Source organism: Streptomyces sp. NPDC029138 (genome assembly GCF_055564375.1).
The window spans coordinates 1-57,671 of the sequence record NZ_JBVHWM010000055.1; the positions used below are offsets into that span (position 1 = coordinate 1).

Sequence of the window (57,671 nt, forward strand, 5' to 3'; positions counted from 1 at the left end):
TCACACAACCAACCCCCCCCCCCCCCCCTTCCCCCCCCCCTACTGCCCCCCCCCCCCCCCCCCCCCCCCCCCTCCTCCTCCCCCCCCCCCCCCCCCCCCCCCCCCCCCCCGGCCCGGGCCGGCTACCGCCGGGCGAGGGTGACGTCCGCCGTGAACTCGGCGGCGCCGTGCGGCCGTACGGTGCGCCGCACCGTCCGGTGGCCCTCCGCGCTCACGGTGAGGCCGACCGCGCGGTCCGCGTCCGGCAGCCACACCTCGTAGCGGCCGTCGAGCGCGGTGCGCAGGGTGTGCGCTCCGCCGCCGGCCGTGACGCGGACCGTGGCCCCGGCCAGCGGCATCGGCGCGCCGCCCGACCGGCCGGCGGTCACCGTGCCGGTGAGCCGGAGCGCGCCGTGCGGCGGCACCACGGTCAGGGTGACCGGAACGGTGACGGACCCGTACGGGCCGTCGGTGTCGACGACCAGGCGCGCCTGGTGGACGCCCGCGTCGCCGGGGCCCATCGCCGTGGCGTCGGCGGTGACGGTCAGGCGTACCGTCCGCCCCGGGGCGACGGTCCGCGCGGCGGCCGTTCCGTTCAGCCACGGGACGTCGCCGTGCGGCTTGTCCCAGCCGGGCAGCACCTGCGCGGCGGTCTGGGTCGCCCGGTCCGGGGTCTGTCCGCCCACGACGTACCAGCCCGGCGCGGAGGCCGCCGCGTACAGCGGCTGCGGGAGGTTCGGCAGCGCGGTCCAGGCGTCGGCGGACGGGTCGTAGGAGTAGGCCTCGTTGGTCATGGCGCCCGCCGAGACCAGCACGCCGCCGCCCATCAGCAGCCGGCCTCCCGCCGCGGCGCCCGCGGCACCCCAGACGTCCGCCGGCGGGTCGGCGATCGGTGTCCAGCGGCCCTTGGCGGGGTCGAGGGCGTAGCCGACCGCGGTCGCCCGCGGGAAGCCGCCGTCGGCCTGGTAGACGCCGCCCGCGCAGTACAGGGTTCCGTCGGCGGTGCCGCACGTCGTCCAGGACGTCGGTGTCGGGTAGGCGGGGCCGCGCGACCAGGAGTCGGTCGCCGGGTCGTAGACCTGGACGTCGCCGCTGCCGCAGGAGAACTGCGCGCAGCCGCCGATCACGTACAGCTTGTCGCCGACGACCGCCGCCCCGGGGCTGCCGTAGGCGACGGGCGCGTCGGCGATCGCCGACCAGGTGTCGGCCGCCGGGTCGTAGACCTCCCCGCCCGCGATGGGCCGCCCGGCGGCGTCCTTGCCGCCCGTCACGTACAGCTTGCCCCGGATGAACCCGGCCGCCGCCCCGAACCGCTTGGTGACGGCGGGGGCGAGGTCCGTCCAGACGGTCGTGGCCGGGTCGTAGGAGCGCAGGGAGTTGGTCAGTCGGCCGTCGGGGATCTGGCCGAGGCCCGCGTACAGGATGCCGTCGTGGGTGGCCGCGATGCCTCCGCTCGTCCCCTGGGGCAGGTCCGTGACCGGCTTCCAGGCCTGGTCGGCGGGCGTGCCGGCGGCCGTGGTTCCGGTGGCGGCCCGCGGGATGTCCAGCGGCCCGGCCTCGGTGGCGGTGCGCTTGCGTGGCGCCCCGGCAGGCGACGCGGACGCGGTCCTCGCGACGTTCTGTTCCCCGACGGAGAGGGTGGCGGGCGCGCCTCCGGTGTTGCGCAGCTTCACGGTGACGGTCTTCCGGCCGCCCCAGGGCACGGTGACGCCGACGGCGGAGGGTTTCGCCTCCAGCAGGGAGGGGCGCAGGCGGAAGTCGGCCGTGGTCACGGCGTCGGCCTTGATCCGCGGCGTCGAGGTGACGGCCGGGTAGCCGAATCCGGCGAGGTCCGCGGTGACCTCCTGTCGGCCGGTGCGGGAGGAGAAGGCCCAGTACAGTCCGTCGCCCACGGCGGGGTCGCCGGGCGAGGCGATGCTGCGGCCGCTGTCGGCGGGTACGGCACGGGCGGCCACGGTGGCGCCGAGCACGCCGGTCCCGGTGTTGGAGTCCGTCACCCGTCCGGTCAGCAGGCCCCCGGGCACGGTGTCCAGCGAGCGGGTGCCGAGGGCCACGTTGTCCAGCTGCCAGAAGCCGGTCAGCGAACCGCTGTAGTGGAAGCGGACCCGCACGGACGGCTTGCCCGCGCAGGCGGTGAGCGCCACGGTCTCGTGCGCGGGGCCGTTGACGACGTCGGTCGTGTGCCAGACGGTGTCCCAGGTGTGGCCGCCGTCGGTGCTCACGTCGACGTCGGCGGTGGGGTCGCTGAAGCGGTAGGTGCCCGGCAGCGCGGTGTCGAACTCCAGCCTCGGATGCGTGAGCGCCGAGAAGTCGTAGGCGGGACTGACCAGTTCGGTGTCGACCGGAGCCCAGCCGAGGGCGTAGTCGTCGACCTCCGCGAAGCGGCCCTCGCCGCCGGTCTGGTTGCCGCGGTTGAGGGGGTCGCCGAACTCCCAGCCGCCCGCGTCGGTGTGGTTGACGACGCTCCAGCCTTCGGGCGTCGTGGCCTTGTCGAAGGGCTGGAGGCCGCCGCCGTGGTAGGTGACCGCGTATCCGGGCGGCAGGGTGCCGGTGTCGGTCAGCGGCAGGGAGAGGTCGGCGGTGCGCGCGGTGGCACCGAGGGCGACCGTGGCGGTGGCGGGCCGGTAGCCGGGGTACAGGGCGGTGGCCTTCAGGGTGTACGTCGCGTCGCGCGGCAGGCGGATCGCGTAGTGGCCGGTGGCCGGGTCGGTGAAGGCGGTGCCGGGCACGCCGTCGACGGTCAGCCGGGCGTACACGCCCCAGCCGTGCCCGCCGCCGTCGCGGACCGTGCCGGAGACGGTCTGGGTGGGTACGGCGGCCAGCGCGGTGTCGGCGCTCACCCGCGCCCCGTCGGCGACCTCGACCTGGCCGAGGTCCTTGTCGGCGTAGCCGAAGGCGCTCACGGTCAGCCGGTAGGTGCCCGCCGGGGCGACGAGCGACCAGGTGCCGTCGTCGCCGGCCGAGGCGTGGTAGTCGCCCAGTCGTACGGCGGCTCCGGGCACCGGTTTCCCGGTGGCCCGGTCGGTGACCTCGCCGGAGACGGTGCCGTGCGGGCCCGGCCGGAACGCGGCGAGGCCGTTGGGCGTGCCCAGTCCGGTCGGGCCGTCGTACCCGGGCCCGGCGGTGCAGCTGGGCGCGGGATCGCACCGGGGCGCCGTACCGAAGCCGCACAGCGCCGCGTCGGGGCAGCTGGCGTTGTCGCCGTCGGTGACGTCGTGGAGCGCGCCCGGCGTCTGGTACGGGTAGGAGGCGGGGTAGGTGCCCTCGACGGGGGTGCCGGCCAGGGCGTAGACGCCGGCGATGATCGGCGCGGACGCGCTGGTGCCGCCGTAGACGTTCCATCCGGCGTCGGAGAAGCTGTTGTAGACCGCGACGCCGGTCGCGGGATCGGCGACCGCGCTGACGTCGGCCACCGAGCGGCCCGTGCAGCCCGTCTCCGGCTGGAAGGCGGGCCTGGGCTCGGCCTGGGAGCAGCCCGAGCCGGTGGCGCCCCAGTGCTGTGCGCCCGAGGCGGAGGTGGTGACGGTGTTCCAGACCTTCTCGGACCAGCCGCGCGCGGTTCCCGGACTCCGGGTGAGCGAGGTGCCGCCGACCGAGGTCACGTACGGCGAGGAGGCCGGGTAGCTCACCCCGTAGCCGTTGTCGCCGGAGCTGAACAGCACGGCTGTGCCCGGGTGGTCGAAGTAGGCCTTGTCGAGCGCCTGGACGCTCTCGTCCTCGGAGTAGGAGCCGTAGGAGTTGGAGACGTAGCGGGCGCCCAGCGCGACGGCGGTGTTGACGGCGCCGCCCAGGTCGTCCGTATAGGCGCTGTCGGCCTCGACGAGCAGGATGTGGGCCTTGGGCGCCACCGCGGACACCATGTCCAGGTCGAGGGATATCTCGCCGGCCCAGCCGTCGTCGGGGGCGGGGTACTCGGTGCCGCCGCGCTGGTCCGCCTTGCGGAAGCAGCCGTTGTCGGTGGTGCAGGCCGGCAGGCCGTACTGCGCCCGGTAGGTGGCGAGGTCCTGTTCGGCGCGGGGGTTGTCGTACGCGTCCACGATCGCGATGGTCGCGCCGGCGCCGCCGTCCGCGGGCAGGTCGTAGGCGGAGCGCAGGTCGGCGGGGCCGTATCCGTCGGGTGCCGCCCGACCCCCGGCCTGGACCCGCGCCGCGGGGACGTCGGTGCGGCGGACGCCGAAGCAGCCGAACTGTCCCGGCCTCGGAGTGCCGCACAGGGCCTCGGTCGCGGGCCTGGCCGCCCCGGAGGAGGCGGCGACGGCTGCGCCGGGCGACGGGAGCTGGACGGCGAGGGCGGCCAGCAGCGTCGCCGCGACGGTGCCGACGGCACGGCGCCACGGCCGGACGGGCGGGTGGGCGGTAGCAGGGCCGGGTCTGGCGCGGCCGGGGACGGGTCGCGCCACTGGGGGTGTCCGCACAGGGCAACTCCGGGGAAGGGACGGGCAACGGGCAGCGGGGGCCAGGCCCGACATCGTTGTCGGCGAGACACGTCCCGCGATGCTCAGAAGATCACCCGGTCGGGCGCACCGGTCAATGCCACGGAGCTGGCGTCTTGACGCCGTGTCGTATTCACGCCTCTGTGAACGAGCGCACATCGGGCGAGGACAGGGGGACGGTGCCAGGGCGGAGACGAAAACAGGGCGCGGAGGGGCCAGTGCCGGGCCGGGGCCAGGGCAGCGGCGGCGACAGCGGCAGCGGTGCCGCTGGTGTCGGTCCGGAGGGTGCCGCGGAGGACGTGGTCGCCGGGGTGCCGGTGTGCGGGGACAGCCTCAGCACGGTGGTCCGCCGTTCCGTTCGGGAGCCGTGCCCCCGGTCGGCGACGCCCCCGGCGGCGGGCCCCGCGGACCGGAGCCCCTTACGGGAACCTCCCTCGCGTCTTGTTCCGCGCTGCCGCGAGGTGCCGCGGCGAACACGCGGCGACCGGACCCGTCCCCCGGCCCGTGCCCGTACGGCTACAGAGCGCGGCCGGCTGCCCGGGTGCGCCGGCCCTGCCGCCTCAGGCCGTGACGGGGATGCGCACCAGGATCGACGTGCCCTCGCCCGGGGGCGACTCGATGGTCAGCGTGCCGTCGAAGGCGGCCACGCGGTCCGCCAGCCCGGTCAGACCGCTGCCGGCCGCGGTCCCGGCCACACCGCCGACACCGTCGTCGACGACCCGTATCCGCAGAACGTCGCCGACGAGTTCCAGGGAGATGTCGATGTGCGACGCCTGGGCGTGTTTGACCGCGTTCGTCACGGCTTCGGCCACGATGAAGTACGCGTTGGACTCGACAGCGGAGGCGAACCGCCGGTCGCACTTGTTCTCGACGACGGCGGGGATCGGACACCGGGACGCCAGGTCCTCCACCGCTCCCGCCAGCCCCTTCACGGTAAGGGTCAAGGGGTAGATGCCCCGAGCGAGCTCCCTCAGTTCGTCGATCGCGGTCTGGGCGTTGGCGATCGAGTCCTCCAGCAGCTCGGTCACGGGGGTCTGCTCCCCGGGAAGCATCTCGCGCGCCAGCCGCAGAGCGATCATCAGGCTGACGAGTCGCTGCTGCGCCCCGTCGTGCAGATCGCGGGCCGTACGCCGGTGCACCTCCTCGACACTCTGCATGACGCGTCTGCGGCTGTCCTGCAACGAGGCCGCCATGGTGTTGAACGACGTGCCGAGCGCGCCGATCTCCGCCACCTTGCTGGGCGTGATCCGGGTGGCGAGGTCGCCGTCCGCGAGCCGCTGCGCCGCGGCGGCCGCCCCCCGCACCGGCCGGACGACGGCACGGTGCTGGAGCACCGTGAACGCCGCCACCAGCGCGGTCGACGCCGCGAGGCCCAGGCCCGCGGCGACCACCGCCCGGTGTCCGTTGGCGCCCGCGGCGTCCTCGCGCGCCGCGAGCTGCGCGCGTTCACCGGCCATGTACCGGTCGAACTGGGCCCGCAGCGCGTCGACCCGCCGCTTGCCCTCGTCCGTCTCCGCCAGTCCGGAGGCGGCGGGGTCACCCCGCCGGACCGCGTCGACCAGGGGGACCGAATAGTCGTCCAGGTAGGACCGGACGCCGCGCGCGATCTGCGCGGCGGTACGTCGCTGCTGGGCCGAGGTGGTGCTCTCGGTGAACCGTCGCGTCTCGGCCGGGAGGTCCTTGCGCGCCTCGTTCCACGGCTGGAGGAACTGCTCCTGCTTGGTGATCACGAAGCCTCGCTGGCCCGTCTCCAGGTCCAGCACCAGCTGCTCCATGGTTCCCGCCTCGACCAGGGCGGTCCGGGAGGCCCGCCGCGCCGAAGTCGAGTCGTTGGCGTCGTCGATCGCCCAGAGCAGGACGGCGAAGGCGACACCGATCAGCAGGGCGAGCAAGCCGCTCGCCGCGATCGTGAGGCTGGTCAGCCCCAGTCGCCCGTCCGAGTACCACCGTCGTACCCTCATGCTCCGCCCAGTGCTGAAAGAGGATGGGAACGCTGCGCGCTTTCAGTAAGTAACGTATCTATTTTTGATAGACAGTGCACCAAAATACATAACTCAATACGATCTCGACAGGTGCCGCCGCTGAGTGAGCACCAGTCACTTCCCCGAGGGCTGAAGCCGACGCGGAACCCGGTCCACGCTCCGCGCGGGCCGCACCACCGGACGCACGGACGCGTCCCGGCGGTGCGGCCGTACTCACATGTCGGCCTCAGGAGGCGGTCCGGGGCCGGACCCGCAGGCGGACCGGGATGTCCGGCACCCAGTACGGGCCGTCGGTGGCCAGGGCGAGGGACGCCGTCCAGTCGCCCGTGCCTTCCAGCCGGCGCGCGTCGAGGCTCACCGTGATGGTCGCCGTACCGCCCGGGCGGAGTGTCAGGCGGTGCGGGGTCTCCGCCAGCCAGGGCACGTCGCTCTCGGTGCGGTCGTAGCCGGGCAGGAGGATCGCCGTGGACACGGGGACGGGGAAGCGGACCTCACCGCTTCCGCCGACCCGGTACAGGCCGGGTGCGCCGCCGCCGCGGTACACGGCGCTCGGCGCGTCCGGGAGCGCTGTCCAGGCGTCGCTGCCGGGGTCGTACGCGTACCCCTCCGCGGTGAGGACACGGTTGGGACCGACGCGCTTGAAGCCGCCGGAGACGAGCAACTGCCCGTTGGCGGCGGCGTAGGTGCCGGTCGCCAGGCCGGCCGGCATGGCGGCGATGGGCTGCCAGCTGTCGGAGGCGGGGTCGTAGACGTAGCCGTCGCCGGTCTCGATGTAGTCGTGGATGCCGCCCGCGCAGTACAGCCGCCCGTCGACGGCGCCGCAGTTGGCCCAGCTGATGGTCTGCGGGTAGTCGGCGACCCGGGACCAGGACCGGGCACGCGGGTCGAAGACGTACACGGTGTCCGAGCAGTCGGTGTTCGTGCAGCCGCCGACGACGTAGAGCCGCCCGTCGAGCACGGCGCTCGCCGTTCCGTAGTGCCCCTGGGGAATGTCCGGGCCCTTCGACCAGCGGCCGGTGGCCGCGTCGAAGACCTGCGTGGTCCGGCTGACGGTCTCCTGGGGACCCCAGCCGCCCACGGTGTACAGGCGGCTGCCGATGAAGCCGTGGGCGGTGGCCTGCCGGGGCTCGGGCGCGGACGGTCCCTGCTTCCAGGCGTGGGTGGCGGGGTCGTACACGTAGAGGTCGGCGGTGGGTTCCTGGCCGTCGGAGCCGAGGGCGGAGTAGAGCCTGCCCTGGTAGGTGCCGACCGCGTTGTCCATCACGGGGACGGGCAGGTCGGGCAGGGCGCGCCAGGCGGTGCCCGGGGCCGGGGAGCCCGGCGCGGTGCCGGTGCGCTCGCCGACACGGACGGTCAGCGGCGCGGTTCCGGTGTTGCGCACCGTCACCTTCCGCATCGCATGGCCGCCCTGCGCGGTGCTCGCGTCGATCCGGGTCGTGCCGACCGAGAGCCGGCCGGCCTTCAGGACGAACGAGGCCTCGGTGACCTGGTCCACGGGCACGGTGACGGTCCGCGTGGCCTTGGTGTAGGACGGCTTGGCCGCCGTGGCGGTGGCCCGGCCGCCGCCGGGAACGAACAGCCGGTAGGAGCCGTCGCCCGCGCGCGGGTCGCCGGAGGCCGCGACGGTCGCCGCGCTCGCGCCGCCGGTGCGGACGACGGCGCCGATCAGCCCCTTGCCGGTGTTCGCGTCGGTGACGGTGCCGGTGAGCACGCCGCCGGCCACGGGCGTGGCCACCCGTTCGGTGATGGTGACGTCGTCCACGGCCCAGAACAGGCCGGGGCCGGTGAAGTGGAACCGCACCCGTACCGCGCCCTCGCCGGCGTAGTCGGTCAGCGGGATCTCCACCCGCCCGCTCGTCCACAGCTGGTCCTGGTGCCACACCGTGGTCCAGGTGCGGCCGGCGTCGGTGCTGATCTGCACCTCGCCCTTCTGTTCGGCCGAGCCCTCGTAGTCGGTGTCGAAGCTCAGTGCCGGGTCTCCGGCGCGGCGGAAGTCGTAGGCGGGGCTGACCAGAGAGGTGTCCAGGGGGGCCCCGGCGTGGTCGGCGTCGGCGACGGCGAACCCGCCCGAGCCGCCGGTGGTGTTCCCCCGGCCACCGGGATCGTCGAACGTCCAGCCCGGAGTACCGGTCACGCTCCAGCCTGCGGGCGGCCCGGAGGCGGCGTCGAAGGTCTGGCTGTCGACGGTGTCCGCCTTCACGGTGTACGCCGGGTCGTCGGCGGCCCACGTGTCGACGGGGAGGGCGAGGCCCACGGTCTGGTCCGCGCCGCCCACGGTCACCCGGCGGACCAGGGACCGGTAGTCGCTGTCGTCGCCGACCACGCGCAGGGTGTAGGTGTGGTCCTCGGGCAGGTCGAGGCGGTAGGCGCCGGTGACCGGGTCGGACCACACCGGGGCGCCCGGCACCCCGTCCACGGTGATCTTCGCGTGCAGCGGCCAGCCGTGCCCCGAGCCGTCGGTGACAGTGCCGGAGACCCGGTGGGTGGCCAGCTTGCGCAGGCTCAGATCCCCGCTCGCGGTGCCGCCGTCGGTGAGGTGGACGCCCGGCAGCGTGCCCGGCGCGTACCCGTAGGCCGTCACCCGGACGTCGTGGTCACCGGCGGGCAGCGGCAGGGTGTAGCGGCCGTGGGCGTCGGTGGTCGTGCTGTACGCGCCTGCCGTCACCTCGGCCGCCGCGACGGCCGCGCCCGAGACCGAGTCCGTGACCGTGCCGGTCAGCGTGCCGTGCGGGCCCATGGTGAAGGCCGTCAGGCCGTCGGGGCTGCCGAGGCCGGTGGGGCCGTCGTAGCCCGGGCCGGCGGTGCACAGGTACGCCGGATCGCAGGTCCCGTTGGATCCGGAGGTCACGTCGTGCAGACCCTTGCCGCCGGTGGCGTACGGGTAGACGGCGGGCCGGGAGCCCGCCGCCGGGGTGCCCGCGTTCGCGTACACGCCCGCGATGATCGGCGCCGAGGCGCTGGTGCCGCCGGCCACGCCCCAGCCGCCGGTGTCGCCGTAGCTGTCGTACACGGCGACGCCCGTGTCCGGGTCGGCCACCGCGGAGACGTCGGCGACGGTACGTCCCGGGCAGCCGGTGTCCCGCTGGAACGCCGGCTTGGGCTCGTACAGGGAGCAGCCGGAGCCCGCGCCGTTGCCGTCGTGGTCCCACACCGACTCCGACCAGCCGCGCGCGGCGGCCGGGTCCTTGGTGAGCGTGGTGCCGCCGACCGCGGTCACGTTCGGGGAGGCGGCCGGGTACGAGACGCCGTACCCGAAGTCGCCGGAGGAGGCGACGACGGCGACGCCCGGGTGGTCGTAGTGGACGTCGGCCGCCGACTCCGCCGGGTCCTCCGGGAAGAACGTGTAGTTGGAGCCGTAGGAGTTGGAGACGTACTTCGCGCCGAGCGCGACCGCCTGGTCGACGGCCGCTCCCAGGTCGTCGATCGTGGCGGTGTCCGCCTCGACCAGCAGGATGCGGGCCTTGGGTGCGACCGCGGAGATCATGTCCAGGTCGAGGGAGATCTCGGTGGCCCAGCCGGAGTCGGGCTCCGGGTAGTCGCTACCGCCGCGCTGGTCGGTCTTGGTGAAGCAGCCGTTGGCGGTGGTGCAGGGCGGCAGGCCGTACTGGGCGCGGTAGACGGCGAGGTCGGCCTCGGCGTCCGGGTTGTCGTACGCGTCGACGACGGCGATGGTGGCGCCGGCGCCGCCGTCGGCGGGCAGGCCGTAGGCACTGCGCAGGTCGGAGGGGCCGAAGCCCTGCGGGTCGTCGGCGGCTCCGAGCAGGCCCTTGCGGGCCGTCAGGTCGGTGCGGAGCAGCCCGAAACAGGTGAACTCGTGCGGCTTGGGCGGGCCGCACAGCGGCTGTACGTGGTCTCGTGAGGTCTGCGTGGACGGTTTCGCGGGCCGCGCGGCGGTTCCCGCGTGAGCCGGGGCGGTGGCCCCGAGGGCGGCCAGGACGGCGGTGGTCAGCGCGGTGGCGACGACGGCCGTGCGTCTGCGCCGGCGTGGCCCGGCGCTTGGGCGTATGAGCAACGTGCTCTCTCTCGGCTTGCGTTCAGTGGTCCGGTGCGGACCCTGGGAAGCACAGCTTCGCCGCTCTTCGACACGGGAAGATCACGGATGGGGAAGAAGAAGCTGTCACCGGCCGGGCGTATTCCCGTTCGTCCACCCCGACATGCCCGTACGGGCATATCCCCTGCCCGTTGCGGGCGCGGGCCCGCATCGGTCGCGTCGGTGACGGGAGCGGAGCATGCTGGTAGCAGCGCGACGGGACCGCCGGCCGGCCTGACAGCACGTCGGCCGGCAGCCGGTGCCGACGTGACGGCAAGTCAACTCGACGACGTGTCCGAGGTGTTTCTCATGGCCGGCTCAGCTTCGTACGGCGACGCTCCCTACAACACCCCGCGCGGCGGGCCCGGTTACCGGACTCCGGCCGGGCCGCGGTCCGTCGCGGCCGGCCGGCTGTGGGCGACCGGGGCCGCGACGGCGGTGGTCGCCGCCCTGGTCGCGGTGGTGGCGACGCTGTTCGTGCGCGGTGTCCTCGGCATCGCGGTGTTCGCGCCGGGGGAGGCGGGCGCGTGGGGGGACGCCACGACGGGGTACCTGGCCGCGTGGGCGGCGGCCGGTGCCGTCGCGGCCACCGGGCTGTTGCATCTGCTGTTGCTGACCGTCGCCCGGCCGCGCGCCTTCTTCGCCTGGATCGCCGGTCTGGTGACCGTGGCACTGGCCCTGCTGCCGTTCACGGCGGACCTCACCCTCGCCGCCGAACTCGCCAGCGCCGCCGTTTTCCTGGCCATCGGCGGCACGATCACCGGCCTGCTCTCCGGTACGGCGTACAGCGTCGCGCCGGACCGGAGCCGCGAGACCTGGTGAGGTGCGGGCGCCCGTTCCCGCCGCCCTTTGGTCAGACGGTGGACCAGAACTCCTCCAGCGCGGCGTTGAAGGAGACGCCGGTGTTCTGCACCGCGTGACCGCCGGGCACGACCAGGCGGCGGGCGCCGTGTCCATGTGTGGGTGCCTTGCCATGAGGACCCGCATAGGCTGACGCCATGACGGACTCGACAGCGTGGCACGCTCACGACCGGGTTTCGCTGAGCGCCGCGTTCAAGGCCGACGCGCACGCCGAGTACGCCCGGCTGCGCGCGCTCGGCCCGGTACACCGCGCCCTGCTCCCTTCGGGGATGGAGGGCTGGCTCGTCGTCGACTACGACGTGGCCCGTACAGCGCTCACCCACCCGGCCCTGCTCAAGGACCCGACGCCCGCGGCGCAGACGCTCACGGCCGCCGAGTACGTCCTCAACCAGCCGGATGTCGGGCTCGGCGGCCAGATGCTGGAGGCCGATCCCCCGGAGCACACGCGGCTGCGCCGCCTGGTCTCCGCCGCCTTCACCCCGCGGCGAACGGCCGGACTCGCCCCGCGCGTCGAGCAGATCGCGCAGGAGCTGATCGACGCTCTGCCCCCGGCCGGGGAAACCGACCTGATCGAGTCGTTCACGGCTCCCCTGCCGGTGACGGTGATCGCGGAACTGCTCGGAATCCCCGCGGCCCATCGCACGGACTTCCGCGCGTGGAGCGGCAAGGCGCTGGAGGTGGGCACGCCCGGGCACCGGGAAGCGGTCGCGAACCTGCACGAGCTGCTCCGCGGGCTCATCGCGGACAAGCGCCGGGAGCCGGCGGACGACCTTCTGTCCGCACTCGTCGCCACGCGGGACGAGGAGGACGGACGGCTGTCGGAGCGGGAACTCGTGGGCACCGCCCTGCTGTTGGTCGTCGCCGGGCACGAGACCACCGTCAACCTGCTGGGCAACGGCATCCTGGCCCTGCTGCGCCATCCCGGCCAGCTGCGACTGCTGCGCGAGCGGCCCGGCCTGCTGCCCGGTGCCGTGGAGGAACTGCTCCGGTACGACACTTCGGTGGAGTTGACGACCCATCGCTTCGCCGCGCGGGACCTGGAACTCGCCGGCGTGGCGATTCCGCGCGGCGCCGTCGTCGTCGTGTCCCTGGCCTCCGCGAGCCGGGACGCTCCGATGCCGGACGGTGAGGACCCGGCCGCCCTCGACATCACCCGCGCCTCCGTCCGTCACCTGTCCTTCGGACACGGCATCCATCACTGCCTCGGCGCTCCACTCGCCCGCCTGGAGATCCAGATCGCGCTGCGCACCGTACTCGACCGGTTCACCCGCCTCGAACTCGCGGCACCCGTGGAGTCCCTGCGGTGGATACCGGCGGGCATGATGCGCGGCCTGCTGAGCCTGCCGGTGCGCTACGAGACCGCCTGACCGGCCGGCGTCCTCCGCCACGGGACGCCGGGCGCCGGTACGTCCTGTCGCCCGGCGGCCGATGAAACGTCATCCGCACCGTCAGATGACGGATGCGACCGATACGCCATGATCGGAGAGTAGTCCCAGGAGGGAGCGTGCCCGGACATCGGTGACCGGACCCGCTGACACGCGCGCTCTGGGGACGGGAGAACCGCATGACCCACAGACCCCTGATGCTGGTGCACGGCGCCTTCCACGGCGCCTGGTGCTGGAACGAAGTGATCGTCGAACTGGCCGCGCTCGGCAGGCCGGCACTCGCGGTGGATCTGCCGGGCCACGGCCTGCGGGCGAGCCGACCGGGCGCGCTGCTGCGCAGGCCGTTCGACCCCGGCGCGTTCGCCGCGGAGTTCTCCCCGGTCGCGCACGTCAACGTCGCCCGCGCCGCCGCGACGCTGTCCGAGGAGGTACGGCGAGTAGGCCAGGGCACGCCGGTGACGCTGGTGGCACACAGCATGGGCGGCCCTGTTGTCACGCGCGTGGCACAGGAGAACCCCGGCCTCGTCGCCCGGCTCGTGTACGTGAGCGGATACATGCCCGCGTCGAACGTGGCCCCGCTCACCTACCTGGAGCGCCCCGAGTCCGCGGACTCCCTCGTGCCCGCGCTGCTGACCGGTGACCCCTCGGTGATCGGCGCCCTGCGCATCGACACACGCAGCGACGATGACGGTGTGCGGCGCGCTCTCCGGGAGACGTTCTACGGGGACGTCCCGGAGCCCCTGGCCGACGCGGCGATCGCGCTGCTGGGCTGTGACGCGCCCGTCGGCCTCGCGGCCCAGACGACGCGGCTGACGGCCGAGGGCTGGGGATCCGTCCCCCGTACCTATCTCCGCTGCACCCTGGACCGGTGTGTCCCGCCTGCCCTCCAGGACCTGTTCATCAGCGAGGCGGACCGGGCGTTCCCCGAGAACCGGACGGTCGTCGAGTCGCTGGCATCGGCGCACTCCCCGTTCCTGTCAGTGCCACGGCTGCTCGCGGAGACCATCTGCCCGCTGTGACGGCCGCGGATGGCCGGCGCCGCCGTCACGGGGCGCCAGGCGGCGTGCCGGAGGTTCCGTCGGCGGTCTCGTGGCACACGCCGAAGTCGGCGAAGGCCGCTGACCGGCCGTCGGGCCGGCGGGCACCGGCGTCGACGCTTGCCGCAGCCGGGTGCGGAAGCGGTCGGCGGCGCTCGCGGCTCGATGGCACGCCGGGCACAACGCCTGCCCTTTTGACCTCGGGCGAGCGCCGAGGTCACCACCCGCCGCGCCGCCGCCCGGCCGGCGTGCACTCACGATCCGTCACCACGTGACGGCACTGGCACAGTGACGCGCCCTTGTTGCTCCTTCTCCGCCCCGAACGTCCCGTCACCCGCTGCGCGACCCCGACACGCTCGGTCACCGTCCGGAACGGGCCGCGCGACACGGACACTGTCACGGCTGCCCACGGAGCGCCTTAGCCTGTCGCGAAGATCCTCGTCCACCGGCGACGCCCTCAGACCCCGGCGAGGCGGACCGGCACGCCGCGCTCACCGACGTGACGTCCTGGAGACACCCGAGCACGAACAGGCAGGAGACCGGCGCCCGCCGTCGCCGGCACCGCGGACCGGTTCACCGCCTCCCGCCCGCCGGCCGTGGCCGCGGGAGCCCGGCCGGGGACCGAAGGAACTGACTCCTCCATCGCACCGAAGAAGAGGCAGCTGCTGTGAACACACGCAATCAGTGGTCGGTGCTGCCCGTCGTGACGGGGCTCGCATGCGGTCTGCTGACCGGATGCGGCGCCGGTGACACGGGCAGCGGCACGCACGTGGTCGTCGGCACGGCCGACGACATCCTGACCGCCGATCCGGCGTCCGGATACGACCCCGGTTCATGGCTGTTGTTCGACAACGTCTTCCAGACATTGCTGAGTTTCCCGAAGGGCGGCACGCAGCCGCGGCCCGAGGCCGCCCGGAGTTGTTCCTTCACCGACGCCCGGGCCGAGGTCTACCGATGCGTCCTGAAGGAGGGCCTGAAGTTCAGCAACGGTGACCCGCTCACCTCCGAGGACGTCAAGTTCTCCTTCGACCGCGTGCGCAGGATCGACGACGCCGGCGGCCCGGCGGTCATGTTCGCAGGGCTCAAGGACGTACGGACGCCCGACGACAGGACCGTCGTCTTCCACCTCAAGGGCCCGGACGCCACGTTCCCCAGCAAGATAGCCTCCGCAGCCGGCTCCATCGTCGACCACCGGCAGTACGCGGCGAACGAGTTGCGCAAGGACGGCCGGGCGGTCGGCTCGGGACCGTACCGCCTGGACTCGTTCGACTCCAAAAAGGCCGTACTCTCCGTCAACGACAAGTACAAGGGCGCCGCCACGGTACACAACCAGGGCGTCACGCTGCGGCTCTTCCACGGGGACCAGAAGGCGCTGAAGCAGGCTCTGCTCGACAAGCGTGTCGACGTGGCCTACCGCGGTCTGGACGCACACGACATCACCGACCTGAACGCCCACCGCTCCGGCCGGGGAGTCGACGTCGTCGAGGGCGACAGCGCCGAAATACAGCACCTCGTCTTCAATCTGGACGACCCGGTGGCGGGACAGCTCGCCGTGCGCAGGGCCGTCGCCTTCCTCCTGGACCGGGAGGCCCTGGCCCAGGACGTCTACCAGGGCACCACGATCCCGCTGTACTCGGCCGTCCCCAACGGTCTGGTCGGCCACAACACGGCCTTCTTCGACGCCTACGGCGCGCGTCCTTCCCGGGCGAAGGCCGCCATGGTGCTGCACAACGCCGGCATCACGGACAAGGTGCGGCTGACTCTGTGGTCGACCCCCGTGCGGTACGGCCCGGCCACCGACCAGGAACTGAAGACGATCGCCGCCCAGCTCGACGCCAGCGGGCTGTTCGACGCCGACGTGCGCTCGGTGCCCTTCGGCCAGTACGAGAGGGACGTCGCCGCGGGCAGATACGGCGTCTACGTCAAGGGCTGGGTCCCGGACTACCCGGACCCCGACAACTTCGTCGCCCCGTTCTTCGGCCAGGACAACGTCCTGCGCAATCACTACACGAACAGCACCCTCACCGACGTGCTCATCCCGCGCACCGCCGCGCAGAGCGACCGCGCGGCCACCGCTCACGACTTCGGCCGGATTCAGAACATCGTGGCCGACGAGGTGCCCGTGCTGCCGGTGTGGCAGGGCAAGCAGTACGCGGTCGCCCGGGACGACGTACGCGGCCTGGAGTACTGCCTGGACACGTCCACGGTGTTCCGCCTCTGGGAGCTCTGGCGCGACTGAGGAGCGTCCACGCATAAGAATATTCGCTCCTGCCAAGACGGATCTCGACCATTGAAGCGTCAGTAATCCCGAAAAGGATCGACGGCGGCCCGAACAGCCACCACTACCACTCAGGGAACTAAAGGGAAATCAGGCCAAACCCTGCCGTACACTGCTGTGGAAAAGTTACTGGCCGTGTCGTGCACCTCAGCGGGACCCGCCCAGAATCCTCCGTCCACTCGTCCACCGGTATTTTCTGTTCCTGGCGCGTTTCCCCATGGAGGTGCCGGCGATGCGGCCCACCGCCGACGCACTGTTCGGCCGTGAGAACGAGACCGCTTTTCTGCACGACCGGATCGACGTCCTGTCCCGTCAGGGTGGCGCCGTTCTCGTGCACGGGGAACCCGGGATCGGGAAGACCGCGCTGCTGGAGGAGGCGGCACGGCACACGGCGCTGAGCGAGAGCCGCGTCCTCACCACGGTCGGCGTGGAGTCGGAGACACAGCTGCCCTTCTCGGGACTGCATCAGCTGATCTTTCCGTTCCGGTCCCTGATCGACGACCTGCCGGACAACGAGCGCGACGCCCTCCGCGCGGCGCTCGGCATCACGGACGCGCCGGTCCCCGACCTGTACCTGGTGGCGCTCGCCTCGCTGAACCTGCTGGCCCGTGCCGCCGGCGGCGCCCCACTGCTGCTCGTCGTGGACGACGTGCACTGGATCGACGGGGCCAGCGCGGAGGTCATCTCCTTCCTCTCCCGGCGCCTGGAGTCGGAGCCGATCCTGCTGCTGGCCGCCATGCGGGACGGCTATCCCACGCGGCTGACCCGCGCCGACGTACCCGACCTGGCCGTGGGGCCGCTCTCCGCCGAGGCGTCCGCGCTACTGCTGGACCAGCGGGCGCCAAGCCTGGCCCGCGTGGCCCGGCAGCAGCTGCTGAGGGAGGCGGCCGGCAATCCGCTCGCGCTGACCGAGCTGGCGACCGACACCTCCGGCGGGGAGACCATCTCCCCCGACGCTCCCTGGACCCCCATGTCCCGGCGCCTCCAGGACGCGTTCACCGCACGGCTGCGCACCCTGCCGGACGCCACCCGGCACGTCCTGCTGACGGCCGCCTGCGACGACAGCCCGTCCCTCGCCGAGATCCTGCGCGTCGCCTCCCTGGACCTCGCGGCACCGGCGACGGCCGCGGACCTCGCCCCGGCGATCTCGGCCCGGCTGGTCGAGGTGTCCGACGACGCCGTGCGCTTCCGGCACCCCCTGATGCGCTCCGCGATCCGGCAGGCCTCCCCGGCGGCCCGGCGCCGGGAGGCCCACGCGGCCCTCGCCCGCTGCCTGCCCGCCGACTCCGACCGCCGGACCTGGCACGAGGCGGCGGCCACGGTCCAGCCCGACGCACGGCTGGCGGACCGGCTGGAGGCCGCCGCCGACCGCACGTACCGCCGCGGCGGCGCCGCCGACTCCGTGTTCGCCCTGGAACAGGCCGCTCGCCTCAGCAGCGAGCCGAACCAGCGCATCGAACGGCTGCTGAAGGCCGCCGACCAGGCCGTGGACACCGGCCAGCAGCACCTGCTGACCCGGCTGCTGGACGCGGCGACCCCGTGGGCCACCACCCCGCAGCAGCGGGCCCGCATCCTGTGGATCAAGGGCGGCCTGGAGGACGGCATGCGGGACGTCTCCGAGGGCACCGCCCTGCTGACCCGGCTGGTGCGGACCGTCATGGCCGAGGGCGACCACGACCTCGCCGTACGGATTCTGTGGAGCGCGGCGCTGCGCTGCTTCTGGTCGGAACCCGGCGACGCGGCCCGCCGCGACATCGTCGCCCTCGCCGACGCCCTGCCCTTCCCCGACGACGACCCCCGCATCCTGGCGATCCTCGCCTACGCCCAGCCGGTGACCAGCGGCCGTCGCGTCCTCACCCAGTTGCGGCGGGCGGCCGGGCAGACGGCGGGCGACGCCCAGGCGGACCGACTGGTCGGCAGCGCGGCCGTCCTGGTCGGCGACTTCGAACTGGCGGAGGAGCTGTCCCAGGTCTCCGTGCCGGGGCTGCGGGCGCACGGCCGCCTCGGCCTGCTCGCCCGAGCCCTGGGCGCCCAGGCCTGGAGCGGCGCCCAGCTGGCCCGGCTGTCCTCCACCATCCCGGTCGCCGAGGAGGCCAGCCGCCTGGCCCGGGAGACCGGGCAGACGTACCTGTACGGCATCAACGTCGCCACCGAGGCCCGTACCGCCGCGCTCCAGGGACGCTACGACCGCGCCATGGAACTGGCGGCTCAGGCCGAGCGGATCGGGCTGCCCGTCGCCGCCCGGCCGGTGCTGGCGACCGCCCAGATCGCCCGGGGGGTCGCCGCCATGGGGGCGGGCCGGTACGACGAGGCCTACGCGCACCTGCTGCGCATGCACGACCCGGCGGACCCCGCCCACCAGCCGGCGCTGCGCTGCTACGCCCTCATCGAGCTGGTGGACGCCGCGGTACACAGCGGAGACACCCGGCGGGCCCGGTCGGTGATCGCGGAGATGGAGGCCGCCGCCCAGCGCAGCCCCTCCCCCGCCCTGCACAGCGGCCTGCGCTACGCCCGCGCGGTCCTCGCCGACGACGCCGACGCGGAAGGGCTGTTCGCGCGGGCGCTGGACAGATGCGGCTGGCCCTTCGACCGGGCCCGCGTCCAGCTCGCCTACGGCCAGTGGCTGCGCCGCCAGCGGCGGGTGACGGACGCGCGGACACTCCTGCGGGCCGCCCGCGACGCGTTCGACGTGCTGGGCACGGTTCCCTGGGGTGACCGCGCCCGCCGGGAACTGCTCGCCTCCGGCGAGACCAGCCGCCGCCGCGAGCCCGACGCCCGCGACCGGCTGACCCCGCAGGAGCTACAGATCGCGCAGATGGCCGCGGAGGGCCTGACGAACCGGGAGATCGGCCAACGCCTGTACCTCTCCCACCGCACGGTGAGCACCCACCTGCACCGGGTGTTCCCGAAACTGGGCATCACCTCACGCGCGGAACTGGCGTCGGTCTTCCCGGCGACCGGGTGAGCGCCGGCCGTGGAAGCCCAGTCCAGCAGCCGAAGCCCGCAGAGCGGCCCGGACTAGACTCGGTCGGGCAGGTCACAGGTACGGGAGCGAGTGCGGTGCCATTCATCGGACGTGACGGCCATGTCGCCACCCTGCGGGAGGTCATCGACCGCGGGCGGGCCGGCTCCGGGGGTGCCCTGCTGGTGACCGGGGAACCGGGGATCGGCAAGAGCGCCCTGCTGGAGCACGTCGTCGGCTCCCTGGACGGCGGTGAGCTGTGGGTCCTGACCGCGGTCGCCACGGAGCGGAGCGCCCGGCAGCCGTTCGCCGCGCTCACCGAACTGCTGCGGCCGGTGCGCGGCTTCGAGGACCGGCTGCCTCCCGGCCAGCGGGAGGTGTTGCGGCGGTGCGTCGACTCGCGCGAGGCCGCGGACACCGATCCGTGTCCGGAGCCGTTCCCGGTGGCGCTCGCCACGCTGAATCTGCTGGCCGAGGCGGCGGCGCACCGCCCGGTGCTGCTGGTGGTCGAGAACCTGCACTGGCTGGACCCGGCCGGCGCCGCCGTCGTGCCCTTCGTGGCCCGCCGGCTCGCGTCCGAACCCATCGTGCTGCTGGCCACGGTGCGTGAGGGCTTCCACGGCCCGGCGGACACCGCCGGCCTGCCGACCCTGCCGCTGGAACCCCTGGCCGCGCCCGACGCGGCGGCCCTGGTCGACGCACTGGCGCCCGGTCTCTCCCCCGCACTGCGCGAGCGGATACTCGCGGAGGGCGCCGGCCATCCGCTCGTCCTGACCAAGCTGACCCGGGTCGCCCGCGAGGCGTACGGAGAGGCGGCGGCGACGGCCGCGACGCTTCCGCCCGTGACCCGGGTGGAGAGCGCCTTCCGGGCCCGGCTGGCCGGTCTGCCGCCGCACACCCGGCTGCTCCTGCTGATCGCAGCCGTGCACGGGGGCGGCACCGTCACGGAACTGGTGGAGGCCGCGCAGCTGATCGCCGGTGAGACCGTCCACCCCGACGATCTCGCGCCGGCCGTCCGTGGCCGGCTGGTCACGGTGCACGGCGGCGAGGCGCGCTTCCGGCACGCGGTCATCCGCGCGGCGGTGCTGTCCGGGGCGAGCCCGGACGAGCACCGGGCCGTGCGCGCCGCGATGGCCCGGACGCCGGCCGAGGGGCCCCGGCCCCCGGCACCGGAACCCGCGCCGGACGACGACGTGGGCGCCGTACTGAAGGCGGCGGCCGAGCGCACCGAACGCGGCGGTGTCCTGGCCGCGGTCACCGCGCTGGAGGACGCCGCGCAGCTCAGCGGCTGCCCGGAGCGCCGTGCCGAGCTGCTGCTGCGCGCGGCCGACCTCGCGGTCGACTCCGGGCGGCGCGACGAGGTGGCCCGGCTGCTGGACCGGGCTGGTGCCGGCCCGATGTCCGAGCGGCAGCGGGCCCTGGCCGCGTGGACGGCGGCCCGTTTCCACGACGACGTGCCCGAGGGCGCCGACGTCGTCACGCTGACCGGGCTGGCCGAGGACGTGGCCGCCGACGGGGACGGGGCACTCGCCCTGCGCATCCTGTGGACGGCGGCGCTGCACTGCGTGTGGGTGGACGGCGACCACACGGCCGCCCGGCGCGTGGCCGCCCTCGCCCAACGCCTGGAACCGGCCGATGAGCCGCTGGCGCTGGCCGTACTGGCCTGCGCCGCGCCGGTGGAACACGGCGCGCACGTCCTCGCCCGGCTCCGCCACTGGGCCGCGCATCCCAGCGGGGACGCGGTGACCGACCAGACGCTGGGTACGGCCGCGGTCCTGGCCGGCGCCTTCGAGCTGGCCGCGAGCTTCTCCGCCGCCGCCCTGACCGGGCTGCGGGCCCAGGGCCGGCTCGGACTGCTGGCCAAGGCACTGACGGTGCGGGCGTGGAGCGCCGCGCTGCTGTGCGATCTGACGGTGGCCGTCCCGTCCGCCGACGCGGCGCTCCGGCTGGCCAAGGAGACCTCACAGCCGGTGCTCCGGGCGACGGTCCGCGCCACCCAGGCGCTGATCGCCGCGCTGAGCGGGCGGTTCACGGAGGCGGAGGAGCTGGCCGCGGAGGCGATCGGGCTCGGCGGCGCGCACCGCGCCCGCCCGGTCCTGGCCACCGCCCATATGGCGCTGGCGCAGGTCGCCGCCGCGCAGGACTGCCCGGACGGTGCCCTGGACCGGCTGCGGCAGCCGCACGATCCGGCGTCGCCCGCGTTCCACCCGTCCGCACTGCACTACGGGCTCATGGACCTGGTGGACGTCGCACCGCGCGCGCACCGTGCGGAGGAGGTCCGCGAGTTCGTCGGGCGCGCGGAGGAGGTCGCGGCCGTCCATCCGTCGCCGGCGCTGCACATCGGGGTGCGGTTCGCCCGCGCGGTCCTCGCCGACGACGCCGACGCCGAACGCCTCTTCGCCGAGGCGCTGGCCGCCGACCTGACGCGGTGGCCCTTCGCCCGCGCCCGCACGCAACTGGCCTACGGCGAGTGGCTGCGCCGCCGACGCCGTGACGCCCTCGCGCGCACTCCGCTGCGGGCCGCCCGGGACGCCTTCGACGCCCTCGGCGCGGTCACGTTCGCCGAGCGGGCCCGCCGCGAACTGCGCGCCTCCGGCGAGTCGAGCGCCGAGGGGGTGCCCGACGTGCGGGAGCTGCTGAGCCCGCAGGAACTGGAGATCGCCCTGATGGTGGCCGAAGGGCTCACCAACCGGGAGATCGGCGAACGCCTCTACGTCTCCCACCGGACGGTCAGCAGCCATCTGCACCGCATCTTCCCCAAACTGGGCGTCACCTCCCGCACGGCCCTGGGCCGCCTGCTGCGCTCCTCACCCTGAGGACCGCTCCGGCCGACTCGCGCGGCACCAGCCGCCGCGCGTACCCCTCACCGCGCGATCGCAGCCATTGCTGTGCGCCGGCCTGGGGCACCTCGAAGTCGCCGCCGCATGAGCAGACTTCCAGCCGCGCGAAGCAGCCGCGGCACGGCAGGGTCCCCGTCATCCCGGCACCGTATCCGACCACGGGCCTCGGGTTCCGGTGCTACGGCCCTCCCCTCGTCCCGTGCTCCACGGGCGCAGTTTCTCCGGGTTGCCCACGGCCCAGATGTGCTGGACGCGGTCGCCGGCGAAGTCGAACGCGTACACCGCCACGGTGGCACCGGCGCGCTGGGCCACCAGTCCGGGCCGGCCGTTGACGGTCCGCTCGACGAGCGCCAGGTCCGGTGCCTTCGCGGCGAGTTCGACCAGGAAGCGCGCCACCTGCTCGCCGCCTTCGACCGGTTGCGGCGCGGCGGTGACCCGGCCGCCTCCGTCACCGACCGCCGTCGCGCCCGGATCGAGGAGGCCGATGAGGGCGCCGATGTCCTTGGCCTCCCAGGCCTGCCGGAAGTTCCTGACGGTGTCGGCCTGGCGGGCCGGCGCCGAGGGGGTGGGCTGCCGCGCGTCGCGCAGGCGGCGGCGGGCCGACGAGGCCAGCTGGCGGCAGGCGGCCGGGCTGCGGCCGACGATCTCGGCCACTTCGGGGAAGGAGTAGCGGAAGACGTCGTGCAGGATGAACGCGACGCGCTCGGCCGGTGTCATGGACTCCAGCAGGACCAGGAAGGCCATGCTGACCGACTCGTCGAGGGTGACGCGGTCCGCCGGATCATCGATCTCGGCGCCCGGCCCCCCGTCGGCCCGCTCGGCGGGTTCCGGCAGCGGCTCGGGTATCCACTGCCCCACGTACCGCTCGCGCCGGGCCCGTGCCGAGCCGAGCAGGTTCAGGCAGATGCGGGTGGCGACCGTGGTCAGCCAGCCACCGACCGACTCGACGGCCTCCTGCCGCCGCCGGGGCATGGCGTACCAGCGGGCGTAGGTCTCCTGGACGACGTCCTCGGCCTCCGACAGGGAGCCGAGCAGCCGGTAGGCGAGGTTGATCAGCCGACGCCTTTCGCCCATGAGAGCGGCCAGACTCGGATCGGTCACGGTGTCCCCGTTTCTTCCGCCGTTTTCGCTGTCGCTGGTTACGACCGGACGGCCCCGCGGAATGTGAGGCGGGCCGTGAGGTCGCGCGCCGCCTCACACTGCGCCGGGCTGTCTTGTCGTAGGGGTCGGACCCGACAGCACACCGGGTCGGACCGAAGCACACGGAAGGACAGGACCCGATCATGGAACCCGTCAACACCGCCATCATCTACTACAGTTCCACCGGCACCGTGCACGCCCTGGCGCGGGCCGCCGCCGAGGGCGCGGCCGAGGCCGGCGCCCGGGTGCGGCTGCGCAGGGTCGCCGAGACGGCCCCGCCGCAGGCGGTCGAGTCCCGGCCGGAGTGGGCGCGGCACCTGCGGGACACCGCCGATGTCGCCGAGGCCGGTCACGACGACCTGGAGTGGGCCGACGTGGTCCTGTTCGGCGCGCCCACCCGCTTCGGCAACCCGGCGAGCCAGTTGCGGGCGTTCATCGACAGCACCGGCCCGCTCTGGTTCCAGGGCAAGCTCGCGGACAAGGTCTACTCGGCGTTCACCTCCTCCAACACCGCCCACGGCGGCCAGGAGTCGACCCTCCTGGCGCTGGGCAACACCTTCTGCCACTGGGGCGGCATCATCGTCCCGCCCGGCTACACCGACCCCGTCCAGTTCCAGGCGGGCAACCCCTACGGCGCCTCGCACACCGCCGGCGACGGCGCACCCGGCGACGTGGCCCTGTCGGCGGCCCGCCACCAGGCCCGCCGCGCCGTCACCACCGCCACCGCGCTCAAGGCCGGCCGTGCTCGGACTTCTTGACGGAGGATGCGATGACTTCGCACGAGTCCGACGTCAGGGCGCTGCTGGAAAGCCGCGTCGAGGCGAGCCGGTCCAAGGACATCGACCGGCTCATGGCGCACTACTCCGACGACATCGTCTATTACGACGTAATCCCCCCGCTCCAGTTCACGGGACGCGAGTCGGTCCGGGGCAACTTCCTGCGGTGGTTCGACGAGTACGACGGACCCATCGGCCTGGAGACGCGCTCCCTCACCGTCACGGGCGGTGACGCGGACGTCGCGTTCGCGCACATGCTGCACCTGGACTCCGGTACCCGGAAGAACGGGCTGCGCAGCGCGATATGGGTACGTTCCAGCGTGTGCTGCCGGCGGTCGGACGGCAGGTGGCTCATCACGCACGAGCACGTCTCGGTGCCGATCGACCCGGGCACCCTCCGGGCATGGTTTCCGCCGGGTGTGTGAGGCCGCTCGGGATGCCTTTCCGTACCCGGTCTCCGGCACTTGCGTACCTCACGGCACCACGCAGGCCCACGTCGGCGCGGTGCCGGACGCGGCGGGTGGAAAGATCGGCGACAGGGTCCAGTCAGGGATGCTCAAGGACAGGGAGACCGCTGTTGTCCGGACGTACCGTGCTGATCACAGGAGCGTCGAAGGGGATCGGCCTCGCCACCGCGCACCGGCTCGCCGACCGGGGACACCGGGTGCTGGGGATCGCCCGCGGTGTCCCGGACGGGGAGTTCCCGGGGGTGCTGCACGCGTGCGACCTCGCCGACGCCGGGGCCACGCGCGAACTGTTGGAGACCGTCACCCGTGAGGAGCGCGTGGACGCGGTCGTCAACAACGTCGGCATCGTCCTGCCGGAACCGCTCGGCGAGATCACGCTCGAGGCGCTGCACGAGGTGTACGACCTGAACGTGCGCGCCGCCGTGCAGGTCACCCAGGCGTGCGTCGGCGGGATGCGGGAGCGCGGCTGGGGCCGGATCGTCAATGTGACGAGCCGCGCGCAGCACGGTTCGCGCACGCGCAGCAGCTACGCGGCGGCCAAGAGCGCGCTGGTGGGGCTGACCGGCACGTGGGCGCTGGAGCTGGCGGAGCACGGGGTGACGGTCAACGCCGTCGCCCCGGGCCCGGTGGAGACCGAACTCTTCCGCGAGAAGCACCCGGTGGGCGGCGCGGACGAGGCCAGGGTGCTCCGCTCCGTCCCCATGGCCCGCTTCGGCCGCCCGGAGGAGGTCGCCGCGGCCATCGCCTTCCTGCTGAGCGAGGACGCCGGCTTCATCACCGGCCAGGTACTCGGCGTGGACGGCGGGGGCAGCCTCTCCGGCCGCTGACGGGCCGGACGCGACAGCGACACGGGCCCCTCAGGAACAGGCACCGACGCGTTCCCGGCCCCTCAGGAACGGACGGCAGGCGCTCCCGGCCGCTGAGTGACCGAGTAGCGAGGCACCCCTGGCGGCCCCTGAGGAACCGGGTGCGACACCACCCCTGGCGGCTGACGAGCCGAGCCGGGCACCACCCCGGCCGCTGACGGGCCGGACAGGCGCGATGGTGCCCCTGACCGGGGACGAACCGGGAATGGGACACGGGCCGAGTGCGGATCACGCGTACCGCCGGCTGCCCGCGTCCCGCGTCGCCCGACTCGTTCCGTCGCCCGGCCGCGTCCCCGCCGTCTCTCTCCCCCCCCCTGCGGCAGCCGTGCCCCCGGTGACCTCGTGACGCTCCCCGGGCGGCTGGTCCGCGTGGTGCGGAGCGGCCCGGCACCGGCGGATCGGTGCCCGGTTCTCGGTGCGGCACGCCAAGGGGCCGGCGCCCTCGCGAAACGGACGGCTCCCCGCGCCGGGCGGCGGCGGAAGGCATGCCTCCCCGGTGCCCACACCGCGTAGGACGCGCGCGGGCACCGCCGGCGGTCGCGGGGCCGGCCCGGCCCCGGTGGCTCACACCACGTCGGCGAGCCGGTCCACCTGGTCCGGGTCGAGGCCGTAGCAGTAGAGCACCACCTCGTCGGCGCCCAGGTCGGCGAGGGCGGTGATCGCCGCGCGGATGGCCGCCGGTGTGGTGAGCAGGCCCGCTGCCATCCGGTCGGCCATGCCCGTGAAGGCGTAGTAGTCGAGCAGGGCGGCACGCGCCTCGTCGATCAGCCGCTGCTGGCCGACCGCGACGCTGAGCTGCGCGACGAGCCGGGGCTCGCCGTCCCGGCCGTGCTGCCGCCAGGCCTTGCGCACGGTGTCGAACAGGCCCGCGACCATCGGCACAGGCGCGGCGGCGAGGTAGCCGTCGGCCCACCGTGCGACGCGTTCGAGCGCGGCGGGCTGGAATCCGCCCAGCAGCACCTCTGGGCCGCCCTGACGGGCGGGGCGCGGTCCGATCGGGCCGATGCCGTCACCGAGGTCCCCGCCGGACCACAACCGGCGCATGACGGCCAGCTGTTCGTCCAGGCGGCGTCCCCGGGTCCGCATGTCGGCGCCGACGGCCGCGTAGTCGTCGTCCCGGGTGCCGACGCCCAGACCCAGCACGAGCCGGCCCCCGGTCATCCGGTCGATGGTGGCCGCCTGCTTGGCCAGCAGGACGGTGTCCCGCGTGGGGGCGAGGAGGACCTCGGTCTGTACACGGATGCGCGAGGTGGCGCCCGCGAGGACCGCGAGGGCGGCCAGGGGTTCGGGATTGTCGTAGACCACCCGGTCGAGCAGGCCGAGTGAGCTGAAGGGACCGGCATCGGCCCGCCGGGCCCAGGTGGTCAGCAGGCCGGGATCGCCGATGGGCAGGCCGATGCCGATGTTCATGGACGGGGCTCCTTTTCTGGAGAAGGGATCGGAGTGTGGCACGGTTCGGGTCAGGTCACCGGCGGCAACGCGGGGCCGGTGGTGCCGAGTTGTTCCTGTGCGACGATCTGCGGCACCGGCCAGGTGACGCCGGGCGGCGGCCAGGACTGCCCGGTCGCCTTGAGGAACTCGGCGGGAGGTTCGTACAGCGGTGGCTGGCTGCCGTCGGGGATCATGCTCTTCCAGGTCACCCCGCTCGTCCGCTCCTTGAACTCGTCCTTCATGCCCTGGAGCAGGTCGGGCTGTTCGATGAGGTCCACGGCGGAGGCGGCCATGTAGCGGGCGGCGGACAGCATGGCCTGGTGGCCTATGTGGGTCGCGGCGGTGGCGGTGACACCCCAGTTGTGGTTGGGCAGTCCGGGCGGGTAGGCCGCCGCGAGCAGCGTGGCCGTCGGCGCCTGCCAGCTGACGTCGGCGGCGTCGGTGGCCAGCCCGCCGGTGTAGTTGGCGGCGGGCGGCGCGAGCGGGGTGATGGTGGTGGGCATGCCGGTCTCGGGCTTGCCCAGCGACTTCTGGATCGCCTTGGCGAGGGTGTGGTCGTCCTCGGTGAACTCCGGCGGGCCGATCCGCCGCATGTTGTCGTACACCAGCTCGGCGCCCGCCTTGTTGGCGAGCAGGTTCCAGGTCGCGGAGTGGAACTTGTGCACGAGCCGGGTCTGGCTCGCCTGCGCCGCCGCCTTGGCGCAGTCCACGATCTTGTCGTAGAGCACCTGGGCGCGAGCCGGGCTGCCCTCACGGACGTAGTACCAGATGGAGCACATGTCGGGCGTCACGTTGGGGGCACCGCCGCCGTTGATCACGGCGTAGTGGAAGCGGCCGGAGGGCGCGACGTTCTTCTCCCGCAGGTATTCCGACATCGTTGCCATCAGCAGCGCGCCGTCGAGACCGCTCTTGTTGCCGAGCGGGGTGCCGCCGTGGCCGGAGGCACCGAGGAACGTGAAGGTGGCCGACAGCAGCGCACTGGTGGTGTTCCAGAAGGGCATCGTGACGTTGAACGGGTGCCAGTCGAGGACGGCGTCGAGGCCGTCGTACACCCCGGCCTTGACGGCGTACGCCTTGCCGACCAGTTGCTCCTCGCCCGCGCTGCCGAAGAGCTGCACCGTGGCCTTGAGGCCGTGCGCCTCGATGGCCTTGCTGACGGCGATGGCGGCGGCGGTGGCTGCGCCGCCGAGCAGGTTGTGCGCGTCGCCGTGGCCACCGCCGTACGTCGGGCCGTAGGCGTCGTAGTTGTAGACGAGCGGGTCGTGCGTCGACGCGCCCTTCTTCTGGGAGAGGCCGGGCAGAGCGTCGTACTCCGCGCTGAAGCCGAGCACCGGCCCGCCGGAGCCGTAGGTGGCCACGAACGCGGTCGGGAAGCCGGCGGAGCCCCACCTGACGCGGAACCCGTTGCGCTCCAGCAACGCGGCGTGAGCCTGAGCGGACTTCCACTCCCGCAGGGACAGCTCGGCGTGCTGCCAGACCTCGTCGCTCAGCTCCGTGATGGTCCGGCTGTTGGAGGTGATCCAGGAATCGGCGGTGGTCTTGGCGGGGGTGTCACCGGCGAGGCCGGTGGGGGCCTTGTAGCCGGTGGGAGAGACGCCGGTGCGTTCGTCGTGACCCAGTGTCGCGGCGAGCACGGGATCGGCTTGCAGGACCGTGGCGGTCGTGGCGGTGGCACCCAGTCCGAACATCTTCAGCAGGCGCCTGCGGCCCACATAGGGCACGTCGTTCATCGCAGCCCTTCTTGACAGTGCGATAATGACAGTTTCGGAAGTCATGATGGTCTCGCGCGATGATCGACACCAGGACACGTTAGGACTGCCCAGAGTCATTATCAGCCACATCATGTTGTCACTACCGTGCGGAACGGAGTGCATGAGTCAACTAGTGACTACGGCCCTGACTCCTGTCTGCTTGCCCGGACTGATCGACACCCCCTGTGCACCTGGCCTTCGCCACCGGCGCCGGGCACGCCGCCGATCGCCATCGCCACGCGGCTCGGCCGTATCCACGCGGGCCATGGAGCGCTGCACGCACGGGGCGCCCGCCTGGTGGTGGGCTCCGACGCCGGGATCGCCCCCGTCAAGCGCCACAACGTGTTGCCCCACGCGGTGGCCGAACTCCGCGCACCGGGCCTCTCCGCCGAGGCGGCGCTGTCCGCGGTCACCGCTCCGGCGGCCGAGGCATCCGGCCTCGGCGACCGGACGGGACGGATCCGCGCCGGCTACGACGCCGACCTCCTCGTGGTGGACGGCGACCCGGCGCACGGCGCCGCTGCCCTCCTGAACGTCTCCGGGGTGTTCCGGGCCGGGGTCCGCGTGCGCTGACGGCCAGGGCCCGAGACCGCCACGACGCACGGCCGGGACACTCGACGGCGTCTCCGGCCGTGCACGACCGTCGGGCAGTCGCGGGCGGCTCCGGCCCCGACTGCCCGACAGTCGCGTGCGGTTCCGGCCGCCGGGTTCGCCCGGCGGCCGGTCCGGCATCGGCGCCCTGCGCTCACCTGCCGTTACGCCTGCTTGATCGCCGAGATGTCGAACCGCAGCCTGACCTTGTCGGAGACCAGGACGCCCCCCGTCTCCAGCGCGGCGTTCCAGGTCAGGCCCCACTCCGAGCGCAGGATCTCGGCCTTGCCCTCGAAACCGACGCGCTCGTTGCCGAACGGGTCCTTGGCCGCGCCGTTGAACTCCAGGTCGATGGTGAGCGGCTTGGTGACGCCCAGCAGGGAGAGGTCACCGGTGATCCGGTAGTCGTCGCCGCCCAGGGACTCCGCCTTGGTGGAGCGGAAGGTCATGACCGGGAACTCTTCGATCTTGAAGAAGTCGGACGACTTCAGGTGACCGTCGCGGTCGGTGTTGCCGGTCTCGACGCTGTCCATCCGGACGTCGAGCGTGGCGGTGGACTTGGCGGGGTCGGCGCCGTCGAGGTGCAGTGTGCCGGTGAAGTCCTGGAAGCTGCCCTTGACGTTGGTGACCATGGCGTGCCGCACCACGAAGCCGATCGTGCTGTGGGCCTGGTCGATGGCGTAGTCGCCCGTCAGGGCCGAGATGTCCGTGCTGTCGAAGGTGCTCATGCAAGCGCTCCAGAAAGGCTCGGGGTCATGTGCAGAGGTCCGGAAACATAAGACGTTACCTTTGAACATTCAACCGCTACCAGTCGCCTGCCCTTGCAGACTTACTGATGTATGTTGGACATGTATGAAAGAGTCAGTCAGTCGCCATGGTTCACCTATGCTCCCCCTAGGCTGCCCAAGGTGACAGCGGGACCCGCCAGAGGTGCGCCCATGGGAGATGCGACTCCTCCGTCGGCACTGTTCGGCCGCGCCGAAGAGCTGCGCAGGATCGAGACCTTCCTGGAGCGGGCCCGTCGCCGGGGCGACTCCCTCTTCCTGTACGGCGAGCCGGGCGTGGGCAAGACACGCCTGCTGGATGCCGCAGCAGAGCGCGCCTCCGCCCAGGGGGTACGCGTCATCCGGGCGACCGGCGTGCAGTACATGGCGGACGTCAGTTACGCGGTGCTCGCCGAGCTGCTCCTGCCGCTGGCCTCGGGGTTCACCGAACTGGACGACGTGTTCCGCGATGCTCTGCTGGCGGCCCTCGGCATGCGGACCGGCCCGGTCCCACCGCGGCTGGTGATTCTCAACGCCTGCCTCACCCTGCTGCGCCGCCAGGCCGAGTCAGGCCCACTGCTTCTCGTCGTGGACGACCTGCCCTGGGCCGACGGCCCCAGTGCGGTCGCGCTCGGTTTCGTGGCCCGGCGGCTGACCGGCAGCCGGGTTGGTCTGATCACCGCCGCGCGCAACGACGAACGCGATCACTTCCAGCGCAGCGGGCTGCCGACCCTCCAGGTCAAGCCGATCGACGAGGTCGCCTCGGGCGAACTGCTGCGCGCGGCGTTCCCCAGCCTGGCGCCGAGCATGCGGCACCGCCTCGCCACCGAGGCCCGCGGCAACCCGCTGGCCCTGCTGGAACTGCCCGCGGCCCTGACCCCCGCCCAGTTGTCCGGCGTCACGGTGCTGCCGGACGTACTCCCGCTCACCCGCCATGTCGAGTCGGTGTTCGCGGCACGCGTCGCCCTGCTGCCTCCCCAGACGCAGGAAGCCCTCCTCATCCTGGCTCAGGAGGGCACCGGTGACCTGCGGGTGCTCCAGAGGGCCGCCGGAGCCGAACCCGCTCTCGAGCATCTCGCGCCGGCGGAGAGCGCGAAACTGATCAAGGTCGACCTCGCCTCGCGGCAGGTGGAGTTCCGTCACCCCCTCGTGCGTTCGGCGGTGGTGGAGTCCGCCGGGGAAGCCGAGCTGCGCCGGATCCACCGGCTCCTCGCCGGTCTGTTCACCGACGATCCGGAGCGCCGTGCCCAGCACCTCGCCGAGGCGGCGAGCGGGGCCGACGAGTCGGTCGCGAACCCGCTGGAGCAGGCCGCTCAGCACAAGCTCCGCCGCGGTGACGCGACCGGTGCGCTGGCCGCTCTCCTGCGCGCCGCGCAGTTCAGCACCGCCGCCGGTGACCGCTGCCGACGGCTGGCCCAGGCTTCCTACCTGGCCGCCCACCTCACCGGTGACCTGGGCACGGCCACCCGCCTGCTGGCCGAGATCCGAGCCGTCGGCCCGCGGCCCGGCGGCTCGCTGCACGCGGCGGCGGCCGCCGCCTACGTGCTCATCAACGGCGACGGCGACGGTGACGTCGAGGCGGCTCACACGCTGCTCGTCGACGCCATCGAGAACGGCGACCACGGCTACGACGCCGACCGCACCGACCTCGTCGAGGCACTTCACACGCTGCTGATGATGTGCTGGTTCGCCGGCCGGGAGGACTTCTGGCCACCGCTGTACGCCGCGATCGACCGGCTCCGGCCGCGGCCCCCGGAGCTGCTGCTGCTCATGAGCGGGACCCTGCCCGACGCCGCCCGCACGTCACCCGTGGTGCGACGGCGCCTGGCCGAGCTGATCGACCGCCAGCAGGAGTGGCGGGAGCCCCATCAACTGATCCGCCTCCACGCCTCGGCGATCTACCTTGACCTGCTCGGCGGCTGTCGCGCGCAGGCCTGGGGCCTCGTCGAGAACGGCCGGGCGGGCGGGGCCGTGCGCAGCGCGCTGAGCGCGTTGCTGCACCTGGGCCTCGACGACTTCGCGGCCGGACGCTGGGAGGAGGCCGAACGGCTGGCCGACGAGGGCCTGGCACTCGCCGAGGGCCACGGGTACACCTTCGTGACCTGGTTCTTCCACCTGAACAAGGCCTTGCTGGCCGCGGTCCGCGGCGACGCGGAGGCGGACCGGTGGGCTGATGAGCTGACCCGTGTCACCACCGCCCGCAAGGCCCACGGTGCGGCCCGCACCGCACACCACCCCAGAGCACTGGCCGCCGCGGGACGCGGGGACTGGGAGGCCGCCTACCAGCACGCCTCCCGGCTCAGCCCGGCGGGCCGGCTGGCCGCGTACACCTCCCACGCCCTGTGGGTGGCCCTCGATCTCGTGGAAGCGGCGCTGCGTACCGGCCGCACATCGGAGGCGGAGGCGCACGCCCGGGCGATGCGGGAGGCGGGACTCCCGGATCTGTCGCCCCGGCTCGCCATGCTCACCCTGGCCGCCGAAGCGCTCGTGGCCTCGGACGAGGAGGCGCCGGCCCTGTTCGAGCGCGCCGTGTCGGCCCCCGGTGCCCATCACTGGCCGTTCGACTACGCGCGCGTGCAGTTCCTCTACGGTGAGCGTCTGCGTCGCATCGGCGACGTGGCCGAGGCACGCTCCCACCTCAGCACCGCCCTCAGCGTCTTCCAGCGCCTCCAGGCCACTCCCTGGGCGAACCGGGCGGGCGCCGAGCTGAGGGCCGCCGGCCGCAACCACCCTCTGCCGGTCGCCGAGGGCGCGGGGACCGGCAGTCTCACGGCCCAGGAGGCGGAGATCGCCATGCTCGCCGCCGAAGGGCTGACCAACAAGCAGATCGGCGAGCGGCTCTACCTCTCCCACCGGACGGTGGGCACCCATCTCTACCGCATCTTCCCGAAGCTCGGCATCACTTCCCGTGCGGCGCTGAGGGACGCGTTGTCGCAGTAGGGGACGGCGCGGGTACGGCCGGCTCAGTGGCGGCGCGCTTCCCGGCCCGCTTCCTTCCGCGGGTCCGCCGTGTAGTCCGAGGGCTTGGTCTCGTCGCTGCCCTCCGGCGCTCGCACCGCCCTGAGGACAGGGGTGAGCGCCACGGTGACGACGGCGTTCAGCACGAAGGCCGTGAGACCGATGTAGCCGCGCTCGCCGATGGCGGGGATCGCCGCGGCGTTGCCGGCGAAGTGCTTCTGCGTCGGTGACGCGACCCCGTACGCGGCGACCGTGCCGTACACCATGCCCGCGGCCCAGCCGGCCAGCAGCGCCCAGCGGTGGAACCAGCGGGTGAAGAGACCGCCGACCAGCGCGGGAAAGGTTTGCAGGATCCAGATGCCGGCCAGGAGCTGGTAGTTGATGGCCACGGTGTTGTCCATGGTCAGGACGAAGACCAGTGCGCCGGCCTTCACCAGCAGGGAGACGATCCTGGAGACGCGGGTCTCCTGCTCGGCCGTAGCGTCCGGCTTGATGAACTCCTTGTAGATGTTGCGGGTGAACAGATTGGCCGCCGCGATCGACATGACGGCGGCCGGCACCAGCGCGGCGACGCCGATCGCCGCGAAGGCGACGCCCGCGAACCATGCGGGGAAGAGGTCCTCGAACAGCTGCGGTACGACCAACTGGGCGTTGGCCACCTTCACTTCGGCCGCGACCGCCATGAAACCGAGCAGTGCGAGCAGGCCCATCAGCAGCGAGTACAGCGGCAGGATCGTGGTGTTGCGCCGGATCACCTCACGGCTTCGGGAGGAGAGCGTCGCCGTGACGGCGTGCGGGTAGGCGAACAGCGCCAGCGCGGAACCGAGGACCAGCGTCGCGTACGTCCACTGTCCCTCCTCAGCCGGGACGAGGGCGCCTCGCGGCTGCCCGGTCTGCGAACCGGTCCCGGCGAACGTTTGGCGGACCTCGGCGAACACGTGGCCGAACCCGCCGAGCCTGAAGGGAATGTAGACGATCGCCACGACGACCACGACATAGATCAGCAGGTCCTTGACGAAGGCGATCAGAGCCGGTGCGCGCAGCCCCGAGGTGAGCGTGTAGGCCGCGAGCACTCCGAAGGCGACCAGCAGGGGCAGATCCTTGACGACCGTGCTGGTGTCGCTCCCGCCGCCGATCCCCATCACGTCCAGCACGGCTTGCAGGCCGACCAGTTGGAGCGCGATGAACGGCATGGTCGCCAGGATTCCGGTGAGCGCCACGGCCAGCGACAGGGTCCTGGAGCCGAACCGGCCACGCACGAAGTCCGCAGTGGTCACGTATCCGTGCCGGTGGGACACCGACCACAGGCGCGGCAGGAAGGTGAAGACGAGCGGGTAGACGAGATTGGAATAGGCGATGGCGAAGAACCCGGGCCAGCCCGCCGCGTACACCGCTCCCGGCACAGCCACGAAAATGTACGCGGTATAGAGGTCACCGCCCAGCAGGAACCAGGTCACCCAGGTGCCGAAGGACCGTCCGGCGAGGCCCCATTCGTCCAGGCTCTGCTCGTCGGCGGTCCGGCGCCACCGTGCGGCCAGAAATCCCATGACCGTGACCAGCAGGAAAAAGCAGAGGAAGACGCCGAGCGACACCGGGTTCATGGCACGGCTTGTATACCGCGCATACGTGCTCTGTCCACCATATCCGGCCGCACGGCGATCAAGTGATCACACAGAGGCATGATGTCATCTCCAGAGACAGGTGATGTGACTTCATGAGTCACGGACGTACTAACATGAGTGCTGCTTCCAACGACTTATTGTCGAAAGGTTACTCATGACCAGGAACTTGGTCCGTTCCGGCCTCGCAGCGGCGGCGGTCGCGGGGCTCTCGCTGGGTGCCGCAGCGGTGCCGGCCTCCGCCACGCCGGCCGGCCCGGGCGTGACCGGAACCATCATCTCCCAGACCACGATCGGCTCGAAGGACTACATCCTGCGGCGTATCACCCTGCCGCCGGGGCAGAGCACGGGCTGGCACTACCACGACGGCACGCTCGTCGGTTACGTCGAGCAGGGCACACTGAGCCACTTCGACGCCTCGTGCGCCTCGGACGGCGTCTACAAGAAGGGCAGCTTCATCAAGGAGCCCGCGGGCGACGACCACGTGCACATCGGCCGCAACCTCGGCACCGTCCCGGTCGTTCTCGACGTCCTCTACGTCCTGCCCCACGGCGCTCCGCTGTCCGAGGACGCACCCAACCCGGGCTGCGACTTCCAGTGACCGCCGCCGGGTCCCGCCCTCTCCGTCACCCGGTGAAGGGCGGGACCCGGTGTGTCTCAGGCCGCGACGTAGTGCACCGAATGACCCTTCTTGATGCGTCGGGCCTCACCCCTCGCGACAAGCCCTTCCAGGGTGGTGCGCACAACGGTGGTCTTGATGGCCCGGCCAGGATGTGCCTCGCTGAGTGTCGCCGCGACCTCGCCGGCCGAACAGGGTCCGGACCGCTCGGCCAGGTGGGCCCGGATGAGGCTGACCAGTGTCGGCACGCGCTGTTTCGGCCCGCCGACGCCCCGCCTGCCCGGGGGGCCACCGGTCATGTTCCCCCCGGGGGACGCGGACGGGTGCTGGAGGGGAATGCCGTTCTCCAGAGCCTGCCGCATCGTCAAGAGAACGGCGTGATTGTGTCGCAGAGCGCTGAGGCGCGCTTCGAGCCGCTCCAGCTCGGCGCGGATCCCGTCCTGTTCCTCGGCGTTCCGCTCGAGGTCACTCGCCAACTGGGCACTGTAGTGCGTCACCAAGTCCGTGCTGGTCGTCGCCTCGGTTCCGGGCATACGGACCTCCTTGGTTCGGCTCCGAGTGCAGATGACGCTCCGAAGGTCTTTCTCGGACTGCCGCCGCGGGACACCGGACACGCGTCGCCGGACGTCAGTGCACGAACTCAGTGTGACATTCCTTGCTGAGATACGCAGCGGTACGGACACAGGAATCCGACCGTCTCATTCGATCAGGTGAGTCAGCTCGTCCCAGGTGACCCATGCCGCTTCCTGACCCTCGGGCACGAGGCGGTAGGTGTCGAGCAGCCACTCGGTAATGGCCTCGGCCGGCATCTCGAAGAGGGCGGTATGGGGGTCACGCCCCACTTCCAGCCACAGGAACCCCCCGTCGGCCTCGTCGTTCTCCGGCCACACGGTGACATCACCCTCGCCGGCACCGCCCGTCAGTCCGTCGGCGAGCAGATCCCGTGAGAAGACCCACCGCACCGGATGCTCACCCTCCGAATTGAGGATCAGCGTGACGGCGTACGGATCACGCACGTCGTAGGAGAACTCACAGGAGATGATCACCGGAAACCGCTTGGCGACCCAATACGTCGCGGCAGACGTGAGATGCGCTTTTCTCATTCCGTCCACCCCCGCTCCGACGATGAGTGGGAGGGGTGGTATTTCACTGATTCCGGCTGTTTCATCTGCTCGCTTCCCGCTTCTGGGACAGGGTCGCCCCGCACCACCCCGTACCGCTTCTTCATGATGCGGGCCGCCCCGGCCTCTTTCCCATACGTCATCTGACGGTGATGGCCCGGGAAGCGGGGGAGGCGACGCGTGCAGGCCGGCTCCAGACACCTGACTCTAGCCTCTTACTCGCACTATGACAGCAAGGGGAAACATGTGAAGTAATATGCCTGCATATGTAAGTCGCTCAGTAGCCATGTGGCTTGCCTCGGAGAAGGTTGGATGATGCAAACCGAAACTTACGATTACATCGTGGTGGGCGCCGGCACGGCCGGATGCGTACTGGCGGCGCGTCTGTCGGAGAGTCCGGAGGTCAGCGTCCTGCTGGTCGAGGCGGGCAGCGCCGAACCGCTCGATCTGATGGCCATTCCCCCAGCCTGGCCCGCTCTGATGGGCTCCGACGCGGACTGGGCCGACCAGAGCGTCCCGCAGGAGGGCGCCGGCGGCATGGTGGTGCCCCTGCCGCGCGGGCGGGCCCTCGGCGGCAGTTCGTCCATCAACGCCATGACCTTCCTGCGCGGACACCGCTCCAGCTACGACGCCTGGGAGAAGGCCGGCGCGACCGGCTGGACGTACGACCAGCTCCTTCCGTACTTCAAGCGCAGCGAGAACCTCACGGGCGTACCCGGCCGTGACCCCCGTTACCGCGGCATGGAGGGACCACTGCGGGTCGCTCCCGCCGCCCAGCCCCACCCGCTGTCCGAGGCCTTCCTCGAAGCGGTGCGGCAGGCGGGCCACCCGATCACCGAGGACTTCACCAGCGGTCTGGAGGAGGCTTTCGGCTGGGAGGATCTGACCATCGTCGACGGTCTCCGGCTGGACGCGGCCACCGCGTATCTCCGCCCTGTCCTCGGCCGGCCCAACCTGACCGTGGTGACGGACGCCCTCGCCCACCGGCTGACCTTCGACGGCGGGCGGTGCACGGGCGTCGAGTACGGGGTCGGCGAGCAGCCGCACAGCGCGCGGGCGACACGGGAGACGGTGCTCACCGCGGGCGCGCTGGGCTCCGCCCAGCTGCTGATGCTCTCCGGCATCGGCCCGGAGGAGCATCTGCGCGAGGTGGGCGTCGAGCCGCGGCTGAACCTCGCCGGGGTGGGGTCGAACCTCCAGGACCACCCCTTCACCGGTGTCGTCTACCAGTCCTCCCGGCCGGTTCCGCCGTCGATGGGCAACCACGGCGAGGTCGCGGGGCTGATCCGCACCGACCCGTCCCTGGACGGCCCCGACGTCCAGCTTCAGATGGTGGACGTGCCACTGCGCGAGGACAGTCTGCCCGGCCCCGCGATGGACCAGGGGTACATGCTCATGGTGGCGCTCATGCGGCCGTTCAGCCGGGGCACGGTCCGGCTGACCGACGCGACCCCCGGCAACGCGCTCGTCGTCGACCCGCGCTACTACACGGACCCGCGGGACGTCGACGCCCTGGTGCGGGGTCTGCGGACGGTCCGGGAGATCGGCCGGACCGAGGCGCTGGCCGAGTGGCGCGGCGAGGAGGCCCTGCCCGGTGCGGACGTCCAGGACGACGAGGCCCTGCGCGCCTACGTCCGCCGGAACATCCGTACCTACGCCCATTACAGCGGCACCTGCCGGATGGGCACCGACGACGCGGCCGTGGTCGATCCGCAGCTGCGGGTGCGGGGCGTCGAGGGACTGCGGGTGGCCGACGCCTCGGTCATGCCGACCATCGTGTCCGCGAACACCAACGCCACGGTGTTCGCGATCGCGGAGCGAGCGGCGGACCTGCTTGTGTCTACTACCTGACGTAGTATTCACACATCATGTCGATCAGGACAGCGGAACTGTCACTGTCCCGAGTCAGGTGTTTCTTTCCTCGCCGACACTCCGGCCGTCACCCCGAAGGAACTGACACATGCCCAAGTCCCTCGCCCCGGACGACCCGGCCCCCTCGGCACCGGCCTCGCCGTCCGGCCTGCTGGCCGAGCTGACCGCTGCTCTGGAGCAGGACGCGGCCACGGGCAAGTGGACGCCGACCGCGTTGGAGCGGAGCCTCGCGCGACACCTCGTCCTCGGCTCGGCGGGTGATCTGCAACTGACCCCGGCCCTTCTGCGGTCGGCCCTGTGGGAGGGAAGTGTCGCGCTGGCCCACGAGAACGGAGGACGGTTCGGTTCACTTCTCGGCCTGTCGTTCAGCGTGGCCGCATCGTCAGAGCCGCACCGTGACAGCGCTCTCATCCGGGTACGGGAAATGATGGAGCGGCTCCTGCGCGACTTTCCCTTCCGCCCGGTCACCGTTTCGCGAAGAGAGAGTGAGTAGTGAAGTGACCGACACAGCAAGCGCGCCGGCCCCCTCCGAGGAGGTGTACGGCGAGCATGTCTTCTCGCACCTGCGTCCGGACGAGGCCGAGCGCCTCGAAGCGCTCGCCCAGGCCCTGGACGAGAACACGTTCCGGCGCCTTGAACGTCTGCCCCTGCGGGAGGACTGGCACTGCCTGGAGATAGGAGCCGGACTCGGAACCACCGCCCGCTGGCTGGCGGCCCGTTGCTCGCGCGGACGCGTCGTCGCCACCGACATCGACACCCGGCTCTTCCCCGACCCCGGCAGCAGGAACGGCTGGGAGGCGCGGGAACACGACGTCACACGGGACGAGTTCCCCGCGGGCTCCTTCGACCTCATCCACGCCCGCTGGGTCTTCTCCCACCTGCGCAGTCGGGACACCGACCTCGCACGGGTCGCCCGGTGGCTCAAACCTGGGGGCTGGCTCGTCGTCGAGGACCTGGCCCAGTTCCCGCTGGAGTCCTCACCCGACCCCCTCTACCGCAAGGTCAGCCTCGCCATGTGCGCCGCCGTGCAGGCGCGGATCGGCACCGACTGTACGTGGGCCCGTGACCTGCCCCGAGTTCTTGGGGCAGCGGGCCTCACGGCCATCGGGATGGAGGCATCGGCGTCCTCGGTGGGCCCCGGCCCCATGGGCCGCTTCTGGCAGCTCAGCGCCGAACAACTGAGGTCCGATCTCCGGGGCTCCTTCGGCATCAGCGCCGCCGATCTGGAGCAGTTCCTGACCCAGATCGGCAGCGGAGAACTCACCGACCTGTGTCTGGGCACCGTCGCGGCCTGGGGACAGGCGCCGCTCCACCCCGCTGCCGCGTAGGACCGTCATGGGCCGGTCACGGCCGTCCGCCGCGAGGGAGACCCGGCTCATTCGTTCCCGGGTGTGTCCTGAAAGGACCGTCTCGGTTCCCGTTCGTACTCACCTCCTTCCGTGCCGACCGACGGCACCCATGGCCGCGTTAATCTGCGCCTGCGCTCGCGAGCCACGCCGGGCACATGCTGATGTGAAGTGGGAAACATGAATGCCAGTCAGGTGCCGCAGTCGAGCGGGGAGTCCACGCCGGGGGGCGACACCGGGAAGGAGCCCGGGACCCCGGGCCGCTTGGGCGCCGAGACCGCCCTGTGGAACGAGGCACTGCCCTGGGTGGACGACGTGTCCGGCGCCGAGGCTGTCACCGCTTCGTCACCGGAGGACCCACCGAGCGGTCCGATGCGCGCACCCGCTTCCGGCGGGGACGCGGAACCACCGCCCTCCGCGCCGCCCTCCGCGCCGCCCGTCGGCCGACCCGGGCGGCGGCGGAAACGGCAGATGGCCATCGGGGCCACCCTCGTCGGCACGGGCGTGATCGCGGCGGCCGTGGTCCTGGCCACCCGGCACGGCGTGGACGACCGGGCCGAGGCGACCCCGGCCGCCCACGTCGGCGTCGACGGGACGGCTTCCACCTCGCCCGGCGCCTCACCGCCGAAGACCTCGTCATCGCCCGGCCGGGGGTCGTCCGCCGCCGCCGAGCCGACGCCCTCCGGCGGCCGGAGCGAGCGGTCGACGGCCCCGTCCCCCGGTACGACGCCCGCCACCACGGGGCACGACGCAGACTCCTCCGGGCCGCGCACCGCCTCCCCGGCGCACTCCCGCACACCGACCGCCACCGCCACCACCGCCCGCAAGCCGTACGTCATCCAGGCCACCGCCGTGCTGAACCCGGGCCAGTCCCTCGCGGGGGGCAAGGCGACGCTGGCCATGACCCGGGGCGGCGACCTCGTCGTCACCGATGAGCGGGGCATCACCCGCTGGGCGTCCCACACCTCGGGGTCCGACCTTCAGACGGTCTTCCAGGACGACGGCTGCATGGCGATCTACGACCCGCAGGGCACCGTCCACTGGTCGTCGTACACCAACGGCCACCCCGGCGCGGTCCTGGTGATCACGCCGGACGGCAACGTGCAGATCAAGCTCGGCGACACCGTGCTCTGGCAGACGGGCACCGGGCATTGAGCGAGGGTCCGGGCGGCACGGCGAACCGCGCGGGTGCCGAGTCCGCCGACCGGCCGGCCGCCGGGCCCGGCACCCGCATGGTCGCCCGCCGGGCCGGGAACTCCTGGCTGGTCCATCCCGCGGGAACCCTCGACCAGCGGTCCTGGATGTACGCGGCCGGGCTGGCCCACGACCCCGAGCACGCCATGGTCGTCGTCGACGTCCCGCAGGACGCCTCCCCGGGCTTCCTGCACGACGTGGTCCGGGCTCTGCACGACGTGGTCCGGGCTCCTCAGCCCGCCGGTGCGGCGGGCCTGCGACTCGTCTTCGGCCGTACGCCTCCCGGCGGCGTCGCGCAGGCCGGGCAGTGGCTCGCCGCCCGGACAGGCCGGGTCGTGGTGACCGCGCTCGGGCGGCCCCGGCCCACCGCGGAGGGCGCCCTCTTCGTCGAGGCCGATCAGGGACCGGGCTGGACGCGGTACGACCCCGGAGGCGGCACGTCGGGGGAGGGCCGGCGTTTCCCCCGCCCCGAGTGGGAGCAGCACCTGCGCGCGGACGCGTGGTTGGTGAGCAGACGCACACTGGCCGAGCCGGTCCCCGCGGGACTGTGGCTGCGCCCGGCCCGGGTGACGCCTGAGTTCCCGCGCCACCGGGCGTTGCTGACGACCCGTCTGAGCAGCAGGTCCGACGCGGTCACCGTGGTAGTCGGCGCACCCGGCGGCGATGCCGTACCGCTGGCCGACGTCGCACGGTTGTGGTGGACGCTCCAGGACCAGGTCAGGACCGTCGCGCGGTTCGCCCGCTTCGGCCCGGTCGCGCTGCCGGGGGCCATGTCGCTCGGCGCGGCGCTGGCCGAGAAGGCCCGGGCGGCGGTGCGCGTGTACAACGGGCTGCCCATCGGCGCCGGTTCCCGGCCGGACACCGCGGGGACGGTGGTGACGGTAGGCCCCGACGGCTCCCCCGGGCGCATGGTGATGGCCCGGGAGTCCGTCCAGTTCCCGCCGCTGCGGGCCGGGGAACACCGGGATCCACTGGTGACGGACCATCACTGGCCGCTGCGCGAACGGCCGTTGGTACGCCCGGGTGTCTACCGCTACGGTCCCGACGCGGTGGTGGAGGTGACGCCTGGCGGCCTCTGGATACGCGGTCGGCGTGAGCGGGCCGGGGCAGCCCCGCCGTCCATGCCGGTGGACGAGCGGCACGAGCTGGTGCTGTACGACAGCGGCGACGCCCGCCTGCTCGGGGAGCTGCGCCGGATCGCCGAGGAACTCGCGCGCAGGGTCTCGGCCGAGCACGGCGTGCCCGTCGTGGTACAGGGTATGGACACCGGCCCGGTGGGCGAGCCGTAGCGACCTCCGCCGTGCCTGTGGAACACCCGTTCCCGGCAGAGGCCGTCCGTCCTCTCGGTCCGGACACCGACGCGGGAGCCAGGCCCCCGGGGCACGAGAACGGGCGCTGTCACCCTCCGCGGGCCGTCCGGCCGCCAGGCGCGCCTGCGGTGGGGGGCTTTCGCTCCCCGGTACGACGAACCCGGACGTGGTGCCCGCGGCGGCGCGGCCCGGACGTGGACGGGGCGCCGCCGCGCCGACCGGAGCGGGCCTGGCCGGCCGGTGGCGCGGCGAGGTCGCCGGGCCACGCGGGCCCGTACCGCCGATGCTTCTTCCAGCCACGCGGGCCCGTACCGCCGATGCTTCTTCCAGCCGCGCGGTCCGGGAACCGCCGGGCCACCGCCCGTGTGGCCGGGCGCTGTCACCCTCCGCGGGCCATCCGGCCGCCACGTTGGACGCGCGCCTCCGGTGGGGGCTTACGCTCCCCAGTACGACGAACCCGGACGTGGTGCCCGCGGCGGCGCGGCCCGGACGCGGACGGGGCGCCGCCGCGCCGCGCGGGCCCGCCGCCGGGCCACCGCCCGTGTGGCCGGATCCACGGGCGCGCCGCCCCGGCCGCCGCTCAGCCGCAGCTGAGCCGTCCGGCGCTCACCTTCGCCAGGAGAACGCGGTGCACACTGTCGGCGACGTCGGCGCGGAACGCGGCGCTGGTCCGCATCCGGTCGCTGATCGCCTGCGCCATCGCCGGTACGGTGGACGGCTTCACGGTGAGGATCATGTTGCCGCCTGCCGACAGGAAGTTGACGGCTCGCTGGCCCGGAGTGAAGGACCGTACGGCGACGGCCTGCCCGAGGTCGTCGGAGATGACCACACCCTTGAAACCGAGCTGGGTGCGCAGCAGCTTGCGGATGACGGTGGGCGAGAAGGCCGCGATGTGGTGGGCGTCGATCTTCGTGTAGGTGGCCGAGGAGGTCATCACGAACGGCGCGCCGGCCTTGATCCCGGACTTGAACGGCGTGAGGTAGGAGCTGGTGGCGGTCGTCACCGAGTCGACGACGTTCGCGGTGGTGTCGGTGTTGCCGATCACCCGGCCGAGACCGGGGAAGTGCTTGAACGTCGTCATCACATGGGCCTGCTTGAACCCGGCGGCGAACGCTACGCTGTGCGAGGCGACGGTGTCGGGGGTGTGGCCGTACTCGCGGTAGTAGCGCCCGATGGGCCCGTTGCGCGTGCCGAGGCTGGCCGGCACCACGTCCGCGACGGGGGCCAGGTCGAGGTCGAGCCCGGCGGCCTTCAGCTGGCCCGCCCAGCCCGCGGCCCGGCTCTTCAGCGTCGACGTCGACCAGCCGCCCTGGGTCAGCGCGGTCGGGATGGTGGAGAACCCGGGGCCGCTCAGCACCTGCACCTGGCCGCCCTCCTGGTCCGTCGCGACCAGCAGGCCCACCCGCCGGCCGGAGACCGTGTCCGCCTGGCCGCGGAAGCCGTCCACCACCTTGCGTGTCGCCTGGGTGCCGGCGCTGCTGCGCCCTGTCAGCATGACCGAGCCCACGTGGTGGTCACGGAGCGTGCGCAGATCGGTGGCGCTGGGGCGGGAGGCGGACACCCCTCCCATGAAGAGCTGTCCTATGCGCTGCGCCTGGGTCATGCCGTTGTAGACCCGGTCGACGCAGGCGGTGGCGGAGGTGGCCGCGGCGGAGGCCGCCGGGGCCCCGACCGGCTCCACGGGGCGCGCGTGGGCGGGCGGTGTGCCACAGGCGACGGCGGCCAGCATCATGGTGACGAGCGGCACACCGCTGCGCAGAGCCGCCGAACGACCTGCTCGGGGCCGGCGAGGACGTGCTGTCATGGGGCTCTCCTGTCTCGGGGGAGGATGGGCGGCGGCGCGATCGCCCGGCCGTGGTCAGCACACCGGGGCGGGCCGGTCTGCCGCGTCCCCACACGCTACGCCGCACGGGCCGGGAGTGCGCGCCTTGGGCCACATTGCTCCGACCCGCCCGTACCAGCACAGGTACTCTCACCTGGTCCGGAGTCCGCACCCGTCCTCCCCCGCCGTCGGCCGCGCCCCGGAATCAGCGCAGCAGCCACCCCGCGTCGACGGCGAGGTCGATACCGTTGACGGAACGGTTGCGCAGGAGGAAGTCGACCGCGTCGACGACGTCGGCCATGGTGGCCGTCCGGCCGGTCGGCGTCCTCTCCACGACCGCGTCGAGGGGCTTGTCCTCCCAGTAGGGGCTGTCCCCGACGATGCCGGGGTGCAGGCCGTTGACGCGGATCGGCGCGAGTTCGGTGGCCAGGGCCCGCACCAGTCCGGTGACGCCGGCGTTCATGGTCGCGACGGTGAGCGCGCCGGGGTAGGGGCGCTCCTTGGCCTGCCCGCCGAAGACCACCAGGGCGCTGTCGTCGTGCAGCCGGTCGCGCAGGGTGTGCACGGTCTGCGAGTAGCCCACGAACTTCAGCGTGAGCAGGTGCAGGGCGGCTTCCATGTCGTAGGTGTGGATGCTGTTGTGGTCGCGCGCGACGGCGGTCAGGACCAGTCCGTCGACGCGCTTCACCCCTGCCAGCGCGTCCTTGATCCCGGCCGGCTGCGAGAGGTCGAGGCCCAGTCCCCGGGCCGCACCGATCTCCTTCGCGACGGCCGCGGCCCGGTCGGCGTCGCGTCCGGTCAAGGTGACGTGGTCGCCACGGTCGGCGTAGAACTGTGCGACCTCCTTACCGAGGCCCGACGTCCCGCCGACGACGACAATGTAATTCACTGAACACTCCTAAACTTGCCTAGTGATGACATACAGAGACCCACTATGTGAGCCTAATTGACCCTACTGTCATCACCATCGCACACTGACACGAACACATGAGTACGTGCGAGGCAGTGAAAGTCACGCATGTCGTCGGTGCCGAAACAGACTCCTTGCACTCCGTGAAGAACGGGTACGTTCGTGTCGTATGCCCTCGCCGCGCTGCACCCCGGTGACCATCCCATCCTCGCCCTCGACGGCCGGGCCACGTGGGTGACTCGGCCCGCCCAGGGCCCCACCCTGGATCTCACGCTCCCGGTGTCCGAGGATGCGTCATGACCACACGCTCCCCCCGGCCGGCCGCACGGGTCCTCGGTCTCGTCGCCGCGCTGGCCCGCACCGTCCTCGGCGCGGCGGCCGGCGCCGGTCGGCCTCCCACCCCGGTCCAGCGGTTCGCCGCACGCCGCCCGGTCCTGCTGGCGGTGTACGCCGGTACGCCGATCGGGCTCGTCATCGTCCTCGCCGCCCGGCCCCGCGTCCGCACCGCCGCGGACGTCGCCTTCGTCCTGGCCAACTGCGCGCTCGTGTACTGCGTCTTCGCCCTGGTCGCGTACGGGGAACGCGCGCGGCAGCGGCTGCTCGGCCGGGACCGCCGTACCGCCAGAAGGGGCTGACGGACCGACACGACATTGAAAACTAACGCGTCGATGCTTCAATCGATCATCCGCGTTAGTAAGGTGTCCTGCATGAGTTCTCCAGCCACCTCCAGCGACCGCGAGAAGGTCGTCTCCAAGCTGCCGGGCTGGCTCCGGCAGAACCTCAAGGTCAGAGCGGCCCAGCTCGGCATCGAGATCCAGAGCGCCGTCGAGCAGGGCGTCCGGGACTGGTGCTCGTTGGCCTCCGCCACGGCGCCCGTCGACACCGCGGGCGCCGACTCCTTCTCCACCTTCCTGCCGCCCGGGCAGTGGGAGGAGTTCCGGCGCACCACGGAGGACCGCCGGGTCTCCCTCATCCAGGGTCTCGCGCAGTCCGTGCAGTTGTGGCTCGACACCAACCCGGCGCCCGATGTCGTACGCCCCTCGGTGACGCGCCGTATCGTCATCTGCAACCAGAAGGGCGGCGTCGGCAAGACCGCCATCACCGCCGGTGTCGGCGAGGCGCTCGCCGAGTCATCGGACGCCCTGCACCCCGTGCGCGTGGCGAAGGCGCTCGCCAAGGCCCTGCGCGACAGCGAGACGGACGTCGCCGCCGCGGAGCCGGAGAACGACCCGCTTGGGGTCGAGAACCTGCCCGGGCTCGGAATGCGGGTCCTGCTGGTCGACTTCGACCCGCAGTGCCACCTCACCAACCAGCTCGGCGCCACCCCGCTGCCGATGAACGGTGACAGCCTCACCAACCACATGGCGGGCGACCCCAAGGGCGACCTGCGCGACCTGGTCGTCTCCATCGACGAGGAGAAGTTCGGCGGCCGGCTGCACCTGCTGCCCGCCTGCAACGACGCCTTCCTCCTCGATGTGCGGCTGTCCGCCGTACGGGCCCGGGAAGCCGCCCTCGAACGGGCCCTCTCGCCCCTGGAGTCCGACTACGACGTCATCCTCATCGACTGCCCGCCGAGCCTCGGCCTCAGCATGGACGCGGCGGCCTACTACGGCCGGCGCCGCGACGGCGAGAAGCCCGGCCAGTCCGGCGCGCTCATCGTCGTCCAGGCCGAGGACAGCTCCGCCGACGCCTACGAGCTGCTGACCACGCAGATCGAGGACCTGCGCACGGACCTCCAGGTCGACATCGACTACCTCGGCATCGTCGTCAACCTCTACGACTCGCGCCGCGGTTACATCGCCACCTCCTCCCTCCAGGGGTGGGTCGACATAAAGGACCCGCGGGTCGTGGGCCTCATCGGAGACCTCAAGGAGCAGAAGGAAGCCGTGCGGATGAAGCAGCCCCTGCTGTCCTACGCACCCAAGTCCCAGCAGGCCATCGGCATGCGCGCGCTGGCCCGGGAGATCTCATGAGCAAGGCCGACCAGCTGGGGGCCGGCCGCTTCGGCGGCGCCCGCACCGTGAGCGCGCGCCGCCAGGCGGTGGCCGCCGCGACGGGTGTGCCGACCGAGGGCGTCGCGCCCCCCACCGAGCTGCCCATCCACCGGATCAGCCCCAACCCGGACAACCCCCGTTCCCGGCTCGGCGACCTCACCGACCTCGCGGGGAGCCTGAAGACCCATGGCCAGAAGCAGGCCATCACGGTCATGAACCGGGACGCCTACCTCAAGGCCAACCCCGACCGCGAGAGCGACCTCGAACCGGACAGCACGTACGTCGTCATCGACGGCAGCAGCCGGCTCGCCGCCGCCAGAGAGGCCGGCCTGACCACCATCAAGGTCATGGTCAGCGACGACCAGGGCAACACGTCCGAGGAACTCCTCGAGTCCGCCCTCGTGGCCAACATCCACCGCCAGGACCTGGGTGAACTGGACGAGGCCCGGGCCCTGCAACGGCTGCTCGCCATCCACGGCAGCCAGACAGCGCTGGCCAAGCGGCTGCACCGGTCCCAGGGCTGGGTGTCCCAGCGGCTCGCCCTGCTGACGCTCACCCCCGAACTCCAGGCCCGCATCGGCCAGGAGCCGATCGATCTGCTCCGCGCCGTCGGCAAGAAGCCGGCCGAGGAGCAGGAGGCGGCCCTGGAGGCGCTCAAGGCGGAACGGGCGCGCGCCGAGGCGGAACGCGTGGCGCGCAGGGAGGCGGAGAAGCTTGCGCGCGAGGCACCCCGGCAGCCGGAGCCCCAGGCGGAACCGGAACCGGAACCGATGGTCGCGACACCGGCCTTTCCCGAAGAGCCGGCCGTGTCGTCCGGTCACACGCAGCCGGAGCCTTCCGTTCCGGCGACGCGCCCGGCCCCTCCGGCCACACCGAGCGCCCCGGCCCCGGCCCCGGCTCCCGCTCCCGCTCCGGTCACGGAGGCGACGCCGTCCGCGACCGTTCCGGACACGGCGGTTCCCGAGCCTCGTACGACCCCGAGTGCCGCCGCTCCCGCCGTACGGCCCGCGGGCGCGGAACAGCCCGTGCGCAGGCTGCCGTACGACGAGCCCGGTTCGCTCGCCATGTTGCTGGACCAGAAGATCGAGGACGACGACGTGTTCTTCGACCTGATCCGGTTCCTCGGACTGCGCGCGCTCCAGCGCGACCCCGCCCGCCTCACCAAGCTGGGTCAGTCCCTGGCCGACCAGCCGGCGGCCAGGGTCGACTGACCGGAAGCCCCGCCGCACGCCGCACGCCCCGCGTCCACACCGGCCGCGGGGCGCGGGCAGTGGGGCCGGCACACCTCAGCGTGTCACATGTCTCGAACACTTGATGTCACCTAGCCGGTAGGCTGACCACATAAGTGCGGTGCACACGTAGTGTTCCGTGCGAGTCGGCCGCGGTCGCGGTCCAGGTTCGGTTCAGAGCGCGCGGCGTTCGAGGATCACGAAGGTGATGCACATGGCAGTCACGCTGGATACCGGGGACATGGCCCGGGTCACCGCCAACTTCCGCCAGTACCTCATGGGCTGGGGCGCGGAGCTGAGCGAGTGGGGAGATCAGGACCATTACCGCAGCGGGCTGGCCCAGCCGCAGTTCAACGGCGTCGTACGGCTGAGGTCGCTGGACGTCGTGGAGGAGTCGATGGCCACCGCGCGGGCCCGGCTCGCGGGCGTGCCCTGGTGGTGGTGGGTCGGCCCGGACAGCCCGGCGGGAACCGCGGACGCCCTCGCGGGGCTGGGAGCGGTGTCCCTGGGAGCCGTACCCCTGATGACCCGGTCGCTGGACGTCGTGGAGGAGACCGAGGAGCCGCCGCCCGGCCTGCGGGTCGAGGAGGTCGGGGACGGGGAGAAGCTGCGGGAACTGGTCCGCACCTACAGCGCTTCCATGGGGGTCTCACCGAGCCTGGAGGACGGCGTGGTGCGCGTGGAGGCCGGACGGCCCGACAACGCGGACGTCGTCCGTCTCGCCGCGGTGCTCGACGGTCGCGTGGTCGGTACGACGGTGGTCATGATGGCGCACGAGGTGGCCGGCATCTTCCTGGTCCATGTCGCGGAGGCGTGTCGCCGACGGGGCGTCGGCGGCGCCCTGACGACGGCGGCGCTGCGGGCCGGGCGGGAACGCGGGATGCGGCTGGCCGCGCTCGGGGCCAGCCCGATGGGCGAGCCGCTGTACCGGCGCTTCGGCTTCGAGGCCGTCGCCCAGTACCACCTGTTCTCGGGACCCACTTCCTGATACGTGTAAGTGCCACCTCATGACCGATATTGACATTTGCTGAGTTATATTCGGCTCGTGACTCAACTCACTGACGTGGCAGATCTCGAACCCCAGCTCGCCAACTGCCGTGACTACTGGCTCGGCTGGGGAGCGCAGGAGCGGCAGGACGAATACCTGTCCCTGTTCCGCAGCGGGCTCGCCGATGGTCAGCTCAACGGTGTGATGCGGCTGCGGGACGCGAACCGCGCCGAGGAGGCCGTGGCCGAGGCGGTCAAGCGGTTCGACGGGCTTCCGTTCACCTGGTGGGTCGGTCCCGACAGCGCACCGGATGTGCGCCGGCGGCTCGTCGACGGCGGGGCCCGAAAAGAGGGGTCCATGCCGATCATGGCGGTACGAACGGACCAGGTGCTGCACGCGGCGGGCCCCGCCGCCCTCCGCGTGCGGCCCATCGGTGACTCCGTGGAGGAACTGTCCGACTGGGTCAGGACCTACAGCCCCTCCTTCGGTCTCGACCCGGAGCTGCACGAGGACCTCGTCCGCATCGAACGGGAGCGGACGGACGCCGGGCGGATCACGCGGTTCGCGGGCCGGCTCGACGGGCGCACCGTGGGCACCGCGCTGCTGTACGTGGCACACGGCGTCGCCGGGATCTACGTCGTCACCACCGACGCCTCGCGACGGCGGCAGGGGATCGGCGCGGTCCTCACCCAGGCCGCCGTGCAGGCCGCCCGGGAGAACGGTCTGCGCGTCGCCGCACTCCAGGCCACCGACGACGGCGCGCCGGTCTACCGACGGCTTGGTTTCTCCGTCGTGGGCGAGTACGAACTCTTCGAGGTGCCGGCTCCCGAACCGGCCCAGTGACCCTTTCCCATGAGGAGCGGCTGCCATGACCGACATCGAACTTCCCGACGCCATCCGGGCGTTCATCGAAGCGACCAACGACGGTGACTCCGAGGCCTTCGTGGCCGCCTTCGCACCGGACGCGTACCTGAACGACTGGGGCCGCGAGTTCCACGGGCGCGGTGGGGTGAGCGACTGGAACCGCACCGACAACATCGGTGTGCAGGCGCATTTCGACCTGGTCTCGGCGCAGCGGGACGCGGCGGACGGCCGCTACCTGCTGACGCTGAAGGTGTCGGGCAACGGCTACAACGGCACCGGGCCCATGGCCTTCGAGCTGCGCGACGGACTGATCGCGAGCCTGCGGATCAGCTAGGCCTCGTCGCCGACGGGGTTGCCGGACCAGCCCGGCAAGCCGCCCGGACCGGCAGTTGGTTGAGAAGTTGCCCGCAGCCGGGCCGACGGACGGTGGCGGGCCCCGGCGGTGGCGGGCGGCTCGTCGGACGGCATGCGACCGCCCCCCGCCGGTGGCCCGCTCACCGCGCGGCAGCCGGTGGCGGCAGTCGCATACCGGCGAGGTCCGGCGGGATGGGCGTGTCGGGCCGGAAGAACGGCGCCGAGGGCCCGTCCTTGGCCGTGGCGGGGGCGTCGGTGAGGTGGAAGCGGCCCCGGAGGCGGCCGTAGAAGTCCGTCGGATGCAGGCGGATCAGCCGCACCCGGTCAGGGGCACGGAAGACACCGATCCAGTCACCGGGGTCGAGCACCCCGCGCAACTGGCCGTCGATACTCACCGCGGCCTGCCCGGAGTGGGGCAGGACGCGCAGGGCGACCGGTTCGTCGGGCGCGGCGACGATGCTGCGGTTGAAGGTCATGTGCGGCGCGATGGGGGTGAACACCACCGCGTCCATGTGCGGGGACAGCACGGGACCGCCGGCGGCGAAGCTGTAGGCGGTGGACCCGGTGGGCGTGGCCACGGCCAGCGCGTCGGCCGAGTACGACGCCAGCAGCCGGCCCGCCAGGTAGACGCCGACGCTCACCTGACGGTCGCGGGCGAGCTTCTCCAGGACGACGTCGTTGAGCGCGTTCACGTCCAGGGCGACCCCCCAGCCCTCGCCCTCGGTGGTCTCCGGCCGTACGTGCGGGGCGGGCAGCGCGGGGCCGCGCCCGTACAGCAGCAGGGACTCCATCCCCGGCGGTATCTCCAGCGGGCGCGAGGCGCGCATGGTGAGGGTCATGCGTTCCTCGACGACGGCGTGGTCCTCGTGGACGGCGTCGAGGGCGGCGATGACGTCACCCGCCGGCACCTCGGTGAGGAAGCCGACCTTGCCGAGGTCGACGCCGAGGACGCTCGCCCCGCTCTTGACGGCGATCCGGGCGCCCCGGAGGAAGGTGCCGTCGCCGCCGAGGGTGACGACGAGGTCGGGGTTCCCCGCGGCCTCGGCCTCCTCGCGTCCGCCGCGCCGGCCGTGGTCCTTGGCCCACACGTCGATGTCGGTGCACGGGATACCGCGGGCCTCGCTCCACCGGTGCACGGTCAGCGCCGCCTCCCGGGCGGCGGCCCGTCCCTGGTGAACGACGAGACCTATCCGTTGTATGGGCATGCTGACATCATGCAACACATAACAGCAGGTGGCACAGCCGAGGGCGGGTGACTGCGCCGTAGGTGAGGTCACCGCGGCGTGCAGGTGACTTCATCACGGCGTTGTGGGGATTGCCCCACGCACCGGCTGGTGCGGGCTCGATTTCCCCACGTCGTCGTGGCTGGAAAGCTGCGCGGTGAGCGTCCCCGCTTCCATCGCCGTGCCGAGGTGACCCGTATGACCGCGTCCGTCCGCCGTCCCGCCGCCGTGCCCACCGGACAGGTGTGGTGCGAGTTCGGTCTCACGACCGTGCTGCTCTTCCTGGTGGTGACCATCGTGCGCTGGGTCCGGGTGCCCGGGTCGCCGCTGTACATCGGCGATCTGCGCCTCGCTCTCGCGGTGGTCGGGCCGGTCGCCGGGCTGCTGATCACCGGGCTGATCCTGTCGCCGTGGGGACGCCGCAGCGGCGGGCACATGAATCCGGCGGTGACCGTCGCCGTATGGCTCATGGACGTCTTCCCCGGGGTGAGCGTGCTGCCCTACATCGCCGCCCAGTTGGCGGGCTCCGTACTCGGGGCGTCTCTCGGACGGCTGGTGTGGGGGCCGGTGGTGTCCACGGTCGGCTTCGGGGCCCTGCGGCCCTCCCCCACCTGGTCACCGTCGGCCGTGTTCCTCGCGGAGACCGGGTGCATCCTCGTCCTGGCCCTCGCCGTCGGCTTCCTGCTGGCCTACCCGGCGTTCGGCCGGTGGCTGCCGGCCACGGTGGGGGCGTGCATCGCGCTCATCATCGTGATCTTCGGCCCGCTCAGCGGCGGTTCCGCCAACCCCGCACGGCAGTTCGGACCCGCCCTGCTCGCCGGTCAGTTCACCGACCTGCTGATCTACATGGTGGCGCCGGTCGTCGGCGCCGGTCTCGGGGCGTCGGTGCACCATCTGCTCTACCGGCGGTTCCAGTTGCGCGAGCCGATCACCTACAAGCTCGCCGGCACCGGCGACGCCGCCGGACGCGCCGACGCGTCACGGAGATGAGACCGCGGTCGGCCCGACTTCGACGGAAGGACGCCGACACGGCCGACGGCCCGGGCATCCGCCCGCGGACAGCGCCTCACACGCCTGCTTTCGCGGCAACACACGGTCTTCCGGAGAGACGGTCTTTGGGAGAAGATCGCGGCGACCAGCACCGGTACGTCGGCGGCTGGGACATCATGGGCCACGTGGCCGGAGCCGCCCCGCAGTACTTCGGCTGGCTCTCCTGGAAGTTCGGCTGGACGGGGGACGACCAGGTCGTGTGCGTGTGGCAGAACAGGACCCAGAACACCGCCACTTTAAACGGTGTGGAGTATGTCGGCGGCACAAAGTTGCTCGTGGTCAGAACCGGCACCACCACCGCCTACGTCGCCGAGGCCCGCAGGAAGGCCCACAACGATTCCAGTGCCTGCTCCTCCGGCGTTGTCATCTACAAGGTCGACACCTCCGTCGCGAACGGCCAGGGACCGATCCGAGTCGTGCCCAACCCCAACGCCGCAGCGCCGCCGGCAGGCTGCGGCACGCTGGACATGGCCACCTGGCAGACCGGCCAGACCTTCTACGACCGAGCCTCCAACGTCCAGTTCACCGTCCGGTCCGCCGACGCCTACAACAGCTCAGTGAACGCCATCAAGTGGTGACCATCAGGCGTCGTCCGTGCTGACCAGCGGTCCGCAAAGGCCCGGCGGCCCATGATGACCGCGTTCGTGGGCGGCCCTGAACCGGTAGCGATAGACGACGTGTGCTCCGGACACACGGACACACGCGCCGCTGGCTTCCCCTGGCAAGCGGGGTGGCGGCGCGGTGCCATGGTGCCTGGGATCCCACAGGGAGCGTGCCGGGCGGTCTGTCGCAGCAGCCCCCGGCACTGGCCCCGGGAGGCTACTTCTCGGCGGAGCACGGGTCGCAGCAGGACGGGGCCGGTTCGATGCAGACGGTGACGGTGTCGGTGTCGTTGCCGGTGTCGGGATCCTTCTCGTTGCCGGTGGCGGTCGCGGTGTTGCTGATCAGTCCGGCTTTGGTGGCCTTGGCCCTCAGCACGAGCGTGGCGGTGGCGCCGTCATCCAGCTCGCCCACCGCCCACCGCCCGGTGGCGGGGTCGTAGCCTCCCGACGTGCCGTCGGCGGACAGGAAGGTGAGGCTGTCGGAGAGCTGGTCTGTGACGGTGACGCCGGTGGCACCGTTCGGGCCCGTGTTGTGAACGGTGATGCGGTAGGTCACCGTCTGGCCGACGGTGACGGTGGTCGCGTCGACCGCTTTCGTCACGGTCAGATCGGCAGCCGGTTTGACCTGCGTGACCTGCTCGTTGGAGATAGAGGTCAACGACTCCGGCCTGTCGCCGAGCCGGTTCTCGTAGGAGGCGGTGGCGGTGTTTGTGATCTGTTTGGCGCCGCTGGCCCGGTCGATGGTGACCCGGTACTCCACCGTGGTCCCCGCCGACTGGGTCGCGGTGCTGGGCAGGCTGCCACCTGCCGCGCCGGAAGCACCGTTGCCGAGATGGAACACGACCTTGTTCGCCGTGGCGTCGTAGTACGCCTGGTCATCGCTTCTCGCGTCACTCTTCGCTCCGGCGTTCGGGCCGTCGACGATGCGCAGGGAACCGGGCAGGTACGTCGTGCCCTCCGGGACGACGTCGGTCAGGATGAGGTTCTCGGCCGCGCCGCCACCCTCGTTCTTGGCGGTGATGCGGTAGGTGACGACGTCGCCCACCTCCAGTGGCCCCGCCGGAATCGCGGTCTTGGCGAGCAGCACGTAAGGAGCGGTACCGAAGAAGATGCCGTCCAGCAGGTTGCCGGTGGCGCGGTTTCCGCCGGCCGCGGAAATGGAGCGGAAGGCGAAACGCGTCAGCGTCTGACCTGCCGGGACGGTGTACGTGCCGGTGTAGTACCCCCAAGCGGTGTTGCCGTCGGTGAAGCGCTTCTGCTCCGCCATGGAGCCTGGCGCGCCGATGTCCAGCGCCATGGTGTCCTGTCCCACACGGCCTCGGTGATACAACCGCCAGTACAGCTTCGTGCCGGGCGTCGTCGGCAGGTCCTGGTACAGCGTGGAGACCTGGTTGGCGTTGAGTTCGGCGAACTGCGCGCCTTCGGCTGCCGGTACACCGTTGAAGCCGGAACGCCACAGCTCGATCATGTGGTCGGATGCGGTGGTGAGCCAGCCCGGAACCCGTTTGGCCGCCTGCGTCTGTGAAGCGTCCGGCAGTAGCTCGTAATTGGTCACGGGGGGATCCTCGAAGCTGCCGTTGACCAGGGCGACACGGAGCGGCGCAGCAGGGGGCGTGGCCATGATTCTTCTCCTCGGGTCGGCGTTGCTGGTGCACCGCCGACGGGACGCACTCTGCGCGCCGTGGGGTGCGGAAACACCAAGAAGCACAGCGTGATGAATGAAGTGCGTAAAGCAGTGTGCGCGGGGGTTCGGCCAACCTTGCAGCAGCAGGTTTGCGATACCGCGGCGGGACAGTTTTCACCGCGTCGTCACGCATTGCGCCATCGGCACGCCCCGCCTGCCACACACGCCTCTCCGTGCTCTCCCGCCCGACCCGCCATGGCTGAATACGGCCGGTGCACCTCCTGCACTCACCCGTGCTCAGGGTGAAGCGCCTACCCTGAGAGTTGACGCACCATCAGGCATCTCCGCTACCTGCCTGCCAGGAACACGTAGGCCCGCATCCGGTGCGCATTCAGCGCCCGTCTCTCGGCCGGAAGTCCGCGTCGGGAAGGCGCAGGCATGTGTCCAGCAGGCGCCAGCCGCGTCGGCCGGCCAGGTGATCCGGGGTGGGAGGCCGTGGGCTTGTCGTGGTCGATGACCGGCAGAACGGCGGCCGTGCGAATGAGGTGCAGGACCGCGGCTGCGGCGACGCCGTCGGCTTCGCGGACGGTGGGCCGAAGTTCCAACAGAACGACCAGGACCCCGCGCAAGCGCTGAGTCGCGCGCAGGGGCCACTGCTCCAACTCTTCTCGGGAAGTGCCTGTCAGCCGGTGTCTGAGACACGGTGCAGAGAAAGGGGCCGCCTCAAGGACTGGAGAAGGGCGGTGCGACAGTCCCCAGCGGCTCGATCCGCGGCCCCTCCGTGTCGGTCAGAGGCACACCGACCGACGCGTCACCTCATCGCCCCTCTACCCGAGAACCGAAGACGATGTGCAGCCGAGACTGGCGCGGCTGGCGACGGTGAAGGAGATACTTCCGAAGTTCTCCCAGAGGTTGTTGATGTTGGCGAACAGCCACTTGGTGGTCAGGCTGTGGTCGGCCGACGAGAGGGTGGCGGTACGTCCCTCCGTACCGGGCTTGATCCGGAACTTCACCACGGTGTCTGCCAGCTTGTGCGGCGGTGTCTCCTGGGCGCTCAGGGTCGTCCCGGCGAGACTGCCCGGCCCTGCAACCCACTCGACATCGGCCACCGCCATGACCGAGGCCAGGTTGACCCGGTGGATGTGGTATTGCGACCCCACGGGATTGCGTGTGGTGTCCGGGCGCCACCTGAACGTGAAGGTCGATCCCGGTGCGATCCGTCCGCCGAACGGGTTCGGTGACGACGATTCGTTGATCACGCCTTCGCCCAACCGGGTGCCGAACACGTTCCGCCAGTAGAAACGCGGGGCGAGCCACGCGTTGCCCGGTTGGATGCACTCCGGGTCACGCGCTGCCGTGGTCCGCGTAGCCGCGGCAGGCTGTGCCTGCGCCGTGGCTGCGTTGGCGGGCAAGAGCGACGCCAGCAGCATCGTCGACACCAGTACCGCCAGGCGCCACGCCTCCCGTGCCCTCCGCCGCATCCGCAGCACCGACATGGCTGTGCCCCTGCTGTGGCCCGCCGGTGTGTCTTCCGGTTCGAGCATGCTTCGTCCTTTCTACGCTGCTTGGGCCGTCGGCGGCCCGGGTGAGTGCAGGAACCGCCGACGGGCCGTTCGTCAGGGCGTTCAGTCCTCGTCGGGGTCGAGGACGCGGCCCTTGAGCTTGATCGGGTTGGCGACGCCCACCTTGAGCTGGCCGTCGGTGTAGCGGCCCGGCGTCGCGCCGTCGACGGCGGTCACCTGAGCGCCGTAGCCGAGGCACTCCTGGTTGGTCGACAGGTACGGGTTGTGGGTGAACGTCAGGGTGCGGCCCCCGTCACCGAGGGTGCCCTGGGTGGTTTCCAGGTTGCCCTTCGCCTGGAGGGTGTTGACGTCGTGGTAGGCCCAGGAGAGCCAGCCGGTGAACACGAAGCCGGTGGGCGCCTTCAGGGTGAAGGTGATGTCTCCGGGGTTCACCGGGTCGGGGACGGTGCTGAGGATGCCGAAGCTGAGGTGGGCCGGGACTCCGCCCGGGGCGTCCTCGACGATGCCCTGCTGGAGGATGTAGAGCTTGTTCTCGGAACCCGGCTGGACCGGGGCCTGGGTCTGCGTGGCCATGGGTATCCCTTCTGTGGATGGGTGCGTCCGCGTGAGCGGATCCGCCGGTGGCGGGCTTGGGGACCGGGCCCGCTCATGGGCCGTCAGGGGCGGGGACGGGTGTCATGAGCTAGGCGGATGTCGCGGAGTCGGTCGGTGCGTGGTCGGCCAGGAGCGGGCCGAGGACGGACAAGGCGCCGAGGGCGATGTCCTCGTAGAGGTAGAAGCCCGCTTCCAGCGGCGGCAGTTCGGCGACAGTGTCCTCCGTGACGGGCTCCGGGTCGGTGGCGTGACCCGCGTCGCCGTCGGGGTCGGCGCGCGGTCCGAGCAGGTCGGTGAGGTCCTGCGCGGCGCCCAGGAGGGTGCTGCGGGCGGTGGTGGTCAGCAGGCGCAGGGGGAGGTCGAGGGCAGCGGTCGTGCGCTGGCCGGGAACCAGTTTCGTCACCCCCGGTGCCTCCTCGGTGGCCGCGGCGATCAGCTGCACGGGAAGCGTGCAGGCGGAGACGATCCGCTCGGCCGGCATCACGGGCGGGGGGTCACCGTCGACCATGAGGTCCTCCCACTCCATCAGGTCGAAGAGGAACTGGCCGCCCTTGTAGAGGGGCCAGGGCCGGACGGTGTCGAGCAGGAGGCGGGCGCGTTCGGGGGTGTCGTGGCGCAGTGCCACGCCGTGTCTGGCCAGGGTGCACAGGCACTGGCGCAGGCTGCTGTTGACGTGGCCGAGGAAGGCGAAAGCCCGGTGGTCGGTGGGGGTGAGCGGGCCGGTGGCGGTGGGGTCGGCCGACGGGGGCGGGGGCGGGGTGGTGGTCACAGTGGCCTCGAGGTGACGTAGTGGGCGATCTGCCGCAGGACGGCTTTGCCTTCGTTCTCGGGGATGAACCGGAGGTCTTCTTCGAAGCGGGCGATGCCTTCGGCGGCGAGCCGGTCGGCGAGGTCGGTGGCGTACTCGATGGAGCCGTGCCGGCGCATGGCGGCGAGGAGTTCCTCGGCGTGCTGCTGGGTCTTGTCGGTACGGCGCTGCCGCAGGACGTCGAAGAGGCGGGGGCGCTCGTGGGCGTACGCGGTGCGGAAGAGGTGGATCAGCATCACCGTGCGCTTGCCTTCGAGCAGGTCACCCAGGGGCTCCTTGCCGTAGAGGGCCTCCTCGCCGACCAGGTTCAGGATGTCGTCCTGGATCTGGAAGGCGATGCCGATCAGGCGGAACGCCTCGTCGAACCGGCTCAGCACGGCCGGGTCGGTGACGCCGGCGCAGACGGCCCCGATGCGGCACGGGCTGATGCAGGTGTACCAGCCGGTCTTCTTGGTGCTCATCGTGAAGTAGGCG

The 57,671-nt window shown here is 72.2% G+C and carries 44 protein-coding genes (1 of these 44 running past the window's edge); 25 read left to right on the forward strand and 19 right to left on the reverse strand.

Features of this window, described 5'->3' with window-relative positions:
• Positions 1–122: 122 nt before the first annotated feature.
• From ACZ4WH_RS31950 to ACZ4WH_RS31960, 3 genes are all read right to left on the reverse strand, one after another.
• On the reverse strand, positions 123–4,379 hold the full coding sequence (locus ACZ4WH_RS31950) for a carboxypeptidase regulatory-like domain-containing protein (protein WP_468187398.1): 4,257 nt from the start codon (positions 4,377–4,379) through the stop codon (positions 123–125).
• 593 nt (positions 4,380–4,972) lie between these two features.
• Entirely contained in the window at positions 4,973–6,373 is a 1,401-nt protein-coding gene (locus ACZ4WH_RS31955) for a CHASE3 domain-containing protein (RefSeq protein ID WP_468187400.1), read from the reverse strand.
• Positions 6,374–6,620: 247 nt separating this feature from the next.
• A complete protein-coding gene (locus ACZ4WH_RS31960; RefSeq protein WP_468187402.1) occupies positions 6,621–10,406 on the reverse strand; it encodes a Kelch repeat-containing protein in 3,786 nt (1,261 codons plus the stop codon).
• Between the two features lie 327 nt (positions 10,407–10,733).
• On the opposite strand from ACZ4WH_RS31960, the gene ACZ4WH_RS31965 reads away from it, so the two are divergent.
• Positions 10,734–11,246, forward strand: coding sequence for a DUF6069 family protein (locus tag ACZ4WH_RS31965; RefSeq protein ID WP_468187404.1), 513 nt, complete (start codon positions 10,734–10,736; stop codon positions 11,244–11,246).
• Positions 11,247–11,277: 31 nt separating this feature from the next.
• Here ACZ4WH_RS31965 and ACZ4WH_RS31970 read toward each other — a convergent pair whose 3' ends face one another.
• Complete coding sequence (locus tag ACZ4WH_RS31970; RefSeq protein WP_468187406.1) at positions 11,278–11,424, reverse strand: hypothetical protein; 147 nt, start codon at positions 11,422–11,424, stop codon at positions 11,278–11,280.
• On the opposite strand from ACZ4WH_RS31970, the gene ACZ4WH_RS31975 reads away from it, so the two are divergent.
• The 5 genes from ACZ4WH_RS31975 to ACZ4WH_RS31995 all read left to right on the forward strand — a co-directional run bounded on the left by ACZ4WH_RS31975 (position 11,423) and on the right by ACZ4WH_RS31995 (position 21,763).
• A complete protein-coding gene (locus ACZ4WH_RS31975) occupies positions 11,423–12,652 on the forward strand; it encodes a cytochrome P450 family protein (protein ID WP_468187407.1) in 1,230 nt (409 codons plus the stop codon). The two genes, ACZ4WH_RS31970 and ACZ4WH_RS31975, sit on opposite strands and share 2 nt — an antisense overlap.
• Before the next feature lie 197 nt (positions 12,653–12,849).
• The gene (locus ACZ4WH_RS31980) at positions 12,850–13,689 is read left to right on the forward strand and encodes an alpha/beta fold hydrolase (protein WP_468187409.1); all 840 of its coding nucleotides are present in this window, start codon (positions 12,850–12,852) and stop codon (positions 13,687–13,689) included.
• 685 nt (positions 13,690–14,374) lie between these two features.
• Positions 14,375–15,946, forward strand: a complete 1,572-nt coding sequence (locus ACZ4WH_RS31985) for an ABC transporter substrate-binding protein (RefSeq protein WP_468187411.1) — start codon at positions 14,375–14,377, stop codon at positions 15,944–15,946.
• Positions 15,947–16,217: 271 nt separating this feature from the next.
• Entirely contained in the window at positions 16,218–18,950 is a 2,733-nt protein-coding gene (locus tag ACZ4WH_RS31990) for an ATP-binding protein (RefSeq protein WP_468187413.1), read from the forward strand.
• A 95-nt stretch (positions 18,951–19,045) separates the two neighbouring features.
• Complete coding sequence (locus tag ACZ4WH_RS31995) at positions 19,046–21,763, forward strand: ATP-binding protein (RefSeq protein WP_468187415.1); 2,718 nt, start codon at positions 19,046–19,048, stop codon at positions 21,761–21,763.
• Positions 21,764–21,922: 159 nt separating this feature from the next.
• Here ACZ4WH_RS31995 and sigJ read toward each other — a convergent pair whose 3' ends face one another.
• Positions 21,923–22,861 carry an RNA polymerase sigma factor SigJ gene (sigJ, locus tag ACZ4WH_RS32000; protein ID WP_468187488.1) on the reverse strand — a complete coding sequence of 313 codons (939 nt, stop codon included), beginning with the start codon at positions 22,859–22,861 and terminating at the stop codon, positions 21,923–21,925.
• A 209-nt stretch (positions 22,862–23,070) separates the two neighbouring features.
• On the opposite strand from sigJ, the gene wrbA reads away from it, so the two are divergent.
• From wrbA to ACZ4WH_RS32015, 3 genes are all read left to right on the forward strand, one after another.
• Complete coding sequence (gene wrbA / locus ACZ4WH_RS32005; protein ID WP_468187417.1) at positions 23,071–23,685, forward strand: NAD(P)H:quinone oxidoreductase; 615 nt, start codon at positions 23,071–23,073, stop codon at positions 23,683–23,685.
• Positions 23,686–23,696: 11 nt separating this feature from the next.
• Complete coding sequence (locus ACZ4WH_RS32010; protein ID WP_468187419.1) at positions 23,697–24,128, forward strand: YybH family protein; 432 nt, start codon at positions 23,697–23,699, stop codon at positions 24,126–24,128.
• A gap of 152 nt (positions 24,129–24,280) precedes the next feature.
• Positions 24,281–24,997, forward strand: coding sequence for an SDR family oxidoreductase (locus ACZ4WH_RS32015; RefSeq protein WP_468187421.1), 717 nt, complete (start codon positions 24,281–24,283; stop codon positions 24,995–24,997).
• Positions 24,998–25,600: 603 nt separating this feature from the next.
• Here the strand turns inward: ACZ4WH_RS32015 and ACZ4WH_RS32020 are convergent.
• Together ACZ4WH_RS32020 and ACZ4WH_RS32025 are read right to left on the reverse strand one after the other, a co-directional pair.
• Complete coding sequence (locus ACZ4WH_RS32020) at positions 25,601–26,446, reverse strand: LLM class flavin-dependent oxidoreductase (RefSeq protein WP_468187423.1); 846 nt, start codon at positions 26,444–26,446, stop codon at positions 25,601–25,603.
• A gap of 50 nt (positions 26,447–26,496) precedes the next feature.
• On the reverse strand, positions 26,497–28,197 hold the full coding sequence (locus ACZ4WH_RS32025) for an amidohydrolase (protein ID WP_468187425.1): 1,701 nt from the start codon (positions 28,195–28,197) through the stop codon (positions 26,497–26,499).
• Between the two features lie 138 nt (positions 28,198–28,335).
• Between ACZ4WH_RS32025 and ACZ4WH_RS32030 the strand changes: the two genes are divergently transcribed.
• Positions 28,336–28,791 carry an amidohydrolase family protein gene (locus ACZ4WH_RS32030; protein ID WP_468187427.1) on the forward strand — a complete coding sequence of 152 codons (456 nt, stop codon included), beginning with the start codon at positions 28,336–28,338 and terminating at the stop codon, positions 28,789–28,791.
• Between the two features lie 182 nt (positions 28,792–28,973).
• On the opposite strand, the gene ACZ4WH_RS32035 is transcribed toward ACZ4WH_RS32030, so the two are convergent.
• Positions 28,974–29,537: a YceI family protein gene (locus ACZ4WH_RS32035; protein ID WP_468187429.1), complete on the reverse strand. Its 564-nt coding sequence runs from the start codon at positions 29,535–29,537 to the stop codon at positions 28,974–28,976.
• Positions 29,538–29,747: 210 nt separating this feature from the next.
• Here ACZ4WH_RS32035 and ACZ4WH_RS32040 point away from each other — a divergent pair, with 210 nt between their 5' ends.
• Positions 29,748–32,513 (forward strand): ATP-binding protein, encoded by a 2,766-nt coding sequence (locus tag ACZ4WH_RS32040; RefSeq protein WP_468187431.1) that lies wholly within the window; start codon positions 29,748–29,750, stop codon positions 32,511–32,513.
• 23 nt (positions 32,514–32,536) lie between these two features.
• Here the strand turns inward: ACZ4WH_RS32040 and mctP are convergent, their stop codons facing one another.
• Positions 32,537–34,132 (reverse strand): monocarboxylate uptake permease MctP, encoded by a 1,596-nt coding sequence (mctP, locus tag ACZ4WH_RS32045; RefSeq protein ID WP_468187432.1) that lies wholly within the window; start codon positions 34,130–34,132, stop codon positions 32,537–32,539.
• Positions 34,133–34,307: 175 nt separating this feature from the next.
• Here mctP and ACZ4WH_RS32050 point away from each other — a divergent pair, with 175 nt between their 5' ends.
• The gene (locus ACZ4WH_RS32050) at positions 34,308–34,751 is read left to right on the forward strand and encodes a cupin domain-containing protein (protein ID WP_468187434.1); all 444 of its coding nucleotides are present in this window, start codon (positions 34,308–34,310) and stop codon (positions 34,749–34,751) included.
• A gap of 56 nt (positions 34,752–34,807) precedes the next feature.
• Here the strand turns inward: ACZ4WH_RS32050 and ACZ4WH_RS32055 are convergent, their stop codons facing one another.
• The gene (locus tag ACZ4WH_RS32055; protein ID WP_468187436.1) at positions 34,808–35,302 is read right to left on the reverse strand and encodes a hypothetical protein; all 495 of its coding nucleotides are present in this window, start codon (positions 35,300–35,302) and stop codon (positions 34,808–34,810) included.
• Between the two features lie 165 nt (positions 35,303–35,467).
• The gene (locus ACZ4WH_RS32060) at positions 35,468–35,872 is read right to left on the reverse strand and encodes an SsgA family sporulation/cell division regulator (protein WP_468187438.1); all 405 of its coding nucleotides are present in this window, start codon (positions 35,870–35,872) and stop codon (positions 35,468–35,470) included.
• A gap of 333 nt (positions 35,873–36,205) precedes the next feature.
• Here ACZ4WH_RS32060 and ACZ4WH_RS32065 point away from each other — a divergent pair, with 333 nt between their 5' ends.
• From ACZ4WH_RS32065 to ACZ4WH_RS32085, 5 genes are all read left to right on the forward strand, one after another.
• The gene (locus ACZ4WH_RS32065; RefSeq protein WP_468187490.1) at positions 36,206–37,741 is read left to right on the forward strand and encodes a GMC family oxidoreductase; all 1,536 of its coding nucleotides are present in this window, start codon (positions 36,206–36,208) and stop codon (positions 37,739–37,741) included.
• 109 nt (positions 37,742–37,850) lie between these two features.
• On the forward strand, positions 37,851–38,255 hold the full coding sequence (locus ACZ4WH_RS32070) for a hypothetical protein (RefSeq protein WP_468187439.1): 405 nt from the start codon (positions 37,851–37,853) through the stop codon (positions 38,253–38,255).
• Between the two features lie 4 nt (positions 38,256–38,259).
• Positions 38,260–39,090, forward strand: coding sequence for a class I SAM-dependent methyltransferase (locus ACZ4WH_RS32075; protein ID WP_468187441.1), 831 nt, complete (start codon positions 38,260–38,262; stop codon positions 39,088–39,090).
• 198 nt (positions 39,091–39,288) lie between these two features.
• Positions 39,289–40,263: a hypothetical protein gene (locus ACZ4WH_RS32080; RefSeq protein WP_468187443.1), complete on the forward strand. Its 975-nt coding sequence runs from the start codon at positions 39,289–39,291 to the stop codon at positions 40,261–40,263.
• The gene (locus ACZ4WH_RS32085; RefSeq protein ID WP_468187445.1) at positions 40,260–41,591 is read left to right on the forward strand and encodes a hypothetical protein; all 1,332 of its coding nucleotides are present in this window, start codon (positions 40,260–40,262) and stop codon (positions 41,589–41,591) included. The genes ACZ4WH_RS32080 and ACZ4WH_RS32085 overlap by 4 nt, the downstream gene beginning before the upstream one ends.
• A 601-nt stretch (positions 41,592–42,192) precedes the next feature.
• Here ACZ4WH_RS32085 and ACZ4WH_RS32090 read toward each other — a convergent pair.
• Entirely contained in the window at positions 42,193–43,416 is a 1,224-nt protein-coding gene (locus ACZ4WH_RS32090) for a glycoside hydrolase family 3 N-terminal domain-containing protein (protein ID WP_468187447.1), read from the reverse strand.
• 223 nt (positions 43,417–43,639) lie between these two features.
• Positions 43,640–44,323, reverse strand: coding sequence for an SDR family oxidoreductase (locus ACZ4WH_RS32095; protein WP_468187449.1), 684 nt, complete (start codon positions 44,321–44,323; stop codon positions 43,640–43,642).
• Between the two features lie 317 nt (positions 44,324–44,640).
• On the opposite strand from ACZ4WH_RS32095, the gene ACZ4WH_RS32100 reads away from it, so the two are divergent.
• From ACZ4WH_RS32100 to ACZ4WH_RS32125, 6 genes are all read left to right on the forward strand, one after another.
• Positions 44,641–44,979, forward strand: coding sequence for a hypothetical protein (locus tag ACZ4WH_RS32100; protein WP_468187451.1), 339 nt, complete (start codon positions 44,641–44,643; stop codon positions 44,977–44,979).
• 72 nt (positions 44,980–45,051) lie between these two features.
• Positions 45,052–46,317: a ParA family protein gene (locus tag ACZ4WH_RS32105; RefSeq protein ID WP_468187453.1), complete on the forward strand. Its 1,266-nt coding sequence runs from the start codon at positions 45,052–45,054 to the stop codon at positions 46,315–46,317.
• Positions 46,314–47,549, forward strand: a complete 1,236-nt coding sequence (locus tag ACZ4WH_RS32110; RefSeq protein WP_468187455.1) for a ParB/RepB/Spo0J family partition protein — start codon at positions 46,314–46,316, stop codon at positions 47,547–47,549. The genes ACZ4WH_RS32105 and ACZ4WH_RS32110 overlap by 4 nt, the downstream gene beginning before the upstream one ends.
• Before the next feature lie 232 nt (positions 47,550–47,781).
• Positions 47,782–48,555: a GNAT family N-acetyltransferase gene (locus ACZ4WH_RS32115; RefSeq protein WP_468187457.1), complete on the forward strand. Its 774-nt coding sequence runs from the start codon at positions 47,782–47,784 to the stop codon at positions 48,553–48,555.
• 57 nt (positions 48,556–48,612) lie between these two features.
• Complete coding sequence (locus tag ACZ4WH_RS32120; protein WP_468187459.1) at positions 48,613–49,398, forward strand: GNAT family N-acetyltransferase; 786 nt, start codon at positions 48,613–48,615, stop codon at positions 49,396–49,398.
• Between the two features lie 25 nt (positions 49,399–49,423).
• A complete protein-coding gene (locus ACZ4WH_RS32125) occupies positions 49,424–49,753 on the forward strand; it encodes a nuclear transport factor 2 family protein (protein WP_468187461.1) in 330 nt (109 codons plus the stop codon).
• 160 nt (positions 49,754–49,913) lie between these two features.
• On the opposite strand, the gene ACZ4WH_RS32130 is transcribed toward ACZ4WH_RS32125, so the two are convergent.
• Positions 49,914–50,978, reverse strand: coding sequence for an NAD(+)/NADH kinase (locus ACZ4WH_RS32130; protein WP_468187463.1), 1,065 nt, complete (start codon positions 50,976–50,978; stop codon positions 49,914–49,916).
• Between the two features lie 216 nt (positions 50,979–51,194).
• Between ACZ4WH_RS32130 and ACZ4WH_RS32135 the strand changes: the two genes are divergently transcribed.
• Both ACZ4WH_RS32135 and ACZ4WH_RS32140 read left to right on the forward strand, forming a co-directional pair.
• Positions 51,195–51,986, forward strand: coding sequence for an MIP/aquaporin family protein (locus ACZ4WH_RS32135; protein ID WP_468187465.1), 792 nt, complete (start codon positions 51,195–51,197; stop codon positions 51,984–51,986).
• Between the two features lie 125 nt (positions 51,987–52,111).
• Positions 52,112–52,624: a hypothetical protein gene (locus tag ACZ4WH_RS32140; RefSeq protein WP_468187467.1), complete on the forward strand. Its 513-nt coding sequence runs from the start codon at positions 52,112–52,114 to the stop codon at positions 52,622–52,624.
• A gap of 241 nt (positions 52,625–52,865) precedes the next feature.
• Here ACZ4WH_RS32140 and ACZ4WH_RS32145 read toward each other — a convergent pair whose 3' ends face one another.
• The 5 genes from ACZ4WH_RS32145 to ACZ4WH_RS32165 all read right to left on the reverse strand — a co-directional run.
• The gene (locus tag ACZ4WH_RS32145; protein WP_468187469.1) at positions 52,866–54,269 is read right to left on the reverse strand and encodes a DUF7507 domain-containing protein; all 1,404 of its coding nucleotides are present in this window, start codon (positions 54,267–54,269) and stop codon (positions 52,866–52,868) included.
• An 830-nt stretch (positions 54,270–55,099) separates the two neighbouring features.
• Positions 55,100–55,816 carry a hypothetical protein gene (locus tag ACZ4WH_RS32150; protein ID WP_468187471.1) on the reverse strand — a complete coding sequence of 239 codons (717 nt, stop codon included), beginning with the start codon at positions 55,814–55,816 and terminating at the stop codon, positions 55,100–55,102.
• Between the two features lie 81 nt (positions 55,817–55,897).
• On the reverse strand, positions 55,898–56,368 hold the full coding sequence (locus tag ACZ4WH_RS32155) for a hypothetical protein (RefSeq protein ID WP_468187473.1): 471 nt from the start codon (positions 56,366–56,368) through the stop codon (positions 55,898–55,900).
• Positions 56,369–56,477: 109 nt separating this feature from the next.
• Positions 56,478–57,158: a hypothetical protein gene (locus tag ACZ4WH_RS32160; RefSeq protein WP_468187475.1), complete on the reverse strand. Its 681-nt coding sequence runs from the start codon at positions 57,156–57,158 to the stop codon at positions 56,478–56,480.
• Positions 57,155–57,671, reverse strand: partial view of a polyprenyl synthetase family protein gene (locus ACZ4WH_RS32165; protein ID WP_468187477.1) — the end only. The gene runs 1,136 nt beyond the window's last position; only the last 517 of its 1,653 coding nucleotides appear in the window; its start codon lies off the right edge, out of view; the stop codon is at positions 57,155–57,157. Before ACZ4WH_RS32165 ends, ACZ4WH_RS32160 begins: the two co-directional genes overlap by 4 nt.

What these genes read in the sequence shown, in the direction of transcription:
- ACZ4WH_RS31965 (WP_468187404.1), top strand. Translation starts at nt 10,734, where the DNA reads ATGGCCGGCTCAGCTTCGTACGGCGACGCTCCCTACAACACCCCGCGC.
- ACZ4WH_RS32150 (WP_468187471.1), bottom strand. Translation starts at nt 55,816, where the DNA reads ATGCTCGAACCGGAAGACACACCGGCGGGCCACAGCAGGGGCACAGCC.
- ACZ4WH_RS32155 (WP_468187473.1), bottom strand. Translation starts at nt 56,368, where the DNA reads ATGGCCACGCAGACCCAGGCCCCGGTCCAGCCGGGTTCCGAGAACAAG.
- ACZ4WH_RS32060 (WP_468187438.1), bottom strand. Translation starts at nt 35,872, where the DNA reads ATGAGAAAAGCGCATCTCACGTCTGCCGCGACGTATTGGGTCGCCAAG.
- ACZ4WH_RS32055 (WP_468187436.1), bottom strand. Translation starts at nt 35,302, where the DNA reads ATGCCCGGAACCGAGGCGACGACCAGCACGGACTTGGTGACGCACTAC.
- ACZ4WH_RS31970 (WP_468187406.1), bottom strand. Translation starts at nt 11,424, where the DNA reads ATGGCGTCAGCCTATGCGGGTCCTCATGGCAAGGCACCCACACATGGA.
- ACZ4WH_RS32010 (WP_468187419.1), top strand. Translation starts at nt 23,697, where the DNA reads ATGACTTCGCACGAGTCCGACGTCAGGGCGCTGCTGGAAAGCCGCGTC.
- ACZ4WH_RS31980 (WP_468187409.1), top strand. Translation starts at nt 12,850, where the DNA reads ATGACCCACAGACCCCTGATGCTGGTGCACGGCGCCTTCCACGGCGCC.
- ACZ4WH_RS31955 (WP_468187400.1), bottom strand. Translation starts at nt 6,373, where the DNA reads ATGAGGGTACGACGGTGGTACTCGGACGGGCGACTGGGGCTGACCAGC.
- ACZ4WH_RS32080 (WP_468187443.1), top strand. Translation starts at nt 39,289, where the DNA reads ATGAATGCCAGTCAGGTGCCGCAGTCGAGCGGGGAGTCCACGCCGGGG.
- ACZ4WH_RS32110 (WP_468187455.1), top strand. Translation starts at nt 46,314, where the DNA reads ATGAGCAAGGCCGACCAGCTGGGGGCCGGCCGCTTCGGCGGCGCCCGC.
- ACZ4WH_RS32050 (WP_468187434.1), top strand. Translation starts at nt 34,308, where the DNA reads ATGACCAGGAACTTGGTCCGTTCCGGCCTCGCAGCGGCGGCGGTCGCG.
- ACZ4WH_RS32100 (WP_468187451.1), top strand. Translation starts at nt 44,641, where the DNA reads ATGACCACACGCTCCCCCCGGCCGGCCGCACGGGTCCTCGGTCTCGTC.
- ACZ4WH_RS32040 (WP_468187431.1), top strand. Translation starts at nt 29,748, where the DNA reads ATGGGAGATGCGACTCCTCCGTCGGCACTGTTCGGCCGCGCCGAAGAG.
- ACZ4WH_RS32025 (WP_468187425.1), bottom strand. Translation starts at nt 28,197, where the DNA reads ATGAACGACGTGCCCTATGTGGGCCGCAGGCGCCTGCTGAAGATGTTC.
- ACZ4WH_RS32130 (WP_468187463.1), bottom strand. Translation starts at nt 50,978, where the DNA reads ATGCCCATACAACGGATAGGTCTCGTCGTTCACCAGGGACGGGCCGCC.
- ACZ4WH_RS31975 (WP_468187407.1), top strand. Translation starts at nt 11,423, where the DNA reads ATGACGGACTCGACAGCGTGGCACGCTCACGACCGGGTTTCGCTGAGC.
- ACZ4WH_RS32035 (WP_468187429.1), bottom strand. Translation starts at nt 29,537, where the DNA reads ATGAGCACCTTCGACAGCACGGACATCTCGGCCCTGACGGGCGACTAC.
- ACZ4WH_RS32145 (WP_468187469.1), bottom strand. Translation starts at nt 54,269, where the DNA reads ATGGCCACGCCCCCTGCTGCGCCGCTCCGTGTCGCCCTGGTCAACGGC.
- wrbA (WP_468187417.1), top strand. Translation starts at nt 23,071, where the DNA reads ATGGAACCCGTCAACACCGCCATCATCTACTACAGTTCCACCGGCACC.
- sigJ (WP_468187488.1), bottom strand. Translation starts at nt 22,861, where the DNA reads ATGGGCGAAAGGCGTCGGCTGATCAACCTCGCCTACCGGCTGCTCGGC.
- ACZ4WH_RS32020 (WP_468187423.1), bottom strand. Translation starts at nt 26,446, where the DNA reads ATGAACATCGGCATCGGCCTGCCCATCGGCGATCCCGGCCTGCTGACC.
- ACZ4WH_RS32105 (WP_468187453.1), top strand. Translation starts at nt 45,052, where the DNA reads ATGAGTTCTCCAGCCACCTCCAGCGACCGCGAGAAGGTCGTCTCCAAG.
- ACZ4WH_RS32065 (WP_468187490.1), top strand. Translation starts at nt 36,206, where the DNA reads ATGCAAACCGAAACTTACGATTACATCGTGGTGGGCGCCGGCACGGCC.
- ACZ4WH_RS32125 (WP_468187461.1), top strand. Translation starts at nt 49,424, where the DNA reads ATGACCGACATCGAACTTCCCGACGCCATCCGGGCGTTCATCGAAGCG.
- ACZ4WH_RS31990 (WP_468187413.1), top strand. Translation starts at nt 16,218, where the DNA reads ATGCGGCCCACCGCCGACGCACTGTTCGGCCGTGAGAACGAGACCGCT.
- ACZ4WH_RS32115 (WP_468187457.1), top strand. Translation starts at nt 47,782, where the DNA reads ATGGCAGTCACGCTGGATACCGGGGACATGGCCCGGGTCACCGCCAAC.
- mctP (WP_468187432.1), bottom strand. Translation starts at nt 34,132, where the DNA reads ATGAACCCGGTGTCGCTCGGCGTCTTCCTCTGCTTTTTCCTGCTGGTC.
- ACZ4WH_RS32135 (WP_468187465.1), top strand. Translation starts at nt 51,195, where the DNA reads ATGACCGCGTCCGTCCGCCGTCCCGCCGCCGTGCCCACCGGACAGGTG.
- ACZ4WH_RS32070 (WP_468187439.1), top strand. Translation starts at nt 37,851, where the DNA reads ATGCCCAAGTCCCTCGCCCCGGACGACCCGGCCCCCTCGGCACCGGCC.
- ACZ4WH_RS32090 (WP_468187447.1), bottom strand. Translation starts at nt 43,416, where the DNA reads ATGACAGCACGTCCTCGCCGGCCCCGAGCAGGTCGTTCGGCGGCTCTG.